Genomic DNA, 55,105 nt, shown 5'->3' with positions numbered 1-55,105 from the left:
GGTGCAGCCGGCCACCGTCAGCATCAGCAGAACCGCCCATCCCCGAAGTGCCAGAACGCGTCCCATCGGCTCCTCCTTCTCTTTCGAAAAGGATAGGCCGAACCGGGGAGGGCGGCTCAAGCGGGGCGGAGGCCTGCCCCGATTAGGTCACCGGGTGTGACGATGTTTGGATATTCGTCATGGCCGGGCTTGACCCACTTCTGTCCGGTTTAAATTTCGGAGAGCCTTCGGGAGCCCTTGGTGTCGGCCGCGTCCAGGGTGATGTTGGCGGAAGCGGACAGATTACCCTCGCCCGCCTGCGGGAGAGGGAGGGACCCGTCGCGCCAGCGACGGGAGGGAGAGGGCGCGCGCCGTCAGGTGCGCTTCGCGACAGCGAAAACCTCTGCGTTTTCAGGTCTTGGGCGCGTGGACACGCGCCGCCCTNCCCACTTCTGTCCGGTTTAAATTTCGGAGAGCCTTCGGGAGCCCTTGGTGTCGGCCGCGTCCAGGGTGATGTTGGCGGAAGCGGACAGATTACCCTCGCCCGCCTGCGGGAGAGGGAGGGACCCGTCGCGCCAGCGACGGGAGGGAGAGGGCGCGCGCCGTCAGGTGCGCTTCGCGACAGCGAAAACCTCTGCGTTTTCAGGTCTTGGGCGCGTGGACACGCGCCGCCCTCACCCCGGCTCGCTGACGCTCGCCCCCCTCTCCCGCAGGCGGGCGAGGGGGCATGGGCCAGCCGAGAATTAAACCGGACAGAAGTGGGCTTGACCCGGCCATCCATGCTGCCGAAGGCGACGGCGCCGCCGTGGACCCTCGGGTCAAGCCCGAGGGTGACGAAAAACGCGAAGGACCCTATTCCGCGGCTTCGCCCTTGATGCGCTCGATCTGGGCGCCGCAGGCGGCCAGCTTCTCCTCGACCCGCTCGTAGCCGCGGTCCAGGTGGTAGACGCGGTTGACGATGGTCTCGCCCTCGGCGGCCAGGCCGGCCAGGATCAGCGAGGACGAGGCGCGCAGATCGGTGGCCATGACCGGCGCGCCCGACAGCTTCGGCACGCCGCGCACGATGGCCGAGGCGCCGTGGACGTTGACCTTGGCGCCCATGCGCATCAGCTCGGGCACGTGCATGTAGCGGTTCTCGAAGATGGTCTCGGTGATCATCGAGGCGCCCGACGCGGTGGCCATCAGCGCCATCAGCTGGGCCTGCATGTCGGTGGGGAAGCCGGGATAGGGCTCGGTCATGATGTCGGTGCCGACCAGCTCGGTGGAATCGGCCTTGACCCGCATGCCGCGCGGGGTGGCCTCGATGGCGACGCCGCACTCGGTCAGGGTCTTGATCACCGATTCCAACAAATCGACCCGCGCCCCCACCAGTTCCACATCGCCGCGGGTGATGGCGGCGGCGACGGCGTAGGTGCCGGTCTCGATGCGGTCGGACACCACCGAATATTCCGCCCCGTGCAGGGCGGCGACGCCCTGGACCCGCAGGGTGCCGGTGCCGACGCCCTCGATCCTGGCGCCCATGGCGATCAGGCACTGGGCGAGGTCGGCGACCTCGGGCTCACGTGCCGCGTTGGCGATGACGGTCTCGCCCTCGGCCAGGGTGGCGGCCATCAGGATGTTCTCGGTGCCGCCGACGGTGACCTGCGGGAAGATGATGTGGGCGCCCTTCAGCCGCCCCGTCACCTTGGCCGCGATGTAGCCCTCGGCCAGCTCGATCCTGGCCCCCATCTGCTCGAGGGCCTTGAGGTGCAGATCGACCGGGCGGGTGCCGATGGCGCAGCCGCCGGGCAGGCTGACCCGGGCCTCGCCGCAGCGGGCCAGCAGCGGCCCCAGCACCAGCACCGAGGCGCGCATCTTGCGCACCAGATCGTAGGGCGCGGTGGTGTTGACGATCTCGGCGGCGGTCAGCTCCAGCACCCGGCCGGTATGGCCGCCGTTGCGGGCATCGCCGTTCAGCGCCATGCCGACGCCGTGCTGGGCCAGCAGGTTGGCCATGGTGCTGATATCGACCAGGTGGGGCAGGTTCGACAGGGCCAGGGTGCCCTCGGTCAGCAGGCAGGCCGGCATCAGCGCCAGCGCCGCGTTCTTGGCGCCGCCGATGGGGATGATGCCCTTCAAGGGAGTGCCGCCGACGATGCGGATCCTGTCCATGCGTTCCTCGTCCTGACCTGTTCGGAATGGGGCGGCCGGCAGGAGACACCACCTTCGTGGCATTCCTCAGGCGGTACGCCATGATCGCGCGCGCCTGCCCCGGATGGCCGAAGCGTCCGTTTAGCGCGCCCGGGGGGCGGCGGTCAAGACGGGGGGACTAAAGTTTCGGCAGAGTGACGCCGCGCTGGCCCTGATACTTGCCGGAACGGTCGCCATACGAGGTCTCGCACGGCGAGTCGGCCTTCAGGAAAATGAACTGGCAGGCCCCCTCGTTGGCGTAGATGCGGGCCGGCAGCGGCGTGGTGTTGGAGAATTCCAGGGTGACGTGGCCCTCCCACTCGGGCTCGAGCGGGGTGACGTTGACGATGATGCCGCAGCGGGCATAGGTCGATTTGCCCAGGCAGATCACCAGGGTGTCGCGCGGGATGCGGAAATACTCCACCGTGCGGGCCAGGGCGAAGGAATTGGGCGGAATGACGCAGATTTCGGTCTCGCGGTCGACGAAGCTCTTGTCCGAGAACTGCTTGGGATCGACGATGGCCGAATCCACGTTGGTGAAGATCTTGAACTCGGGCGCCACCCGGGCGTCGTAGCCATAGGACGACAGCCCGTAGGAGATCACGCCCTCGCGCTGCAGCTTCTCGGTGAACGGCTCGATCATGCCGTGCTTGACGGCCATCTCGCGGATCCAGTGGTCGGGCATGACGGACATGACGGGCGCTCTCCCCAAAATCTGGCCCGTTGTAACGTCTGGCGGACAGGCGCGCAAGGCCACGGGCGCGTGTTCGGGCTCCTCGGCGCGGGCGCGGGCCTGGGCCTTGCGCCGGGCCAGATTGGCCCGCAGCGCCTCGGCCTGGCGCCGGGCCTTGTCGTCCGCCTCGGCGCGACCCTTGGCGGAGAGCGCCGGTCGGTCGGCATGATCGTTCATGACCGCCATTTTCCCCGCGCCGGGCGGCGCCGACAAGAGCCTTGACGAAGCGAAAACCCCCGTGGCATAAAGCGCCCTCTTCGACGCCAGGGCCACCCCCGGCGACCGGAACGCTGCCGTAGCTCAGTCGGTAGAGCATACCCTTGGTAAGGGTAAGGTCGATGGTTCGATTCCATTCGGCAGCACCATTTTTCTCCTGAAATATCAGGACGTTGCAGAGGCCCGCCCCCAAGGCGGGCCTTTCCGTTTCGTGCCGGATATCGTGCCGGTTCCCTCACATGAAGTTTCTGAAGTCGTAGACGGAATCGACGATGGTTGGATTGGCGATCTGAAGAGTATCGTCGATCTGATCCGGACAGGCATTGCGGATATCAGCAAGTCGAAATCCGAGAAAGAAAGGGAGGACGGGGTTCTCGACCTCCTCAGGGTTTATTTCGTGCTGAAAGACTGTGTTGATGAGGGGGCGACCCTGATCGAAGAGGCCGGTGAGGACCCGATTGGCAGGATCAGGCAAATGGATGAGTGGATGGCGGCATCTACGCTGGATCGCTGGGATGCCATTTCGGGCAGGCAGATTCAGCGACTCAAACTCCTGCAGGGCGCCATTTTGGGGCGGCACCATATAGCCGTTATCAACCCCGGAGTTTAGGAAAAAATCGTTGAGGTAATAGCCTCGAAGATGAAGCGTCCCGCAGTTTCCTTCCGGTGCGGCGCGCGTTCCGCTTTGGAGCGCTTTGATGCTTTTTTCGACATCGAACACCGGTGTGGGAGCCGAGGGCTCGGTTGCCGCCTTCGGCATCGGCGCCCCCGGGGCTGCCGAAGGGGGCCTTGGGGGCCTGGGACAGACGCTCGGCGTCGGTGGGGGCGCGGAAGCCCTCGCCCAAAGGCGCGACGCGGAAGGGCAGGGTCTCGCCGGTCAGCGTGGCCATCTCCTTCCGCAGGGTGGCGGCCTTGCCGGCATCGTGCTGATGGAAGCGCCCCAGCAGGTCGGCGACGTCGGCGCGCCCCTGGTCGCCGTAGGTGTCGATGGCGGTCTTCAGCATGCGGGCGGTCTGGCGCGGGTCGCTGTCGCGCGGCAGCTGCGCCGCCCAGGACTCGTGGGCCCGGGCGCCCTCGGCCGAGATGGTGTGGCCGGGGAAGGGATCGGGGGCGGGGGCCGACGGCCGGGCCGGGCTCTCGCCGCCGCCCAGCAGCCCGCCGGGCAGCGGCGTGGCGGACGGCTCGGGAGTTGGCGCGGGCTCGGGCGGAGGGGCGGGCATCGACGCTTCGTCTCGCCAATAAAGTTCTTTACGGACGGCCCCGGCGGGACTACCAAGCCGGGATGACCGTCACCGTCCGTTTCGCTCCCAGCCCGACCGGCCTGCTGCATGTCGGCAACGCCCGCATCGCCTTGATCAACTGGCTGTTCGCCAAGGCGCATGGCGGCTATTTCCTGCTGCGCTACGACGACACCGACGCCGAGCGGTCGCGTCCCGAATACGCCGACGCCATCGTCGAGGATCTGCGCTGGCTGGGCACCCTGTGGGACAAGAAGGCGTTCCAGTCGCGCCGGCTCGACCATTACCGCGCCGCCGCCGAGACCTTGAAGGCGGCCGGGCGCCTTTATGCCTGCTACGAGACGCCCGAGGAGTTGGAGATCAAGCGCCGCCGCCAGCTCGCCACCGGGCGGTCGCCGGTCTACGACCGTGCCCACCTGCATCTGGCCCCGGGCGAGCGCCGCGCCTTCGAGGCCGAGGGGCGGGTGCCGCACTGGCGCTTCCGCCTCGACCACAAGCCGGCGAAGTGGGACGATGTGGTGCGCGGCGAGTCGCAGGTGGATTGCGCCTCGCTGTCCGACCCGGTGCTGATCCGCGCCGACGGGTCGTTCCTCTATACCCTGCCCTCGGTGGTGGACGATCTCGAGATGGGCGTCACCCACGTCATCCGCGGCGAGGACCACGTCACCAACACCGCGCCGCAGATGCAGCTGTTCCGCGCCCTGGGCGGCGAGCCGCCGTCCTTCGCCCATGTGCCGCTGATGACCGATCTGGCCGGGGCCGGCCTGTCCAAGCGCACCGGCGGCCTGTCCCTGCGCGAGCTGCGGGCCGACGGCTACGAGGCGCTGGCGCTGGCCTGCCTGCTGGCCAAGCTGGGCACCTCGGATGCCATCGAGGCGCGCACCTCCATGGACGCCCTGGTGGACGAGTTCGATATGGCCCGGTTCGGCCGCGCCACCCCGAAATTCGACCCGGCCGAGCTGGCCCACCTCAACGCCCGTCTGCTGCACGCCATGGGCTTCGACGAGATCAAGCCGCGCCTGGAGTCCATCGGCCTGCGCGAGGCCGGGCCGGAGTTCTGGGAGATGGTGCGGCCCAACCTCGCCACCCTGACCGAAGCCGGCTATTGGTGGCGGGTGGTGAACGCCACCATCGAACCGGTGCTGGAGGACGCCGACTTCCTCGCCGCCGCCGCCGCCCTGCTGCCGCCCGAGCCGTGGGACGCCGCCACCTGGGGCGCCTGGACCGCTGCGATCAAGGCCGCCACCGGCCGCAAGGGCCGCGACCTGTTCCACCCCCTGCGCCTGGCCCTGACGGGGCGCGGCAATGGACCCGAGCTGAAGAATTTGTTACCTCTGATCGGAATGAAAAAGACCGTTGGCCGCCTCGGTGGTGAAACGGTCTAGGGGAGGCGAATTGTGCCGCTGGTTCTCTACAACACGCTGACCCGCCGCAAGGAGGCGTTCGAGCCGATCGATCCTGCCCATGTGGGCATGTATGTCTGCGGCCCCACCGTCTACGACCGCGCCCATATCGGCAATGCGCGGCCGGTCATCGTGTTCGACGTGCTGTACCGCCTGCTGTCGCGGCTGTACCCGAAGGTGACCTACGTCCGCAACATCACCGACGTGGACGACAAGATCAACGCGCGGGCCAAGGAAACCGGCGAGCCCATCGCCGCCATCACCGCCCGCACCACCGCCATGTTCCACGACGACATCGCGGCGCTGAACGCCCTGCCGCCGACCATCGAGCCGCGCGCCACCGCCCATATCGCCCAGATGATCGTCATGATCGAGGCCCTGATCGCCAAGGGCCACGCCTATGTGGCCGAGGGCCACGTGATGTTCAGCGTGCCGTCCATGGCCGATTACGGGCAGCTGTCGCGCCGCTCCATGGACGAGATGATCGCCGGCGCCCGCGTCGAGGTCGCCCCCTACAAGAAGAACGCCGCCGATTTCGTGCTGTGGAAGCCCTCCACCGACGACCTGCCGGGCTGGGACTCGCCCTGGGGCCGCGGCCGGCCGGGCTGGCACATCGAGTGCTCGGCCATGTCGGGCCGGTACCTGGGCACCACCTTCGACATCCACGGCGGCGGCCAGGATCTGGTGTTCCCCCACCACGAGAACGAGATCGCCCAGTCGGTCTGCGCCAACGGCGCCCCCTTCGCCCGCACCTGGCTGCACAACGGCTACCTGATGGTCGAGGGCGAGAAGATGTCCAAGTCCCTGGGCAACTTCTTCACCGTGCGCGAGCTGCTGGATCAGGCGCCGGGCGAGGCCATCCGCCTGTGCATGCTCTCCACCCACTACCACCAGCCCTTCGACTGGACCGCCGAGGGGCTGAGGCAGGCCCGCGCCACCCTGGACCGCCTCTATACCGCCCTGCGCGGCGCCGCCGACATCGAGGCGGAGCCCGGCGCGGTGCCCACGCCCATGCTGGCGGCGGTCGAGGACGACCTCAACACTCCGCTCGCCATCGCCCATCTGCACGAGCTGGCGGGGGCGCTGAACAAGGCCGCCGACCCGGCCGCCAAGGCGACGGCCAAGGCGGCGCTGCTGGCCGCCGGCGATCTGCTGGGGGTGCTGCGGCAGGATCCCGAGGCGTGGTTCCGCTGGCAGCCGGCCGGCGGCCCGGTGCTGTCCGAGGACGAAATCGCGGCGCTGATCCAGGCCCGCGCCGACGCCCGCAAGACCCGCGATTTCGCCGCGGCCGACCGCATCCGCAAGGAGCTGGCCGACAAGGGCGTGGTGCTCGAGGACGGAGCCCAGGGCACCACCTGGAAACGGGCCTAGGCCGATGTTCGCCGCGCCCGCTTCCCCGCATTGGCAGGGCTGGCGCATCCTGGCGGTTCCGGCGGTGGCGCTGCTGATGGCGGCGCCGGCGCTGTGGAACGGCTATCCGCTGATCTATTTCGACAGCGAAGACTACGTGACCATCTCGTTCGCGTGGGAGCCCATCGTCTACCGCATCCTGACCTACGGCGCCTTCGTTTCGGTGGCCAAGCCGTTCGGCACCCTGTGGGCGGTGGTGGCGGCGCAGGCGCTGATCGTCGCCTGGGTCCTGCACGAGGCGGTATGGGCCTGGATCGCCCGCTACCGGCCGCAGGTCTATGTGGCGCTGGGCGCCATGCTGGCCGTGTTCACCGGCCTGCCCTGGGTGGTCAGCCAGGTGATGGCCGACGTCTTCGCCGGCGTGGCGATCTTAGGGATAGCCGTGCTGGCCTTCGGCGATTCCCTGCCGCGCTGGCGCCGGCTGGCCGTCCTGGTGCCGCTGACCGCCATCGCCATCTCGGTCCACATGTCCCACGTCGCCGTCGCCGCCGGGCTGATGCTGGTGCTGGGCGCCATCTGGCTGGCCACCCGGCTGTCGCTGCGCATGCCGCGCCCGCGCCTGGGGCTGGCGGCGCTGGCGGTGGCGCTGGGCACCCTGCTGGTGCCGAGTGTGCACTGGCTCGCCACCGGGCGGGCCTATTTCAGCGAATCGGGGCAGGTGCTGCAGCTGGCGCTGTTCGTCCAGGACGGGCTGGCCAAGAAGTACCTGGACGAAGTCTGCCCGCAGGGGGCGGCGTTCAAGATGTGCGAGCATAAGGACGAGCTGCCGTTCACCGCCGACGAGTTCCTGTGGGGCGAAAGTCCGTTCGACGAGCTGGGCGGCTGGAAGGCCATGCACGACGAGGCCTCGGCCATCGTCAGGGGGGCCATCGCCACCTTCCCCCTCGACGTCGCCGGGGCCATGCTCGACAACACCCTGGTGCAGCTGGAGCTGATCGCCTCGGGCGAGGATCTGGTGCCCATGACCTGGCACTTCGTCAAGACGCAGCTGAAATACTATCCCGACGACTTCCGCGCCTTCCGCTTCGCCCGGCAGCAGCGCCATCGCGGCATTTCGTTCGATGTCATCAACAGGGTGCAGGTGCCCGTCGCCCGCGCCGCCGAGATCGCCGCCCTGGGCCTGATCGTCTTCGCCTGGCGCCGGCGCGACCGCATTTCCGGCGGGCTGCTGGTGGCGGTGGTGATCGCCCTTCTCGGCAACGCCTTCGTCTGCGGCGCCCTGTCCAACCCTCACGACCGCTACCAGAGCCGGGTGGTGTGGCTGGCCCTGTTCGCCTCCACCGTCGCCGCCATCCGCCTCGATCAGCGCTTCACCCGGCGGCGGGGCGAGCTCATTTCGCCGGCAAGAGGCGGCTGAGCCGTTCCATCAGCGCGTCGGGCAGCGCCGCGCCCAGCCAGGACAGGAAGGCCATCGGCCAGGGATAGGCGATGCGGCCGCGATTGGCGGCCAGGCCGCGGGCCATGATGCCGGCGGCCCGGGGCGCGTCCATCAGGAACGGCATGCGGAAGCGGTTCGCCGCGGTCATGCGGGTGGTGACGAAGCCGGGGCAGATGACGCTGACCTTGATGCCCTGGGGCGCCAGCCAGCCGCGCAGGCCCTCGCCCCACACCTTCACCGCCGCCTTCGAGGCGCAATAGGCCGGCGCCCCGGGCATGCCGCGATAGCCGGCCAGCGAGGCCATGATGGCGATCTGCCCGGCACGGCGCGGCCGCATGCGGGCGACCGCCGGCAGCACCGTGTTGAACACGCCGTCGACGTTGACCGCGAAGATGGCCCGCGTCTGCTCGGCCCCTTCGCCGCCGCCGCTGGTGCCGGCCGAGATGCCGGCATTGGCGATGACCAGGTCGAGCGGCCGGAGGTCGTCGCACTCTTCCACCCAGGCTTCCATGGACCGGCGGTCGGCGACGTCCAGCACCCTGGGATGCACCTCGGCCCCCTTCGCCCGGCACGCCGCCGCCACGCCGTCGAGCCGGCCGGCATCCCGCCCCGACAGGAACAGCACCGCCCCGGGACGGGCGTATTCCAGCGCCAAGGCCTCACCCAGCCCGGACGAGGCGCCGGTGATGAGGACGGCGGCGGGACGTGGCGGGTCGGCAGGCGGCATGACGTGGGTCCCCCGGAGGGATATCGGACTGTGTTGAAATCCAGCAGACAGCGGGGCCGCGCTGGCCGTCAACGTCAAACTCTCGGAAGCCGTGGCGGAGCGGGTCCGCCGCATGGCGGGGTGCGGCCCAAATTAATTGTAGTATATTACAGTCGTATGTATCCCGGGCGGGGACGGTACGGTTAAACTTCTACGAAATCGAGTCAAACGCATATGAAAGACTCGCCTTCCGGGTGAATTGCGCGATATGGTAGTGGAACTGCGCATTCGCGTGCCGTGGGGGCCGCAGCAGCAATCTAGGGGAGAACGTATCATGGGAAACGTCAATTGGAACGACGGTCGTCTGGTCACCCTCAATCCGGGCGACAACGCCACCTGCAGCGGCGGCCTGAACTCCGGGCAGCTCTATGCCCTGTTCTTCTACAACTCGGCCAACAACGACGCCTCGACCACGGTTTCGGTGGTGTGGAGCAACTCCAATCCGCCGGTGACCCTGACCGTTCCCGGCACCACCGCGAACCAGGGCCTCGCCGCGCTGTGCTTCGTGTCGGGTGACGATACCAACACCGTCAGCGTCGCCGTGGGGACGGCCACCAGCGGCCAGATCCAGGCCTTCATCGGCAGCGTCAAGATGCCGACCAACACCAGCGGCATGAACAACACAGCCCTTCCCATCGACGGCAAGTACCACGATTTCGCGAAGTTCACCCGCTTCTACGCCGTGCCGGCCAGCCACTGGTACACCGGAACCCTGAACAGCAACATCAACCAGTTCATCTCGGTGCAGTTCAAGGAAACCTCGGCGGTGGTCAACATCCTGAACCAGCTGGTGGACCCGTCGAACGTCATCAAGTACGCCGGCAACTGCGACGCCCAGGTCAAGATCAACTCGGTCACCAACCAGACCTACAGCTGGAACTTCCAGGGCAACGGCAATCAGTGGGTGTGGATCAACGCCGACAGCTGCCAGAACACCCAGACCGCCAAGATCGCGCTTCAGTCCCTGTCCGGCGTCTACGCCGAATTCGTGGCCTGATCCTCGGTGCCCCGGGTCGGCGGGCATGTTCCGCTCGCCGGCCCGGGGCTATCCGAATCCGGCGCCACCGCGCCTATCCCATGCGCTCGGCCAGGAACCGGCTCATGGCCATTCCCATCAAGGTCATGGCGTAGACGACAGCCAGGGTGACCATGAACAGCTTGGCCAGCATTCTGAACGCGCCCGGTCCGGCATAGGCCTTGGCGCTGGCCCAGACGATGGGGAAGGAATAGATCAGGTAGACCAGGCCGGCGAGCAGCAGCAGCGGGCTGGAAAAGGCCTGGGCCGCGACCATGAAGGCGGCGTTCCCGGCCGCGCCGGTGACCCAGAAGGCAAACGGAAGAGAGAGGGTCCGTGCCGTGCCGTTGGCCATCGCGTTTCTCCTTCCGGCACTCACTCTTCCTCGGCCAGCAGCGCCTTCAGCGGACCCACCAGCGGCGGCAGGTCGCCGCGGGCGGCGTCGAGGATGATCTCGGGATCGACCGAGTGGTATTCGTGGACCAGGATGTTGCGCATGTCGGTGATGCGCGACCACGGGATCTCGGGATGGGCGTGGATGATGGCGTAGGGGATGCGCTTGGCCGCCTCGCCCAGGATCTCCAGGTTGCGCACCACCGCGTCCTGAGTGCGCGGATCGGCCAGGAACGCCTTGGCGTTCATGCCATCGACATAGCTGTCGATGCGCGCCAGCGCCTCCAGCATGTCCTCGACCCGCACCTTCCAATCTTTATGGGTCATTTCGCGCCCTCGCCGGGCGGGCGCGTCCGCGCCCTTGTGGGCGAAGCCCACCCTCGCAGGCTCGGGCCGCCATGAAGGGCGTCGTTTGCCCCTGCGGGGCGGCACGGCCGCCGCCGCAATGGCGGCAGGATGCCGGTCAAACCGGTGGTATTGACCGGCATCATGTCTCGCACGCCTCCTCGCCGAAGACGGGCAGGCATTCGGCCAGGATGCGGGCCTTCAGGCGCGGCTTGATGTTGCCGCGGGTGATCAGATCGACCGGGCGTCCCAGCAGGCCCTCCAGCGCGTGCTTCAACTCGACGTAGCGGAACAGGCCGCCGGGCTGGCCGGGATGGAAATCGACCAGCAGGTCGACGTCGGACATGGGCCGGGCCTGGTCGCGGCCGACGCTGCCGAACAGCGCCGCCGAGCGCACCCCGAAGCGGGAGAAGACGTCGGGATGGTCGCGCAGCCGCGCCACCACCTCGTCGCGGCTGGCCGGCGGGCGCTGGCGGGCGATGCGGCCGGCATAGCTTTTCACCGCCTCCACCTTGTCGGCGGGGACGCGGACGGTGACCTCGACCACGCTGGGGCGGCCCCGGGCGGGGTGGCGGCGTTCGCTCATGGTGATCAGGATAGCCCGGGCGGACGGCCCACGCTATAACCGTCGCCAACCATTGAAAGGGAGCGCGACAGCAGTGACCGTTGCCAGCATGACCGGCTATGCCCGCGCCCAGGGCGGCGATTCCCAGGTGTCCTGGGTGTGGGAGGCGAAAAGCGTCAACGGCCGCGGCCTGGAACTGCGCTGCCGCCTGCCCTCGGGCCACGATTCGCTGGAGCCGGCGGCGCGCGAGGCGGCGCAGAAGCGGCTGAAGCGCGGCAACATCCAGTTCTCCCTCAACGTCACCCGCGTCACCGAGGCGCCGGCGGTGCGCGTCAACGCCGATCTGCTGGGCCAGGTGATCCGCCTGATCGAGGACATGGGGCCGCGCCATCCGGTGATCGCCCAGGCGCGCTGGGACGGATTGCTGGCCATCCGGGGCGTGCTCGAGCCCATGGAGGCCGAGGAGACCGACGCCGAGGCGGTGCGCCAGGCCCGCGAGGGCGCCATGCGCGCCACCCTGGAGCAGGTCATCGAGTCCCTGGCCGCCATGCGGCTGTCGGAAGGGGCACGCATCGCGGCGGTGCTGCGGACCCAGCTGGACGAGGTCGCCGCCCTGGCCGCCCGCGCCGGCGCCTGCGCCGTGCTGCGCCCCGAGGCGGTGAAGGAGCGCCTGCGCGCCCAGGTCGCCGCGGTGCTGGAGGCCGCCCCCGCCTTGTCCGAGGAGCGGGTCGCCCAGGAAGTGGCGCTGATCGCCGTCAAGGCCGACGTGCGCGAGGAACTGGACCGCCTGGCCGCCCACGTCGCCGCCGCCCGCGAACTGCTCGAGGCCGGCGGCGCGGTGGGGCGCAAGCTCGACTTCCTGGCGCAGGAGTTCAACCGCGAGGCCAACACCCTGTGCTCCAAGTCGTCGGACGTGGACCTGACCCGCATCGGCCTCGACCTCAAGGCCGTCATCGACCAGTTCCGCGAGCAGGTCCAGAACATCGAATAGGGGGAATGAAATGACCGCGTCGCCGCCCGCAAACCTGCCCACCGTGCCGCGCCGCGGCGTCATGCTGGTGCTGTCCTCGCCCTCGGGCGCCGGCAAGAGCACCATCGCCAAGGCGCTGCTGGCCCGTGACCCCGACATCAGCATGTCGGTGTCGTGCACCACCCGGCCGCCACGCCCGGGCGAGGTCGACGGCAAGGACTATCATTTCATCGACGTCGAGCGCTTCCAGGCCATGGTCGCCGCCGGCGAGTTCCTGGAACACGCCCGCGTCTTCGACAATTTCTACGGCACCCCGCGCGGCGCGGTCGAGGCGGCGCTGGGCTCGGGCCGCGACGTGCTGTTCGACATCGACTGGCAGGGCACCCAGCAGCTGGGTCAGAACGCGCGGGCCGACCTGGTCACCGTGTTCATCCTGCCGCCCTCGCTGGCCGAGCTGGAGCGCCGCCTGCGCACCCGCGCCCAGGACACCGACGAGGTGGTGAAGAAGCGCATGGCCAAGGCCGGCGACGAGATGAGCCACTGGTTCGAATACGAGTACATCCTGCTCAACACCGAGGTGGACCGCTCCATCGCCCGCGTCCAGGCCATCCTGGATGCCGAGCGGCTGAAGCGCGACCGCCAGGTCGGCATGGCCGGCTTCGTCAACCACCTGCGCGGCCAATAAGGGATGGTGGAAGCGCCGGCCTCGATCCTGGTCTATGTCGGCCTCGACGCGGTCGGCGACGGGCTGATGAAGCTGCCGTTCGTGCGCGCGCTGCGGGCGGCCTTCCCCGCCGCCCGCATCACCTGGATGGCGGGCAAGGGCCACACCGTCTATGCCGGCGTGCTGGGCCCGGTGGTGGCCGGGCTGGTGGACGAGGTCATCGACGACGCTCATGTCGGCAGCCGTCTGCGCGAGCTGGTGGGGCGCCGGCCGCTGGACGGGCGCGCCTTCGACCTGGTCATCGACACCCAGCGGCGCCTGCTCACCACCCTGATCCTGCGCCGCATCCGCCACCGCCGCTTCCTGTCGGCGGCGGCCGGGTTCCGGTTGTCCGACCTGCGCCCCGCCGCCGGCCGGGTGCGCCCGCCCGCCATGGTCGGGCAGTTGCTGGCGCTGGCCGAACTGGCGGCCGGCGGTGCGGTCACCGCCGCCGCGGCGCTGCCGCGCGACGCGGCCGCCGAGGCGCTGGCCGACGGTCTGCTGCCGCCCGGCCCGACCTATGTCGGCTTCGCCCCCGGTGCCGGCGGGCGCCACAAATGCTGGCCGCTGGAACGCTATCTGGAGCTGGCGGCGGCCGAGGCCGGGCAGGGGCGGGTGCCGGTGTTCTTCCTCGGACCGGCCGAGGCCGACTGGGCGCCGGCGGTGCGCCGCGCCGTTCCCCATGCGGTGCTGCCGCTGCAGGGCGGGCATGCGGCGACGCCCATGCTGACCATCGCCCTGGCCCGGCGGCTGGCGCTGGCGGTGGCCAACGATTCCGGCGCCGGCCACATGCTGGCGGCGGCCGACATTCCCCTGGTCTCGCTGTTCGGCCCGACCCCGCCCGAGAAGTTCGCCCCCGCCGCCCGGCGGCTTGCGGTGATCCGCGCCCAGGCCTGGGGCGGCGAGGCCATGGAGCTGATCCCGGTGGACGCGGTGGCGGCGGCCATGGCCGGGTTCCAGGCCGAGCACGCCCCGGTCCCGGCTTTGCTTTGACCGTGCCCGGACGTCGGTAGTACCATTGATCCTCCGTTTGCGCCCGATCATCAGGGGATAGGGGTTTCATGGACATCAAGGACCACATTCGCGGCATCCCGGACTTTCCCAAGCCGGGGATCCTGTTCTACGACATCTCGACGCTGCTGGCCCATCCCGACGCCTGGCAGGTGGCCATGGGCCGGCTGGCCCGCGAAGTGCGCCGGTTCCAGCCCGACATTCTGGCCGGCATCGAGTCCCGCGGCTTCCTGGTGGCGGCGCCGCTGGCGCTCAAGCTGGGCTGCGGCTTCGTCATGCTGCGCAAGAAGGGCAAGCTGCCGGGCAAGACCATCAAGCACGAATACGCGCTGGAATACGGCACCGACACCATCGAGATCCAGGCCGACGCCATCGAGAAGGGGCAGCGGGTGGTGATCCTGGACGATCTGCTGGCCACCGGCGGCACCATGGCGGCGGGCATCAACCTGCTGCGCGGGGTCGGCGCCGAGGTCACCGGCGCGGCGGCGATGATCGAGCTGACCTTCCTGCCCGGCCGCCGGAAGCTGGAAGAGCTGAAGGTTCCGTTCACGTCCCTGGTCGCCTACGACGACTGACGGGCGGGCGCCCGGAGGAGGGGCGCTTCCGCATGGAACTGGCGTTGCAGGCAGCCTTGCTGGGTGCGGTGATGGGTTCGGCGCTGCTGGCCCTGTCCACTCTCTATGGCTGGAGCCTGCCCGGTGCCCCCTCCTCCTACGGCTGGTGGGCGGGGGCGTTCGTGCTCCAGGCCGTGGGCATGGCGGTGCTGCTGCTGCCCATGGCCGACCGCGCGCTGGTGGCCCACATATCCGATGGTCTGCACGGGCTCAGCGCCGGGTTCGGCCTGTGCGGCGCGCTGGCGCATGGCGGGCGACGGGTGCGGCCGGTGCTGATGGTTGCCGGACTGGCGATGGCGGCGGCCTGGCTGGGGGTGGCCGAACACCTGCGGGCCGGGCTGGGTCTGGCCGACATGCCGCTGTGCGGCATCGGCGGCGTGCCCTTGCTGCTCGCCGCCTGGTTCTTCCTGACCGGCGCCGCCGGGGCGTCGCGCTCCGACGCCAAGCGCATCGCCGCCACCACCTTCGCCGCGGCCGGCCTGCACCAGCTGGCGACGCCGTTGCTGCATGCCTCGGCGCTGTTGGCGACCTGGAGCTTCGTGCTGTCGCAGTTCCTGTCCATGGCGCTGGCGCTGGCGCTGCTGATGGTGGTGCTGCGCCGCCAGCAGGCCCGCGCCGACAGCGAGGGCCAACGCGCCGATCTGCTGCAGAGCCGCCTGATCGACGCCTTCTCCGGGGTCGAGGACGGCCTGGCGGTGTTCGACGCCGCCGATCGGCTGGTCACCTGCAACGACCGCTATCTCGACATGCTGGCCCCGGCCGCCGGCGCCATCAAGCCCGGCCGCAGCTTCGCCGACATCCTGGCCGCCGAGGCCGAACGCGGCGTGGTGGTGGGGGTGGCCGGCACCGAGCAACGTTGGGTGGCCGAGATGCTGGATTCCCAGGCCCGCGCCGAGGGCCGCGAGGTCGAGCTGTGGGACGGCCGCTGGGTGGCGATCAGCGTCTACCGCACCGCCGATGGCGGGCGGCTGCGAATCCTGCGGGACATCACCAACCGCAAGCACGCCGACATCGCGCTGCAGGAAAGCGTCAGCTGGCTGCGCGGCATCATGGATACCGTGGTCGACGGCATCGTCACCATCGACGAGACCGGGACCGTGCTGTCCTTCAACCGGGCGGCCGAGCGCATCTTCGGCTTCGCCTCGGAGGAGGTGGCGGGACGCAACGTCAGCATGCTGATGCCCGAGCCCTATCGCAGCGAGCATGATTCCTATCTGCGCCGCTATGTCGAGACGCGCGAGGCGCGGATCATCGATGTCGGCCGCCAGGTCAAGGGCGTGCGCAAGGATGGCGCCGTGTTCCCGCTGGAACTGGCGATCACCGAGATGCGCCAGGGCGACATGGTCACCTTCATCGGCCTGGTGCGCGACATCACCGACCGCAAGCGGGTCGAGGACGCCCTGGTCGAAAGCGAGCAGCGCTTCCGCGATCTGGCCGAATCCGCCTCCGACTGGTTCTGGGAGCTGGACGGGGAACTGTGCTTCACCTTCGTCTCGGGCCGTGTGCGCCAGGTGCTGGGAGTCGGCCCCAACCACTTCATCGGCCGCGCCTTCGCCGGCCTCGCCGATGTCGGCGCCGAGGCCGAGGACTGGGCGGCCCAGGTCAAGGCCATGCAGGCACGCCGTCCCTTCCGCGGCTTCGTGTTCCGCCAGGCGCTGCCCTCGGGGGCGGTCAAGTACATCGAGATGGCGGGCCGGCCGGCCTTCGATTCCGATGGGCGCTTCCGCGGCTATCGCGGCACCGCCACCGACATCACCCCGGTCAAGCGGCACGAGCAGGAGGTCGGCGCCCAGTCGGCATTGCGCCAGGCCATCATCGACAACATGGGCCAGGGTGTCGCGGTGTTCGACGGCTCCGAAATCCTGGTGGCGCTGAACCGCCAGGCGCGCGTGCTGCTGGATTTCGCCGACGGCGAGCTGGAGCAAGGGGTCGCGCGCCTCGAGGACATGCTGATGCACATGGCCAAGAACGGCGAATTCGGCCGCGGCGACGCCGCCCAGCAGGCCGGCCGCCGCCTGCGCCGCCTGCGCCGCCAGCCCAGCCAGACGTTCGAGCACCTGCGCCCCAGCGGCATCGCGCTGGAGGTGCGCTCCACCGCCATGCCCAAGGGCGGGCTGATCCTCACCTTCTCGGACATCACCGAGCGCAAGCGCAGCGAGGATGCCCTGCGCGAGGCCAAGGAGGCGGCGGAGCGCGGCAACCGAGCCAAAGCCACCTTCCTCGCCAACATCAGCCATGAGCTGCGCACACCGCTGAACGCCATCATCGGCTTCTCCGAACTGATGAAGCACGAGATCTACGGGCCGATGGAGCCGGTCGCCTATGGCGGCTACGTCGACGACATCCACGAAAGCGGCATGCACCTGCTCGAGCTCATCAACGACATCCTGGACATGTCCAAGGCCGAGGCCGGCATGACCGAACTGGACGTGACCGAGGTGGAGGTCGGGCCGGTGCTCCAGGGGGCGGTACGCATGATGGCCCGGCGCGCCCAGTCCCACGGCATCCTCCTGTCGGCCATGGTCCCCCCCGATCTGCCCTTCCTGCGCGCCGACGAGCGGCGGCTGCGCCAGATCGTGCTCAACCTGGTGTCCAACGCGGTGAAGTTCACCGAGGAGGGCGGCAGCGTCACGGTTTCGGCCGCCGTCGGCGCCGACGGGCTGACCATCACCGTGGCCGACACCGGCATCGGCATGACCGAAGAAGAGATGAAGCGGGTGATGGAGCCGTTCGTCCAGGCCGACACCCGGCTGTCGCGCAAGTACGAGGGCACAGGGCTGGGCCTGCCCCTGACCAATGCCCTGGTTTCCGCCCATGGCGGTCGGCTCACCCTGCGGTCTTCGCCGGGGGCGGGGACCGTCGCCACCGTCGCCTTTCCGCCGGAGCGGGTGGTGCGCCATGGCGATACCGCCATGCTCGCCGCCCTCGACGGAGTCGGCGAAACCGGGTAAGGTGCGCGCCCGCGAGACCAGCGTTTCAGGACCGCCTCATGCTCCGCCCCATGCTCGTCGCCGCAATTCTCCTCGCCGCCGGACCCGTGCTGGCGCAGCAGCCCCCGGTCGATCTTCTGCCGGCGCGCCCGGCGGTTCCGCCGGTCGTCGCCGAACCGCTGCCGCCGCCGCCCGGGGCGCCCGTGGTGGAGGAGCCCGCTCCCACCTTCCAGCCGATCCGCCCGGCCGAACCGGAGCCGGCCCCTGTCCCTGTCCCTGTCCCGGTCCCGGTCCCGGCCGTCCCCCAGGTCCCGGCGCCGGCGCCTGAAGCCGCCGCGCCGCCGCCGGTCCCGGCCGCCGAAAATCCCGCCGAGGGCGGTTCCGCCGGCCTCGGGCCGTCGCTCGCCTCGGCCGCGCTGCTGGTGTTGGGCGCGTTGCTGGCCGGGCTGTTCGGCCTGGTCGGCGGCATCCTCGCCCGCCGTCACGATTTCGCCCGCCGCCGCCGCGCCGTCGCCGCCGCCCTGGCCACCGAGCTGGAGACCCGCCGGCTGGCCTTCGAGGCGGTGCCGCTGCCGCCCAATGTCGAGGCCGGGGTGTCGTTCGTCTCGTCGGTGGTGTCGCTGGCCGGCATCGATGCCGGCTTCCGCTCGGCCCAGGGTGAACTGTTCCTGCTGCCGGGCAAGCTTTCCGGCAACGTCTCGGTCCATTACGCCGCGGTGCAGCGGGTCGCCGACGTCATCAAGAGCCAGAGCTTCGCCGCCGGGCTGCGCATGCTGCAGGCCAACCGGCTGGGCGGCAATCCCTGCCCCGACGCCGGCACCATGCGCGACGCCCATGTGGAACTGGGCGCCGCCTTCCGCGGCATCGACAAGCTGATCGGCTCCCTGCGCAACCTGGCGTGATCCCGCCGAGCCTTCCTTGACCCCCTGCCTGTCAGGCGTATCCTGAAGGAAAGCCAGTCAGGGAGGACGTCATGGCAAAGGACAAGGGCAGGAACGGCAAGGCCCATCCCCTCGGGGTGCGTCCCGATTTCGTCTGGGGCGCCTCGACCTCGGCCTACCAGATCGAGGGCGCGGCGTTCGAGGACGGGCGCGGCCCCAGCATCTGGGACGTCCATTGCCGCACCCAGGGGCGCACCGCCAACGGCGATACCGGCGACGTCGCCTGCGACCATTATCACCGCTACAAGGAAGACGTGGCGCTGATGAAGACGCTGGGCGTTGGTGCCTACCGCTTCTCGGTGTCGTGGCCGCGCGTGCTGCCCAGGGGGCGCGGCGCCGTCAACGCCAAGGGCCTGGATTTCTACGACCGGCTGATCGACGAGGTGCTGGCCGCCGGCATCACCCCCTGGCTGTGCCTGTACCACTGGGACCTGCCGCAGCGCCTGCACGAGCTGGGCGGCTGGACCAACCGCGACGTGGCCGGCTGGTTCGCCGATTACACCACCCTGGTGGCGCGCCGCTTCGGCGATCGGGTCAAGCATTTCGCCACCTTCAACGAGCCCAACGTCTGCACCCTGTTCGGCTACGCCATGACCTGGTGCGCCCCGGCGGCCGAGGACCGCGCCGCCTATCTCAGGGCCTGCCACCACGTCAACCTGGCCCACGGCGCCGGGGTCGACGTGGTGCGCGACCTGGTGCCGGGCGCCTCCATCGGCTGCGTCTACAACCTGCAGCCGATCCATCCCGCCGACGAGTCCAGCGAAGCCGACCGGCAAGCGGCGGACCAGTTGGACGCCCACTGGAACCGGGTCTACGCCGACCCGCACATCCTCGGGCACTACCCGGCCAACGTGGTCAACGACTACGAGCCCCACGTGCAGGCCGGCGACATGGCGCGCATCTGCCGGCCCATGGACTGGGTCGGCATCAACCATTACGGCCCGATCTGGGCCAAGGCCGATGCGGACGCCCAGATGGGCTTCGGCTGGGCCGACGTGAAGGTGGCCGAGGCCCATCCCGAGATCGGCTGGGAAATCTTCCCCGAGGCCTTCACCGACCAGCTGATGGAGACCCATGCCCGCTACGGCATGCCCATCTACATCACCGAGAATGGCTGCGGCCGCGACGACGACAAGGAATTCGCCGACGACAAGGGCTATGTCGACGATTTCTACCGGGTCAGCTACCTCAAGCTCTACACCGCCGCCATGGCCGAGGCGATCCGCAAGGGCGCCGACGTGCGCGGCTATTTCATCTGGTCGCTGCTGGACAATTTCGAGTGGGGATCGGGCTACGGCAACCGCTTCGGCATCATCCGCGTCGACTTCCCCACCGGGCGGCGGTTTCCCAAGAAATCGTTCAAGTGGTACGCCGACACCATCAAGGGGAAGTAGAGCTAGCCCCTCCCCTTTCATGGGGAGGGGGGACGTTTGGCCGCGTCAGCGTTCCCGGAACGCCTCGTGGCGCAGTTTGACCACCGGCTTGATCAGGTATTCCATCACCGTGCGCTGGCCGGTGTGGATCTCGACGGTGGCCTGCATGCCGGCGGTGATGATGCGCTTCGAGTCCTCGTCGCCGAGATAGGCGCGGTCGGTCTGCACCACCACGCGGTAGAAGGGCTGCTCCTCGGCGCCGGTGGTGGTGTCGGGGGCGACCAGGATGACCTCGCCCTCCAGCCCGCCATAGGTGGTGTAGTCGTAGGCCGACAGCTTGACCATGGCCTTCTGCCCGACCTGGACGTAGCCGCGGTCCATGGGCGACAGCTTGGTGTCGATCTGCAGCCGCTCGTGCAGCGGCACGATTTCCATGATGGGATCGCCCGGGCGCACCACGCCGCCGATGGTGTTGGCGCGCAGGTTCTTGACGATGCCGTCGATGGGGCTGGTGATCAGGGTCCGGCGCTGCTGGTCCGAGGCCTGGGACAGCAGCTCGCGGGTGCGCGCGATGTTGAGTTCGGCCTCGGCCAGCTCGCCCTGGGCGCCGCGCACGAAGCGCGCCTGCTCTTCCTCGATGCGGCTTCTGGCCTCGGCCTGGGCCGCCTGGGCGCGCGGGATCGAGGCGCGCACCGAATCGAGCTGGCCGTCCAGTTCCTCGACCTGGCCCTGGAGCTGGACGTGATCCATCCTGGCGGTCAGGCCGGACTTCATCAACTCGCTGGACATGGCCAGGCGCTCGCGGGCCAGGCGCAGATTGTTGGCGACGGCGCGTTCGCGGGTCTGCAGCTCGGCCACCTCCAGCGCCTTCTGGCGGGCCTGGTCGTTCATCACCGCGATGGTCGCCTTCAGTGCCCCGCGCCGGCTCTGGAAATTGCGGCTCTCGGCGCTCACCAGGGTGGGCTGGCGCGCGGCCTCCTCCTTGGGGAAGGCCACCTCGGTGCCGGACACCTCGGCGATCAGGCGGGCGCGCTGCAGCATCAGGCCGTCGAGGCGGACCTGCAATTCGTCGCGGTTGACCGAGCTGGCCGACAGCTCGAGCTGCAGCAGCGGGTCGCCTTCCTTGACCACGGCGCCGTCGCTGGTGGTGATTTCGCGCACCACGCCGCCTTCCAGGTGCTGGATGACCTTGACCTTGCCTTCCGGCACCACCTCGCCTTCGGCGATGGCGACCTCGTCCAGGCGGGCGAAGAACGCCCAGGCGATGGACAGGGTGACGGCAACCATCACCGCCCGCCCGAGCGGCCGCCAGGTCGGCAGCGGATAGGACTGGCCCAGCGCCTGCAGGCGGTGCTGGGGGACGTCGGCAACCGGTTGCGGCGCCAGCGGGGCGAGGCCGGGCACCAGCCAGAACGTGAATTCCCGGACCCCCCGCCGCGCCAGAAGGGCGTAGAAGCGGACCCGCGCCATCGGCGACGAATCCTCGGGTGCGCCGATGTCCTGGGGTCCCAGCCAGCGCAACAGCAGGGCTGCCTTCGCCAATCCTCCGCGCAGCGCAGCGGAGCCCTTCGCCAACGCCCCGCGCAGCGCGGCGGAGCCCTTCGCCAACGCCCCGCGCAGCGCAGCGGAGCCCTTCGCCAACGCCCCGCGCAGCCGCTGGAGGACAAGGGCGGGCAGGGGCGGCGGCGGCACCGGCACCGGCACCTGCGGTTCGGGTCCGGGAGTCTCGGGAACCGGAGCATTCATCGCACCACCTCGCCCTGCAGCTGGTGGCGCGGCCCGGCGGCGGCGGCCGGGGACGCGGGGGGGGCGGCCGGATTCGGCACCGCCGCCGCCGGCGCCGGGCGGGGACCGAACAGGCGGGGCAGCACCTCGGCGGCGGGACCGGCGGCGGCCAGGTGGCCCTTGTCCAGCACCACCACGTCGCGGCAGGCCGGCAGCAGCACCGGCGAATGGGTCACCACCACCACCGTGCGGGTGGCCGCCAGCTGCGCCAGGGTGGCGCGCAGGTCCTCCTCGGCCTGGCGGTCGAGGCTGGCCGAGGGCTCGTCCAGCAGCAGCACCGGCGGGTCGCCGGCCAGGGCGCGGGCGATGGCGATGCGCTGGCGCTGGCCGGCCGACAACCGCGACCCGGCCTCGCCGATATTGGTGGCGTAGCCGTCGGGCATGTCGACGATGGCGTGATGCACGCCGGCCGCCTGGGCCGCCGCCAGCAGGACGTCGTCGTCGCAGCCCGGCGCCCCGTAGGCGATGTTGTCGCGCACGCTGGCATTGAACAGCAGCGTCTCCTGCGGCACGTAGCCGATCCAGGCGGCCAGCTCCTTGCGGGTGAACTGGGCGACGTCGGCCTCGTCCAGCAGCACCCGTCCCCGGGTCGGGGCGTAGAGGCCCATCAGCACCTTCAGCAGGGTGGTCTTGCCGCTGCCGTTGCGGCCCAGGATGGCGGTGATGCCGCCGGGGCGGATCTCCAGGCGGTCCAGCGCCAGGGTGGGGGCGGATTTCTCGTCATAGCCGAACACCACGTCCTCGACCAGCATCCGGCCGCTCGGCCGCGCCATGCGGATGACGCTTTCGCGCCGCTCCTCGGGCTCGGCGAAGACCTCGCCCAGGCGGTCCACCGCCTGGCGCAGGCCGCCGAAGGTGCGCCACGCCCCGACCAGCTGGTTGATCGGGCCGTACAGGCGCGACGACAGCATGTTGCAGGCGATCAGGGCGCCCATGCTGAGCTCGTGGTCGATGATGTAGACGGCGCCCACCGTGGTCAGCGCCGCGGTGGCGATCATGGTCAGCAGGTTGCCCAGGTTGACGTAGCCGTCTGACACCGCGCCGCGCTGGATGGAATGCTCGATGGCGCCGGCCTGGCGCTCCTCCCAGATCGGGCGGATGGCGCGGTCCAGCGCCACCGCCTTGACGGTGCCGCGGCCCGAGATGATCTCGGCCACCAGGGCGTCGCGCTGGGCGGTGACGTTCTTCTCCTTCTGGGCGGTGTCGGACAGCGCCGCGCCCGACCGCCACGCCAGGAAGACGAAGGCGACGAACATCAGGACGAAGACCAGGGCCAGCGGCCGGCCGATGATGAAGATGACGGCCAGGAAGATGAGCACGAAGGGCAGGTCGGCCAGCAGCACCGCCGAGGCCCCGGAGACGGTGTTGCGCACGGTATCGACGTCGCGGAACAGCTGCTGCCAGAACGAGGCCGGGCGCGCCTCCAGGGTGCGCAGCGGCAGGTGCATCAGCTTGTCGAACAGGCGGGTGCCGATCTCGACATCGATCCTCAGCGCCACCGTCTGCATCACCCGGCCGCGGGTCTGGCGCAGCACGAAGTCGAACAGCAGCACCAGGGCGACGCCGATGACGAAGCCCTTCAGGGTCTCCATGGCGGAATGGCCGATGACGCGGTCGTAGACCTGCATCACGAAGATCGGCACCGCCAGCGCCATCAGGTTGATGAACAGCGAGGTGGTCAGCATCTCGCGCGCCACCGGCCGCATCGGGGCGATCAGCGAGGTCAGCCAGGCGCGCTTGTCTTCGACGGCAGTCATGATTCGAACATTTGCCTTCACGGCGCAAGCCGACGCAAATGAAAAATGGCCCTCAGACTTGCTCCGGACTGGTCAGTCCAGGCATCGGGTGAATGCCCGAGGGCGCAGAAATTATCTTCATTCGCGTGACGAACCGCCGTTTTTTGCCTAATATCGTCACAGGGACGGAAGGCAAGTTGCCCGGTGCGACCTTGGGTCCGCTTCCGGCGCTCTGCCCCGCAGTGAAACGCAAACGCCAGCAGGAGAAGGCAATCATGTTCAGGCTATTCGCGGCCGTCGTTGCGACGGCGTTTGTGATTGCGGGGGCGCTCCCGGCGCTCGCCGGCGATCCGCCGGTTTCCATGCTGATCCAGGCCACCGGCACCATCGAGACCAGCAAGGACGGCGCCAAGTGGTCGCCGGTCACCCGCAACAAGTTCCTGTTCGCCGGCGACATGGTGCGCACCGGCGCCGACGGCGGCGGCAAGCTGGTCGACCAGGCCAGCAACATGTCGCAGACCATCGGCGCCAACGCCGAGGTCAAGGTCGAGGCGGCCGGCGCCAAGGCGGTCAAGGGCAGCCTGTCGGCGCCCGAGCCGGCCAGCGGCGACCTGGTGGCGGGCCTGGGCAACCGCTTCGCCGAGGCCCAGCGCTATACCACCGTGCGCCGCGCCGCCGGCAAGGCCACCACCGAGATCAAGCTGCGCGTGGTCTCCGACATCTCGCTGTCGCCGACCTATCCCGAGCTGATCTGGGAAGGCTACGGCAAGCAGTATTCCTACGTGCTCACCATCGACGGCAAGGACATGCCGGTGGCCGGCGCGGACGGCGACTTCATCCGCTTCAAGGTGCCGGAGCTGTCGGCGGGCAAGCACAGCTTCTCCGTCGCCGTGATGGAAGGCGGCACCAAGGTGGGCCAGGCCGACAAGGAAGGCACCATCGTGTGGCTGTCGGCGGCCGAGGACAAGGCGGTGGCCGACGAGCTGGCCAAGGTCCGGGCGGCGGTCGGCAACGACGACTTCACCATCGCCAGCTTCCTGGACTCCAAGGGCTTCACCGTGGCGGCCATGGATCTGTACCGGAAGTATTTCGATGCCAACAAGACCGACAACGAGATGCGGCCGCTGCTGATCAAGGCCTACAACGACCTCAAGCTCAAGGATCTGCGCCAGAAGGAAGCGCAGCTCTACAACGAGCAGCTGCAGGCCAATTGAGGATGTGACCATGCGCCCCGTCGATCGGTCGACGGGGCGCTTTTTTCAGATTCATCGCGGATTTGCGGGCGCGTGCGTTCGGATCGCACGACCCGTCGTTCCCGCGGAGGCGGGAACCCAGGAGTCACGGACGTGCCGGCGGTGCACCCCCTGGGTTCCCGCCTTCGCGGGGACGACGTCCACTTTGGGCGATACTCCCCCCGCTAATCCACGATGAACGTTTTTTTACGGGGGGTGGGAATGGGTGGTTTGTCGAAGCGCTACGACGTGATGCTGGCCGTCGTCATGTTCCTGCTCGCCATTCCGGCCCAGCACCTCGAGTGGTTCGCGCTGCTCGAGGACCAGACGCTGTCGTTCCGCCATCAGCTGCGCCTGGCCTACGGCGATCCCAAGGACCTGGCGTTCTCGAGCAACGACATCGTCCTGGTCAACACCGACGAGGCGTTCTTCCGCGCCTACAAGAGCTTCCCGTTCCGCCGCACCGACATCGGCGCCATCGTGCGCAACGTCCATGCGCTGGGCGCCAAAGTGGTGGCGGTCGACATTCTCATGGACTTCCCCAGTTCCTACGGCGAGGACCCCAAGCTGGCCCAGGACCTGAAGGGGGCCGGCAATACCCTGCTGGTGGCCCAGGCCCAGTTCGACCACGGCCGCTTCGTCAAGGTCAACCGGCCGACCGAGGAACTGCACGCCGCCTCGCGCAGCGCCTACACGAACATCAGCTCCAACAGCGCGCTGCTGACCATGCTGTCGCGCCTCAGGGTCTATCCCGAGATCGCCCGGGAACAGGACGGCTGGCCGTTCGCGGTGCAGGCGGCGGCCATGTATCTGGGGGTCGAGCCCGAGCTGGACGGCACCGTGCTGAAGCTGGGCGACATCTCGGTGCCGCTGGACCACGCCCACCGGCTCTACATCGACTATCCGCCGCTGCCCACCGGCAGCCGCTTCCTCAGCCAGACCGCCGGCATCAGCGCGCTGGACTTCCTCGACATCGAGGGAATGGACGAGAACGAGCGCGAAGAGCTGTCCTACTGGGTGCGCGACAAGATCGTCATCATCGGCGACACCTCCGAGGTCTCGCACGACTGGTTCGACACCCCCGTCGGCATGGTCTACGGGGTCGAGATCATCGCCGATTCCATCCACAGCCTGCTCAAGGGCGGGCCGCTGAAGCCGCCGCCGCCGCCGGTGCAGGCGGCGGTGATCGTCGGCGTCATGCTGCTGATGCTGGCCGTCGCCTTCCTGAGCAGCCCGCTGCTGCGCGCCCTGGCGGCCCTGGCGGTGCTGCTGGGCTACACCGCCATCGCCAGCGCCGCCTACGTCAAGGCCGGCGCGGTGCTGCCCCTGTCCTACGTGCTGCTGGCGGCGTTCCTCAGCTACCTGCTGGTGGAGTACCGCGCCTACATGATCGAGCGCGACCAGAAGCAGCAGATCGCCAAGACCTTCGGCCAGTACATCCCCACCGAGCTGGTGGAAGAGATGAACAAGACCGGCCAGCAGGTCTCGGTGGGCGGCGAAAGCCGCGAGATGACCGTGCTGTTCTCGGACGTGCGCGGCTTCACCACCATCTCGGAAGGTCTGAACCCGCAGGAACTGACCACCCTGATGAACGCCTTCCTCAGCCCGATGACCCACATCATCCACGACTATCGCGGCACCATCGACAAGTACATGGGCGACGCCATCATGGCCTTCTGGGGCGCCCCGCTGAAGGACGAGGACCATGCCCGCCACGCCGTCCAGGCGGCGCTGCGGATGAATGTGGGCATGGCCGAGCTGAGCGAGAGCTTCGTCGCCCGGGGCTGGAAGCCCCTCAAGATCGGCATCGGCCTCAATACCGGCGTGATGAACGTCGGCAACATGGGATCGGACTTCCGCCTTGCCTATACCGTGCTGGGCGACGCCGTGAACCTGGGCTCGCGCATCGAAAGCCTGACCAAGCAGTACGGCGTCAGCGTCATGATCAGCGAGTACACCAAGGCCAAGCTGCCCGACCTGATCGCCCGCGAAATGGACCGGGTGCGCGTGAAGGGCAAGGACCAGCCGGTGCAGATCCTCGAGCCGGTCGGTTTCGAGGGCGAGGTGGATGCCGACACCATCCGCCGCATCGAACGTCACCACGAGGCGCTGGTGCTCTATGCCCAGCAGAAGTGGGACGAGGCCCGCGCCATCCTTCTGGCGCTGCAGGCCGAGGAGCCGGACCGCAAGATCTACGCCGTCTACCTCGACCGCATCGCCCACTTCATCGAGGAGCCGCCGGGCGCGGATTGGGACGGCGTCTATACCCACAAGGAAAAGTAGGTCAGGAGAGCAAAGGCATGGCCGCACGTCGCGCTTCCACCATCCTGGCCTGCGCCACCGCGTTGTGCCTGACCCTGGCCGCCCTTCCCGGTTCGGCTCCGGCCCAGCAGGCGGCCGCGCCCGATGCCTTCCCGGCCTGGGTGGCCGAGCGCCAGGCCAAGGCCTCGGCCATCCCGCAGGGGCGCGAATCGGCGGTGGCGATCTGGAACCGCATGCGCCAGGGCGCCATGACCGCCGCCAATTCCGGCAATCTGGAGCGCGCTTTGCAGGTGGGGGCGCAGGCGCTTTCCGTCGCCAGCGACAATTTCGGCGCCGAGCACATCGCCGCCATCATCAGCGCCAGCGAGTTGGGCCAGATCCAGGCCGCCGCCGGCCGGCTGGAGGACGCTGCCGCCTCTTATCGCACGGCGATCGCCGCCGCCGACAAGGCGCTGGGGGCGGGGCACCCCGAGACCCTGAAGCTGCGCGAGCTGATGGCGGCGCTGGAGACCGCCCAGGCGCGCTATCCCCAGGCCGCTTCCATCCATGCCGAGATGGCCAAGGCCGCCGGCCAGGCGCTGGGCGCCGAGCACGACCTCACCCTGTCGGCCCTGCAGGCGCAGGGACGCGACCTGCAGAACGCCGCCCGCCACGCCGACGCCGACAAGGTGCTGGCCCCGGTCTGCGACGCCCGCGCCAAGGCGCTGGGCGCCACTCACCCCAAGACCGGCGCCTGCTTCGGCCAGCGCGCCGACCTCGCCCGCCAGACCGGCGAGATCGACAAGGCCGCCGAGCTGATCGCCAAGGCCATGGCGGCCAAGAGCGCCCCCAACGACCCGGCCAGCTTCGAGACCCGCTCCATCGCAGCCATGATCGCCTTCAAGCAGGGCAAGCTGGACCAGGCGCAGGGCCTGTTCGAGGCCCTGATCAAGGATGCCGAGGCGGCCGGCGACGGGGCCACCGCCACCAATGCCAAGGGCGATCTGGTCGATGTGATCGACGAGCGCGGCGATTACGCCCGCGCCGAGGCCCTGGCCGCCGAGGTGGTGGCCGCGCGCACCAAGACCCTGGGCGACGCCCATCCCAACACGGTGGCGGCGCTGTCCTCGCTGGGATCGGTGTACCGCAAGCAGGGCCGCCTGGCCGAGGCCGAGGCGACCTTCCGCACCGCCTACGAGCGGGCCGAGAAGGTTCTCGGCGCCGACCATCTCACCACCATCATCATGGCCAACAACCTGGGCGAGATCCTGGAGAAGCAGGGCCTGTTCGACCAGGCCGAGCCGTTCCTGCGCAGCGCCCTGGACGGCAGCCGCCGGGTGCTGGGCGAGACTCATCCCTCGACCCTGATCGGCCTTAACAACCTGGGCCTGCTGAACGAGAGCCAGGGCAATTTCGACAAGGCCGAGGCCAATTACAAAAGCGCCATCGCCGCCAATACCAAGCGGCTGGGGGCGAGCCATCCCGACACCATCGCCTTCGTCAACAACCTGGCCTACCTCCACCTGCTGAAGGAGGAGTTCGACAAGGCCGAGCCGCTGTTCCGCCAGGTCGTCGCCGCCTGGACCAAGTCCTACGGCGCCCGCCACCAGAACACCCTGAAGGCGCGCAACTCGCTGGCCCGCACGCTGCATCGGCTGGGCAAGGCCGGCGCGGCCGAGCCCATGTTCAAGGACGTGCTGAAGGCGCGCACCGAGGTGCTGGGGCCGAAGCACCTGGACGTCATGCGCACCCGCATCGATTTCGGCAACATGCTGCGCGACGCCAAGCGGCTGGACGAGGCCGAGGCCATGCTGGCGGCCGCCCGCGCCCAGGGCGAGGAAGTGCTGGGCGCGCTGCACCCCTATACCTTCGAGGCGCTGAACGGCCTGGCCGCGGTGAAGGAGCAGAAGGGCGACCTCAAGGGCGGCTTCGACGTCCGCGCCACCACCTTCGCCCGGCGCACCGACTTCCTCAACCGCATGCTCTACGTCACCGGCGACGACGCCCGCGAGGGCTATGTCCGGCTGCACCAGCCCGAGCTGGCCGCCTATATGGACCTGGCCACCCGCATGGACACCGAGACCGCCGGCCGCGCCCTGCTCGAGGTCAGCCTCAACCGCAAGGGCATCCTGTTCAAGGTCGCCTCGGAGTTGCAGCAGATCAACCGGCTGAACCGCAACCCCGAACTGGAGAAGCTGGGCGCCGAGCTGACCGAGACCCGCAAGAAGCTGGCGGCGCTCACCCTGTCCGGCCCCACCGAGGAGACCCGGGACAGCCATGCCGACGTGCTGGCCGGGCTCGAGGCGCGCATCAGCCGGCTGCAGGGCGATTTGGGCCGCGCCAGCGTGCGCTTCCAGAAGACGGTGGAACGTATCAGCCTGGACGAGCTGGTGACGGCGCTGCCCGAGGGCGGCGTGCTCATCGACTTCCTCGCCTTCTCGGTGCAGGGCAAGCCGCGCCTGGTCGCCGCCACCCTGCGCAAGGACGGCGGCAAGCCGGTGTTCGGCCTGGTCGAGTACAAGGACCCGGCCGCCATCGACGCCGCCATCCAGAAATACCGCACCGACATCCAGGACGAGGAAATCGACCTCGACGACATGCTGGAGACCGGGCAGAAGACCCATCAGCTGATCTGGGCGCCGCTGGATGCCGCCGTCGGCAGGGCTGCGACCGTCTATCTGGTACCCGACGGGATGCTCAACATCCTGCCCTTCACCGCCCTGGTCGAGGAGGACGGCAAGTATCTGATCGAACGCCTCGACCTGCACATCTACACCTCGTCGCGCAACCTGCTGCCCAGCAAGCTGCCGCCGGCCAAGGGCGGCTACATGATCAATGCCGGCCCCGACTACAATTCCGACGCGGTGGCCGGCAAGGACACGCTGGAAAAGGCGCGCTCGCGCGGCAGCTCCACGGCCAACGGCCTGCGCGGCATGTCCTCGGGCATGCGCGGCCTCAAGTTCGATCCACTGCCGGGCGCCGAGAAGGAAGGCCAGCTGATCGTCCAGAAGGTCAGCACGGTGGGCAAGCCCAATTCCATCTACAGCAAGCTGGACGCCCAGGAGCGGGTCCTGCGCGAGCTGTCGCAGCCGCCGGAATTCCTGCACATCGCCACCCACGGCTTCTTCCTCAAGCCCGACGACACGCTGCGCAAGCGCCTGCTCAAGCTGCAGCGCGGCGGCGACATCCAGCTGCCGCCACCGGGCGACAACCCGCTGCTGCGGGCCGGCCTGGCCTTCGCCGGCATCAACGCCAACGCCCAGCTGCTGGGCGAGATCGACACCGACAATGACGGCGTGCTGACGGCGCTGGAGGTGCTGGGGCTGGATCTCACCGGCACCCGGCTGGCCATCCTCTCGGCCTGCGAAACCGGCCTGGGCGAGATCCACGAGGGCGAAGGCGTCTACGGCCTGCGCCGCGCCTTCCAGGAGGCGGGCGCCGGTTCGGTGGTGTCGTCGCTGTGGGAAGTCAGCGACGCCGGCACCCAGACCCTGATGAACTCCCTCTACGGCCGCCTGCTGGCCGGCAAGTCGCCGCACCAGGCGCTGCGCGAGGCGCAACTGGAAATGCTGCGTATCGGCCAGTGGAGTTCGCCCTACATCTGGTCGGCGTTCTTCATGGTGGACGGGTGATGGCGCTCCCGGTGATCGGTTGCGATCACCGGGGCCCGGTGTAAGGATCAGGCGCCCCGGATTACCGGTACCAAGTGTTGGGCTGCTGCTGCGACGAATCCTGGAGCAGCCGTCCGACCCTGTCGTGCATGGGTTCCGGCGCCCCGGTGGGGACCACCGGTTCGGCGGCGAGGGGGGGAACGGAAAGGGATTGCGGCGCGTCGGAAACGGGTCCGCCCGCCGGCGGCAGGCGATCGACGTTGTCCACTTCCAGGCGGCCCATGGCGAACAGCAGCTCGTAGGAGTGCTGGATCACCTCGTAATAGGCGCGGGCGTACTTGACCCGGGCGTCGTTGATCTTGGTCTCGTCGTCGAGCACGTCCTGGGCGGTGGCCTTGCCGGCCTCGCGCCGCTTCTTCTGGCCTTCCCACAGCTCCTCGGCCAGGTTGGCCTCCTGCTCGGTCAGCGCCATCTTCTTGCGCGCGGTCTCCAGCTGGTGCCAGTAGATCTTGGCCGATTCGGTCAGCTTGCGGCTGGCATGGAAGCGGTCGTCCATGGCGGCGGCGTGGTCGTAGGAGGCCGCCGCCACCGCGGCATTGGTGCTGAAGCCGGAAAACAGCTCCCAGGTGGCGGTCAGCAGCAGCGACCAGTCGCGGCGCACGCCGATGGTGGCGTTCTTGTCGTTCTCGTAATTGGCCTTGCCGATCAGATCGAGGGCCGGATAGTAGCCGGCCTCGGCGGCGTTGCGCAGTTCGGCGTTCTTGTCGATCTTCTTGCTGACCTGCTCCAGCTGCGGGTTCTCGGCCTGGGCGGTGCGGATCACCTCTTCCATCTCGGGCGGGATCAGGTCGGCGGGCACCGGCGGGTCGCTCATGCGGGCAAGGTCGGGGGCGTGGCCGAAGACCTGGCTGTACTTGGCCACCGCGGTCAGGAAGTCGCCTTCGGTGCTGATGCGGTCGGTCATCACCCGCTGCAGCCGCTGCTTGGCGGCCAGCACGTCGTTGGCCATGCCGGCACCCTTCTGGACCCGCTCGTCCTCCAGGTTCAGCTGCTCCAGCACCTTGCGCTCGCTGTCGCGAAACAGCTGGATCAGGCGGTTCTGGCGCAGCACATCGACATAGGCCAGCACCCCTTCCAGGATCACCGACTGGCGGGTCAGGCGCAGATCGGCGGCGGCCATGTCGCGCCCGTACTTGGCGGCCTCGACCCCGGAATCGGTGGCGAAGCCGTCGAAGATCTTCTGGGTGATGGTGAGCCCCGAGGTCTCGCGCCCCTTATAGTAGCGGTGGCCTTCGGTCTGGCGGCGGGTCGGGCTGTCGACGTATTCCGGGCCGGAATCGCCGGTGACCGTCACCGACGGATAATAGCCGGAGCGGGCGACGCCGATGCCTTCGACCGCCGAGCCCACGGATTTCTGCTTGGACAGGATCTGCGGGTGGGTCTGGATCAGGTCGCGCAGAACCTCGGTCACCGCCTGAGCCGAAGCGGCCGCCGGCAGGCCACAGCCGAGCGCGATCACCGCCGTCGCTAAAGCAAAGACCGAACGTCTGTTCCGCACCATTCCCCCTCGGCAACCCACCCGGGACATTCGGGCTACCACCAGTGGCGCCTCTTATACACCTGAATTCAGCGACTTGACCAGTGGGGAACGCGCGTGCAGGGGTGGGGCGCCGCCGCTCTGTATGCAATCTGTTGGAGGAGAAAGGCGCGGTTATCGGAACCGTGATAGAGCGTGGCGCAAAACTGCTACTCAAGAGAGCATGGCTGTGTTACGTATAAGCCATGATGGTATGCAACGTATCAACGAACATTCATACCCGCCGGGCTCGGCGCAAGCTGGTCGCCGACAAGCCGACCCTGGCCGAGCTGTGCTGGCTGCAGATGGCGGCCGAGATCGTGGCGGGCGAACTGCCGGCGGGCCTGCGCCTCGACGAGATCGACCAGGCGGAACGCCTGGGCGTGTCGCGTACCCCGGTGCGCGAGGCGCTGCGCCTGCTGACCGCCACCGGCCTGGTGTCGCATGCCAATTTCTGCGGCGCGGTGGTGATCGACGAGGCCGCCCGCCACCTGTTCGACGCCCTGGCCCGGACGGAGGCCCTGTGCGCCCATCTGGCGGCCGAGCGCATGGATGCGGCGGCGCGCGCCGCCCTGCGCCTGCTGGCCGACCGCTCGGGTCCGTGGCTCGACGCGGTTCATGCCGGCTGCGGCAACCCGGTCCTGGCGGGCACCGCGCGGACCCTGTGGCGTCCCGTCCAGGTGGCGGCGGAGCGGGCCGGCCGGCCGCCCGATCGCGATCGCCGGGGGCGGGACATGGCGCGCGCCGTGGCCGCCGCCGACATTGCCCTGGCCGAGCGGCGCGCCGACGCCTGGGCCGCCGGCTGGGCCGCGGAGGTGCCGCCGGCGCCCTGGCTGATGGTCAGGCCGAAGCCATAGCCACCAGCTGGTGGCCGCCCTCCCACATCATGGACAGCGCCACGTACAGGATGATGGCCAGGCCGCCATAGGCGATCCAGCGGTAGCGATTGAGAAGTCCGGCGACGAAATTGGCGGCCAGGCCCATCAGCGCCACCGACAGCGCCAGGCCGATGACCATCACCAGCTCGTGCTCGCGCGAGGCGCCGGCCACCGCCAGCACGTTGTCGAGCGACATCGAGACGTCGGCGATCACGATGTTCCACACCGCCTGGCGGAAGGTGGTGCGGCCGGTTCCGGCCATGGCCGCTTCTTCCTCGTCGCTGCCGCCGCCGTGGTGCAGCTCGCGCCACAGCTTCCACGACACCCACAGCAGCAGCAGGCCGCCGGCGAAGACCAGCCCGACGATCTGCAGCAGTTGGATGGTGAAGGCGGCGAAGACGATGCGCATGACCGCCGCCACGACGATGCCGACGAAGATGGCGCGCTTGCGCAGATCGGGGCTCAGCCCCGCCGCCGCCATGCCGACGACGATGGCGTTGTCGCCGGCCAGCGCCACGTCGATGGCGATCACCTGGAACAGGGCCGACAGGGCCTCGATGTTGAGAAGCTCATCCATGCCGAAGGCGTAGTGCTTTGGTTCAGGCAGGTCAAGCGAAGAGAACGGCGCAGATCGCCACCGCCGCCGCCAGCCCGGCGGCATCGGCCAGCAGCCCGGCGGCCAAAGCGTGGCGGAAACGGCGGATGCCGACCGCGCCGAAATAGACCGCCAGCACGTAGAAGGTGGTCTCGCTCGAGCCGTAGAGGGTCCCCAGCAGGATGCCGGTGGCCGAATCGGGGCCGATTGCCGGGTCCTTCATGTAGGCGGCGAGCAGCCCGAACGAGCCCGATCCCGACAGCGAGCGCATGGCCGCCAGGGTCAGCGCCTCGGCCGGCACCCCCAGCGGGGCCAGCAGCCGGGCCAGCGGCTCCACCGCCATCGCCATGGCGCCCGAGGCGCGCAGCATGCCCACCGCCACCAGGATCGCCACCAGATAGGGGATGATGCGCACGGCGATGGCGAAGCCCTCGGCGGCGCCTTCGACGAAGGCCTCGTAGACCCGCACCTTGCGCGCCACGCCGTAGCCGAGCAGACCCACCGCCAGCGCCGGCACGATCCAGGGACCCAGCGTGCGGCCCCAGACGATGGTGACCGGAACCAGCGCCAGCACCGCCAGCAGGGCGGCCAGGCCGACCCAGCCGGGATAGGGCGCCGGTCCCGCGCATGACGGTTCCGCCGGTGGGGGGCGCGGATCGGCGCGGCCCTGCAGCAGGCGGGCGGCGGCGATGGCCACCACGGTCGAGGCCAGGGTGGCGATCAGGGTGGGCGCCACCACCGCCGCCGGGTCGGCGGAACCGGCCGAGGCCCGGAGCGCGATGACGCTGGTCGGCAGCAGGGTCACCGATGCGGTGTTGATGGCCAGGAACAGCACCTGGGCGTTGGTGGCGGTGCCGGGGCGGGGATTGAGGGTTTCCAGCTGTTCCATGGCGCGGATGCCGAACGGCGTCGCCGCGTTGCCCAGGCCCAGCATGTTGGCGGCGATGTTCAGGGACATCGCCCCCAGCGCCGGATGACCGGCCGGCACCTCGGGGAACAGGCGGGTGAGCGCCGGGGCCAGCAGCCGGGCGATGGCGCTGAGCAGCCCGCCGGCCTCGGCCACCTTCATCAGGCCGAGGAACAGCGCCATCACCCCGACCAGGCCGAGGGCCAGCGGCACCGCCCCCTCGGCCGCCTTCAGGGTGGCGTCGGACAAAGCCGCCATGGCCCCGGCCGCGCCGCTCCATTCCGCGGCGGCGGCGGTGGCGAAGGCGCTGAGGACCAGAAGGAAGAAGACCAGGTTCACGCGCCCCACCCTAGCAGAACCCCCGCCCCTGCGCACCCTTGCCGCGGCGGCGGGGCGGCGCTAAGGTCGCTGCCGCAGCGATACCGGGAAGGGCGCCATGGCGGTGAAGCGGGTGGTGATGGCTTTGGTCCTGGCCGCATGGGCCGGAACGTCGATGGCGATTGCCGTGGGCGCGGCGGCGGCGGCCGACGACGTCCCGGCCCGCCTCGACGCGGCCAAGGCGGCGTGGGCCAGGGGCGACCTGCCCAGGACCGCGCGCGAGCTGGACGCCGTGCTGACCCAGGTGCACGAGCGGCTGGGGCGCGCCTTCGCCGAGACCATGCCGCCGCCGCCGCCGGGTTGGACCGCCGAGAAGCCCGAGGTCCAGGGCCTCGGCCAGGTCGGCGGCGGGCTGTCGGTGTCGCGCGCCTATACGCACAACGAATCCACCCTCAACGCCTCGCTGATCCTCGACAGCCCCGCCGTCGAGGCGGCGGCGGCGCTGCTGGCCAATCCGGCCGCCACCGCGGCGCAGCCCAACGTCAAGCGGGTCAAGGTGGGCGCCGACGAGGCGCTGATGCGCTACGACCCGATCACCCGGTCGGGCGAGATCACCCTGGTGCTGGGCACCCGCGTCCTGCTCGAGATCGAGGGCGACGGCCTGTCCGCTGCCGACGTCCTGGTGGAAGGCGCCAAGGGCTGGAACACCGCCCGCATCCGTTCCCTGGCCGGGCCATGATCCCGGCCGACCTGGTCGGTTCGGTCGCGGCGACGCTGACCACCCTGGCCTTCGTGCCGCAGGTGGCGAAGACCCTGAAGACCCGCAGCACCCGCGACATCTCCACCGCCATGTGGTCGCTGTTCTCGGCCGGCGTGGCGCTGTGGCTGGTCTACGGGCTCATCCTGGGGGCGTGGCCGATCATCATCGCCAATATCCTGACGCTGGCCATGTCGCTGACCGTGCTGGCCATCAAGCTCGCCAACCGCGGACGGGAATAGCCCGCCGTCAATCCACCACGTTGGCGGGGTCGGGGTCGTCGGCCCAGTCGTGGTCCGGCGGCGGCGTCGCCTCCAGCCACTGTTCCAGGGTGCGGACGTGCTCGGCTTCCTCGTCGGCGAAGTCGCGGGCGAGGTCGCGGATTTCGGGCTGCGGCGCGTGGGTGGCGGCGCGGTTGTAGAATTCCCAGCCGCGGCGTTCGTTGGCCAGCGCGTATTGCAGGGCGTGGCGGGGCGTCATGCGGTAATGGGCGTCGGCGCTGTCGCCGACCTCGGGCGGCTCCGCCGTCTCCCATTTGAATTCCCATGATTTCAGGCGCGGCAGCGGGCCGTGGGCGCTGGCGCGGGCGGTGACCTCGGCGGCGTGCATGGCCGAGAATTCGGACATGCGGCGGAACAGGACCGCCACCTCGGGGTTGTTGTGGACCTCCATGACGTCGGCCAGTTCGCGGTAGCGTTCGCCGGCCTCGGTCTCGAGGGCGACGGCGTGGGCGAGGAAGCTCGCCAGGGTGCTGTACATGGGCGCCTCCGTCCTGGACACTCGCGATGATGCCTTGCCCGGCCATGCGTGCGAAGGGGATTTTCGTCGCCGGTCCATCCGTGCGAAACTGTACCAGACCCCGTATCGCGGAGGAGCCATGGAACACCTGGACCTGTTCCAGCGTCTCGGGCTGGCCCTCGCCATCGGCCTGCTGATGGGCGTCGAGCGCGGCTGGGACAAGCGCGAGGCGCCCGAGGGGCGCCGCGCCGCCGGCATCCGCACCTTCGCCCTGATCGGCCTGCTGGGCGGCATCGCCGGCTCGTTCGCGGCGCAGTCCGGGCCGCTGCCGCTGGCCGCCGGCTTCGTCGCCATGGGGGCGCTGGTGGTCGCCACCTATCTGGTCCGCTCGCGCCCCGATCCCGGCATCGGCTTCACCACCGAGGTGGCCGAGCTGACCGCCTTCGCGCTGGGTGCCCTGGCCGCCATGGGCGAGGGCACGGCCGCCGCCGCCGGCGGCGTGGTCGCCACCGCGCTGCTGGGGTCCAAGGACGTGCTGCACGCCTGGCTGCAGCGCCTGGAACGGCTCGAGCTGCGGGCCGCCATCAAGCTGCTGCTGATCTCGGTGGTGCTGCTGCCGGTGCTGCCCGACCAGGGCTACGGCCCCGACCAGGTGCTGAACCCCTACAAGCTGTGGCTGCTGGTGGTGATGGTGGCGGCCATCTCGTTCGTCGGCTATTTCGCCATCAAGATCGCCGGGCCGCGCATCGGCAGCCTGCTCACCGGCGTGTTCGGCGGTCTGGCCTCGTCCACCGCGCTGACCGTGTCCTTCGCCCGCATGGGCAAGCAGAGCCCCGGCATGCAGGCCCTGCTGGCGGCCGGCACGGTGCTGGCCAACACCACCATGTACGTGCGCCTGGGGGTGATCGTGCTGCTGCTGAATCAGCCGCTCGGGTACCGGGTGGCGCCCATCCTGGGGGCGATGGCGGCGGCCGGGCTGGTCGCCACCTGGCTGCTGTGGCGCAGCCGCGTCGACGAGGGGCGGCCGGCCGCCATGACCCTGTCCAATCCCTTCGAGCTGGGCATGGCGGTGAAGTTCGCCGCCCTGCTGGCGGTGGTGATGGTGGCCTCCAAGCTGGCCCAGGGCTGGATCGGCTCGACCGGCCTCTATTTGCTGGCGGGCGCGGCCGGGCTGGCCGACGTCGATGCCATCGCGCTGTCCATGAGCCAGATGGGCGGCAGGGGCACCGCCCTGGCGGTGGCCGCCACCGCGGTGACCATCGCCGCCTTCGTCAATACCGGGGTCAAGGCGGCGCTGGTGGGCGCCCTGTGCGGCGGGCTGATGGCTCTGCGGGTGTTGCTGGCCATGGCCGGGGTGATTTCCGCCGGGCTGCTGGCGTTGACCGCCAGCTGGCTGCTATAGAGAGGCCATGGACCCTTCCTCCTCTGCCTTCGAGGCTGCGGTGCTGGCTTATCGCCGCAGCCGCGATCCCCTGGCCGTCGTGTCGCTGTTCGCCGCCGAGCCGGTGGTGCCGGGGCGCTGGCGCGCCGAAACCGTGCTGACCCTGCCGGTGTTCCTGGCGCTGGTGATGGACGGCGCGCCGGCGGCGGCGGCGGCGCTGGTGGACGCGGTGCGCGGCGGCGACGCGGTCAAGGTCGAGGTGGCGGCGCAGGCCCTCAACTACAGCCACCACCCCCAGCGTCAGCGCCTGATGGAGCGCCTGGCCGGCGCGGCGGCGGCCGGCGGCATGGACAGGGACGGCGCCGACTTCGCCGCCTTCGCGCCGACCCATCCGGTCCATGTGGACATGCTGTGGATGGCGTTCCTCGCCACCGGCGACACCCGCTACGTGGAGCGCGTCGCCGGCCTGCTGGCGGGCTGGATGCCCGAGCCCGAACTGCAGGCGCTGCTGGCGGTGGCCGGGCGCGACGACAGCGTGCGCGAGAAGGCCATGGCCGGCGTGCTGGCCAATGCCGCCCTGGTCGGGCTGACCGTCAACGCCCGCGACATGGACGACGTGCGGAGTGCGCTGGAGGGCTTCGCCGCCCGGTCGGAAGGCCTGGCGGCGGCGCTGGCTTCCCGGGTGCTGGCGGGCATTACCCGAACGCCTTGAAGGCGATGATGGTGAAGGTGTCCTTGATGCCGGGCAGCTTCTGCAGCGTCTCGACCACGAACTGGCCGATGTCCTGGCCGGATTCCAGGAAGCACTTGATCATCAGGTCGTACTGGCCCGAGATGGAATGGACTTCCGAGACCTGCTCGATGTCCACCGCCTCGTCGGCGACCTGATAGGCCCGCCCCGGCTCGCATTTCACCATGACGAAGATGGTCTGCATGGGGGGCCTCCCTGGTGTGGTGGGTCTGAAATCCGCGGCATTATGCAAATTTCAGACACGCCACACAATTCAACACGGGACGGTCAGTCCTCGGTTTCGCCCTCTGCCTCGGCCTCGGCCTTGAGCTCGGCCTTGGTCCGCGGCTTGGGCAACGGCACCGCGCGGGCCATGAAGTCGGGCAGGAACTCGCCGAAGCCGATGGCGTCGTCGCGGTGGTTCATCTCGCCGATGCCGAATTCGTCGAAGCGGCGGCGGCGCTCGCGCCCACGGCCACCGCGCTCGTCACGGCCGCGTTCGGGCCGGGCTTCACGTTCGGGCCGGGCTTCACGCTCGGGCCGGGCTTCACGTTCGGGACGGGGGGCGCGCTCGGGACGGGCTTCACGCTCGGGCCGGGCTTCACGCTCGGGACGGGGGGCGCGCTCGGGACGGGCCTCACGCTCGGCGCGGGGTTCACGCTCGGGACGGGCCTCACGCTCGGCGCGGGGTTCACGCTCGGGACGAGGTTCGCGGGGAGCGCGTTCGGGCCGTTCGGAGCTGCCCTCGCGGCTGCGGGACCTGCCGCCGCTGCGCTCGCGGTCTTCGCCCTTGGCAGAGCGGCCGCCGCGGCCGCGCTTGCGGGAGTCGAGGTCGAGGGCCAGGGCGGGAACGCCCTCCACCTCGATGCGCGCGATCTCGCCGCCCAGGAGTTTTTCGATGGCGACCACGAAACGGCCGTCGTCGGGGGTGGCGATGGTGAAGGCGCGTCCGGTCTCGCCGGCCCGGCCGGTGCGGCCGATGCGGTGGACGTAATCCTCGGCGTGGATGGGGACGTCGAAGTTGAAGACGTGGCTGACCGCCTTGATGTCGATGCCGCGCGCCGCCACGTCCGAGCACACCAGCAGCCTGGCCTCGCCCGACTTGAACTTGCCCAGGGCTTCCTGGCGGGCCGGCTGGGCCATGTCGCCGTGCAGCTGGACGACGTCGAAATGGTGCTTCTTCAGCGAGCGGAACAGCACATCGACGTCGCGCTTGCGGTTGCAGAAGATGAAGGCGTTCTTCACCTCCTCGATGCGGATCAGATGGCGCAGGGTCTCGCGCTTGTCGATCTCCTCGACCACCGCCAGGTTCTGCTCGATGGTGGTGGCCGCCGAGGACGGCGCCGACGCCGTGATTTCCTTCGGGTTCATCAGGAACGCGTCGGCCAGGCGGCGGATTTCCGGCCCCAGGGTGGCCGAGAAGAACAGGGTCTGGCGGATCTTGGGCAGCAGCGAGACGATGCGTTCGACATCGGGGATGAAACCCATGTCGAGCATGCGGTCGGCTTCGTCGATCACCAGCACCTTGACGTCGGTGAGCAGGATGCGGCCGCGCTCGAACATGTCGAGCAGGCGCCCCGGTGTGGCGATCAGCACGTCGACGCCGCGGTCCAGAATGGCGACCTGGTCGCTCATGGACTCGCCGCCGATGATCAGCGCCTTGTTCAGCTTGTGGTTCTTGCCGTACTTGTCGAAGTTGTCGGCGACCTGGGCGGCAAGTTCGCGGGTGGGCGCCAGGATCAGAGAGCGCGGCATGCGCGCCTTGGCCCGGCCGGCGGCCAGGATCTCGATCATCGGCAGGGTGAAGCTGGCGGTCTTGCCGGTGCCGGTCTGGGCGCAGCCCAAGACGTCACGGCCCATCAGCACCACCGGGATGGCCTGGGCCTGGATCGGGGTGGGGGTGGTGTAGCCGGAAGCGGCGACGGCGGCGAGCAGTTCCTCGCTCAGGCCAAGATCGGCGAAGGAGGCGGTTGGGGTAGTTTCAGTCATGTGAGGCGGGATAATAGAAGCAAAAGCGCCGCTGTCAACGGCCCAGGACGCCCACCCTCTGCGGGGTTGGCTGGGTGTTGCCGGTAGGATACGCTTTTGCGGCTGGAAAGGGAGCCCGCCATGCTGATCGATGCCCGCCGTTCCGCTCTTCTGATCGTCGACGTCCAGGAGAACCTTGCCCCGGTGATGGCCGATGCGCGCGCCGTCTACAAGGGCTGCACCATCCTGCTCAAGGCCGCCGCCCGCCTGGGTTTGCCGGTCCTGGTCAGCGAGCAGTACCCCAAGGGGCTGGGGCGCACCATGGGCGAGCTGAGGGAGCACGTGCCCGACGGCGCGGTGGTCGAGAAGCTGCATTTCTCGTGCGCCGCCGAGCCCGCCCTGAAGGAGCGGGTGGACGGGCTGGGTCGCGACCATCTGGTGATCGCCGGCATCGAGGCCCATGTCTGCGTGCTGCAATCGGCCCTGGGATTCAAGGCCGCCGGCTACCAGGTGTTCGTGGTCGCCGATGCCTGCTCGTCGCGCGACAGCGCCAACCACCGCGCCGCCCTGGAGCGCATGGCGGCCAACGGCATCGAGGTGGTCACCGTCGAGATGGTGGCGTTCGAGTGGCTGCATCGCGCCGGCACGCCGGAGTTCAAGGACATCTCCAGGCTCATCAAGTAACGGAGGACGCCATGACCGCACTGGTCCTGCTGCCCGGCCTGCTCAACGACGAACGCCTGTGGGCGCACCAGCGCCACGCCTTGGCCGAGCAGGCCGAGGTGAGTGTGGCCGATCTGACCGCCGACGACACCATGGCCGGCCTGGCCGAGCGGGTTCTGGCGGCGGCCCCCGACCGCTTCGCCCTGGCCGGGCTGTCCATGGGCGGCTACGTGGCCATGGAGATCATGCGCCGGGCGCCCGAGCGGGTGGAGCGCCTGGCCCTGGTCAGCACCGCCGCCCGCCCCGACACCGCCGAGCAGACCGAGCGGCGCCGGGACGCCATCGCCAATGCCCGCGCCGGCGGTTTCGACAAGGTGCCGCCGGCGCTGCTGCCGATCATGGTCCATCCCGACCGCGCGGCGCAGGAGCGGGTCGGCGGGCTGTTCGTCGATATGGCCCGCGCGGTCGGCCCCGAGGCCTTCATCCGCCAGCAGACCGCCATCATGCACCGCCCCGATTCGCGCCCCGGCCTGCCGCGCATCTCGTGTCCGACAGTGGTGGTGGTCGGCCGCGACGACACCCTGACCCCGCCCGACCGCGCCGAGGAGATGGCGGCGCTGATCCCCGGCGCCAGGCTGGTGCGGATCGGCCAGTGCGGCCACCTGTCGGCCATCGAACAGCCGCAGGCGGTCAGCGCGGTTCTCAGCTACTGGCTGCAAGGTTAGACCCGCGTTGATGTTCGGTTAACGGACACGCCGGTATAGTCGGGAGTCGGGGTTAGGGAGAAGACCCATGGGCTCTCGCGGGCCGAAACTGCTGCGCCGGACCACCAATCACGTGTTGGATGCCTTCAAGGCCGCCATCGGTCTGGCGCGCCAGGGCGATCCCCTGCCGGTGCCGGCTCTCACCGAGATCATCGCCGGGCTGGAGAACTCGCCGCAATTCGACGAGTTCTACCGCCGCGCCTACGACGAGCTGGTCGAGATCATCGAGAACGAGAAGCTGGAGAGCAAGCGCACCAACGCCTTCGGCCGGCTGATCGTGCACCAGATCAAGCCGCTGCTGATCGACGGCACCCTGGATCGCGCCATCCTGCCCAACATCTTCTCGTTCCTGCACCTGGTGCTCGGCGACGAGGCCGAGATCTACGGCGAGCGCTGCGTCGAGCTGGCGACCGCCACCAAGGCCGAGCTGGACGACGACTTCACCTGGGAAGCGTTCTATCGCGACGAGCAGGCCAAGCTGATCCTGTGGCACACCCTGGTGCGCATCGCCGAATCGTTCAAGCGCTGGGATCTGCGCAAGGACTGGTTCATCAAGCTGATGCAGTACACGCCGACCACCGTCAGCCTGGGCCAGAGCAGCTTCGTGGTGCGCGAGGTCGATCGCAGCGAGGAACCCAGGGTGTTCGGCAACCGCGAATTCTGCGCCTTCTTCCACGCCATGTTCCACGGCCTGACCGAACTCGCGCCGGCCGACGACGCCCTGTTCCGCAAGGAATTCGGCACCGATCCCCACCACCACATCGGCCAGTTCCTGGTCCACCTGGCGACCTGCCAGGTGTAGGCAGTGCGCATCCCCGGGCCGGGCGGCCCGGGGATGGCGAGGCGGGCTACATCATGCCCAGTACCGTGGGCAGCCAGATGGACAAGGGCGGCCAGTAGGTGACCAGCAGCAGGAAGCCCAGCATGGTCATCAGCCAGGGCAGCACCGCCACGGTCAGTTCGCTGATGCCCATCTTGGTGATGCCGGAGGCGACATAGAGGTTGAGGCCCACCGGCGGGTGGCACATGCCGACCTCCATGTTGACCACGATCAGGATGCCGAAATGGACCGGGTCGATGCCCAGCTTCATGGCCACCGGGAACAGGATGGGGGCCATGATCAGCACGATCGAGCTGGGCTCCATGAAGTTGCCGGCGGCCAGCAGCAGCACGTTGACCACCAGCAGGAAGGCGATGATTCCCAGCTCCTTGGCGACGATCCAGTCGGCGATGGCATGGGGGATGTTCTCGTTGGCCAGCACGAACGAGAACAGCACCGCGTTGGTGATGATGTAGAGCAGCATCGCCGACATGCTGGCCGAGGACAGCAGGATCTTGGGCACGCCCCGCAAGGGCATGTCCTTGTAGACGAACACGGCGATGATGAAGGCGTAGACCGCGCTCATGGCGGCGGCTTCGGTCGGGGTGAAGATGCCCGAATAGATGCCGCCGATGACGATGATGATCAGCGCCAGGCCCCAGATCGCCTCGCGCAGGGTCTTGAGGCGATGGCCCCAGGTCGCCCGCTCAAGCCGCGGATAGTTGTTCTTGCGGGCGATCCACCAGGTGGTGACGCCGAGCAAGGTGGCCAGCATCAGGCCGGGGATGACGCCGGCCATGAACAGGGCGCCGACCGAGGTGTTGGTGGCGACCGCGTACATCACCATCACCAGCGACGGCGGGATCAGGATGCCGAGCGCGCCCGAGGTGGTGATGACGCCGGCGCCGAACTTGCGCGGGAAACCCTGCTTGACCATGGCCGGCAGGATGATCGAGCCGATGGCCACCACGGTGGCCGGCGACGAGCCCGACACGGCGGCGAACAGGGCGCAGGCGATGACGCCGGCCAGGCCCAGTCCGCCGTGCCAGTGGCCGACCATGGCGGTGGCGAAGTTGATCATGCGCCGGGCGACGCCGCCATGGGTCAGGAAGTTGCCGGCCAGGATGAAGAACGGGATCGCCATGATCTCGAACTTCTCGATGCCGGTGAACAGCTTCAGCGCCACCGATTCGATGGGCACCTCGGTCATGGTGAACAGGAAGGTGAGCACCGTCAGGCCGAGCGAGATGGAGATCGGCATGCCGGTGAGCATCAGGGCCAGCAGCAGCCCGAAGATGATGGCTGCGTTCATCGGCGGTCCTCCTCGGCCTTGGCGGAGGCGTCGCCGCCCTCCCAATCGTCCGGGGTGACCGGGACGGAACTGTTGGTGCCGTGGCCGTCCAGGGACGGGTCGCCGCTCTCGCCGCGATGGTGGGCGAGGTCCTTGGGGTGCAGCCCGTCGTCCATCTCGTACCAGTTGATGTCCTGGGCGGCCCGCTGCGGATCGGTCTCGTCCTCCTCCAGACCCTCGACATGGCCGTGGTCGTGGTGCGGCAGCTCGCCGGTCTTCATGAAGCTCAGGCACACCTGCAGAAAGCGGAAGCACATCAGCGCCGAGCCCAGCGGGATGGCCGAATAGACGATCCAGGTGGGGGCTTCCAGGTCCGGCGTGGTGGGGCCCTCGTACAGCTCCTCGCCGGCGATCCCCAGCGCGTTGAAGATGCTGTAATGGGCGCCGTTCTCCCACACGAAGTGACCGCCCATGAGGGCGACGGTGCCGGTGAACAGCGCGCCGGACAGCAGTCCGAAGACGATGAACCTGCCCCGCATGCGGTCCTCGAGGCGGTTGATCACCACATCGACGCCCACATGGATGCCGGTGCGCACGCCGTAGGCGGCGCCGAACTTGGCCATCCACACGAACATGATGATGCACAGCTCCTGCGCCCACGAGAAGTCCATGTGGTGGACGTAATCGTAGAGGAACGGCACGCCGGCGGCGTAGCGTTGCATGACGGCGACGAAGATGATGGTCGTCGCCGCGGCCATGAGGAAGGCGATCAACGCTTCCTCGAGGTGGTCGAGGGCTTTCAGCATGGGTGCTCCGGGGGCGGATAAAGCTGGGGCGCCCCGCGGGGCGCCCCCATGGTCAGGTCAGGCGATCAGTTCTTGAAGCCCAGCTTGGCGGCTTCCTTGTAGACCGCCTCGATGGTCTCCTTGCCGACGCGGCCTTCCATCTCCTTGTGGACCGGCAGCAGGGCCTTGCGCCAGGCCAGCACCTCGGCGTCGCTGGGGGCGTAGAAGTCGGTCTTGCCCGAGGCCTTCATGGCCGCCAGGGAATCGTCGTTCTCGGTCTGCGCGATGGCGTTGGCGAAACGGGTCGACTCGTTCATGGCGCCTTCCAGCACGGCGCGGATGTCGGCGGGCAGGCCGTCCCAGAACTTCTTGTTCACGATGACCGCATAGCCGAGATAGCCGTGGTTGGTCAGGGTGGCGTGCTTCTGCACCTCATGCATCTTCTGGGTGAACATGTTGCTGGGCGGATTCTCGGTGCCATCGACGACGCCGGTCTGCAGCGCCTGGTAGACCTCGGAGAACGCCATCGACTGCGGCAGCGCGCCCAGCGCCCGCATCTGGGCGTCCAGCACCTTGGACGACTGGATGCGCAGCTTGAGGCCCTTCAGGTCCTCCGGCGCCTTGATCGGCTTGTTGGCGCTCAGGATCTTGAAGCCGTTGTCCCAATAGGCGAGGCCGCGGATGCCCTTCTTCTCCAGCTTCTTCAGCAGGTCCTGGCCCACGGGGCCCTCGGTGACGGAGCGCAGCACGTCCTTGGACGGGAAGATGTAGGGCAGGTCGAAGACCTCGAATTCCTTGACGCCCAGCGGACCGAACTTGGCCAGCGACGGGGCCAGCATCTGCACCGCGCCGAGCTGCAGCGCCTCCATCTCCTCCTTGTCCTTGTAGAGCTGGGAGTTGGGGTAGACCTCGACCTTGACCTTCCCGCCGGTGCGCTCCTCGGCCAGCTTCTTGAACATCTCGGCGGCCTTGCCCTTGGGCGTGTTGGGGGCGACCACGTGGCTGAACTTGATGACGATGGGCTGGGCCTGCTGCGCCATGGCGCCGCCGGCGGCAAGGACACCGGCCACCAGGCAGCCGACGAAGGTGCGGAAATTCATGAGCGTTCTCCTCCCAGAAAGATACGCATGTTAAACGGCTTTCGATTGTTCGAAAGTTTCGCCCGGTCGGCTATTGTGGAAATCCGAACACCGGCCCTCGGGGACAAGATGCCATACGGCCAGCGCAGCCCGTCTACCTTGCAGGCCATGCCCGCCATTGCCATGGCCATGGTGGCGATGCTTCTGGTCGCCTTGCTGTGGATGCTGCACCGCAGCGAAGTGGAAGAGGAACGCTTCGCCCTCATCAAGGATATTCTTTGGGTCGAACAGAACATCCACTTCCATCTGGTTTCGGACGAAGAGAAATTGGCCCAGCTGGCGGCCGATCTCGAGCGCCGCGGCGCCGCCGGTCCGGTGCTCGAGGCCGAGGGCCGCGCCCTGCTCGCCAACAATCCTGAAATCCGCCGCGTCATCCTGCGCGACGCCGATGGCAATGGGGCCGAGTCGTTTCCGCCCGGCGAGGCCACCGGCGGCATCGGCGAGCAGGCGCCGTGGTGGCCGGCCTTCGCCATGGCCCGCTCGCTGGGGCGGGTGGCGTGGTCGGCGCCCTTCGCCGTGCCCGGCCTGGGGGTGGTGGTCGAGGCGCACCAGCCGGTCTACCGCGGCGGCCGCTTCGCCGGCATGGTGGTGGGGGTGTTCCCCCTGGACGGCATCCTCACCCACCTGGTGCCGTGGTGGGTGGCCGAGAAGTACAAGGTCGAGATCGTCGATGCCGACGGGGCGGCGCTGGCCGCCAAGACCCAGGTGGCGGTCGCCGAGCCGGGTCCCAGCCACCAGGTCCGGCTGGAGCCGCCGGGGCAGGGGGTGGCGGTGGTCGCCACCGTCTACCGCAGCGCCCCCAACCTGGCGCGCAACCTGCTTGCCGCCGCCATCCTGGCGCTGTCGCTGCTGGCGCTGTCCAGCCTGGGCATGGTGCGCCGCCAGGTCCGCCGCCGCCTGGCCGCCGAGCAGGACCTGCGCGCCGAGCACGCCTTCCGCAAGGCGATGGAGGATTCGCTTACCGTCGGCATGCGCGCCCGCGACCTGGACGGACGCATCACCTACGTCAACCCCGCCTTCTGCCGCATGGTCGGGTGGACCGAGGCCGAACTGGTGGGGACCGAGCCGCCCATGCCCTATTGGCTGCCCGAGGCCATGGACGCCACCATGGAGATGCACCGCCGGGTCATGGCCGGCGACGCCCCGCCGGACGGCTTCGAGATCCAGTTCCGGCGCCGCAGCGGCGAAGTCTTCTGGGCGCTGGTCTACGAGGCGCCGCTGATCGGCGCCGATGGCCGTCACACCGGCTGGATGGCGTCGGTGCTGGACGTCACCGAACGCAAGCGGGCCGAGGAGACCACCCGCCAGCAGCAGGAGCAGCTGCAGCGCACCGCGCGCCTGATCACCATGGGCGAGATGGCCTCGACCCTGGCGCACGAACTCAACCAGCCGCTGTCGGCCATCGCCAGCTACACCACCGGCTGCCTCAACCGGCTGGGGGCCGAGCGCTTCGATCCCGGCGAGCTGCGCGAGGCGCTGACCAAGCTGGGAGTGCAGGCCCAGCGGGCCGGCCAGATCATCCGCCGGGTCCACGACTTCGTGCGCAAGTCCGAGCCGAGGCTGCGGCCGTGCTCGCTCAACCGCGTGGTCGAGGACAGCGTCGGCTTCATCGAGATCGACGCGCGGCGCCGCGGCGTCGGGCTCGAGGTGGATCTGGCCCCGGGCGAGCCCGAGGTCGATGCCGATCCGATCCTGCTGGAGCAGGTCATGCTGAACCTGGCACGCAACGGCATCGAGGCCATGGGCGAGGGCCGCGACCATGCGCTCAGCATCCACGTCGCGGTGGAACCCGGCCAGGCGGTGATAAGCATCGCCGATCGCGGCCCGGGGGTGGCGCCCGAGGCCGCCGACAACCTTTTCCGGCCATTCTACACCACCAAGGAGGAGGGGATGGGCATGGGACTGAACATCTGCCGGTCCATTATCGAATTCCACCAGGGGCGCCTGTGGTTCGAGCCCCGGTTGGGCGGCGGCAGCGTGTTCCGCTTCTCGCTGCCGCTGAAGGTGGCGGCATGAGCGAAACCGTCTTCATCGTCGATGACGACGAGGCCATCCGCGACGCCCTGGCCTGGCTGTTCCGCTCGCGCGGGGTCGAGGCCCGCACCTTCGCCTCGGCCGAGGAGTTCCTGGCGGTCTGGCATCCCGACCTGCCCGGCTGCCTGCTGCTCGACATCCGCATGGGCGGAATGAGCGGGCTGGACCTGTTCGACCGCCTGCGCGAGGCGTCGTCGCACCTGCCGGTGATCTTCCTGACCGGCCACGGCGACGTGCCCATGGCGGTCTCGGCGCTGAAGAAGGGCGCCATGGATTTCGTCGAGAAGCCGTTCAACGACAACGATCTCGTCGATCGCGTCATCGAGGCCCTGGCCTGGGGCGCCCGCCGCCGCCAGCAGGAGGCCGGCAATGCCACCCTCGCCGCCCGCATCGCCGCGCTCACCGCCCGCGAGGCCCAGGTGATGGAGCGCATCCTGGCCGGGCGCATGAACAAGGTGATCGCCGACGATCTCGGCATCACCATGCGCACCGTCGAGGTCCACCGCGCCCATGTGTTCGAGAAGATGGGGGTGAAGACGGCGGTGGAACTGGCGCAACTGATGTCGGGCTACCGGACGGAAAGAGGTTGAAAAAGCGCCGCGCCGCCCGATCCTCTTTGGAAGAGGTGCGAGAACGGGCAAGGAGTTGACGATGAACGGGCTGCAGCGCCCCCTGTTGCCCCTGGCCGATGCGATGCGGGCCTTCGTGCGCCAGGAATCCGCCTCGGGCATCATCCTGATGGCGACCATGGTGCTGGCCCTGGCCGTCGCCAATTCCCCCGCCGCCGGCTGGTACGAGCGCGTGCTGGCGGCGCATGTGGCGGTGGGCGTCGGCACCTTCGCCATCGATCTGTCGGTCCTGCACTGGATCAACGACGGCCTGATGGCGGTGTTCTTCCTGCTGGTGGCGCTGGAGATCAAGCGCGAGATGCGGGGCGGCGAATTGTCGCGGCCGGCGCAGGTGCTGCTGCCGGCGACCGCCGCCGTGGGCGGCATGGCGGTCCCGGCATTGGTCTACCTGGCGGTCGTCGGCTTCGATCCGGCCCTGGCGCGGGGCTGGGCGATTCCCTCGGCCACCGACATCGCCTTTTCCCTGGGCGTGCTGGCCCTGCTGGGAACCAGGGTGCCGGCGGCGCTGAAGGTCTTCCTGGCCGCGCTGGCCATCATCGACGACCTCGGGGCCATCGTGGTCATCGCCCTGTTCTACGCCGGCGCGCCGTCCTGGCCGGCCCTGGGCGCCGCCGCCCTGCTGGCCGCCATCCTGCTCGGGCTGAACCGCATGGGGGTGAGGGCGCTGTGGCCCTACCTGACCATCGGGCTGGCGCTGTGGGTCTGCATGGAGCATTCCGGGGTGCACGCCACCATCGCCGGCGTCGTGCTCGGCCTGACCATCCCCGCCGATGGCGACCATTCGCCGCTGCAGCGCCTCGAGCACGCGCTGCTGCCGTGGGTGGCGTTCGGCATCATGCCGCTGTTCGCGCTGGCCAATGCCGGGCTGTCCTTCGCCGGGCTGGGGATGGGCCTGCTGGTCGATCCGGTCTTCCTCGGCATCGCCCTGGGGCTGTTCCTGGGCAAGCAGATCGGCGTCGCCGGCTTCGCCTGGGGAGCGATCCGGCTGGGGGTGGCCACGTTGCCCGACGGCGTGACCTGGCGCCATCTCTACGGCGTCGCGCTGCTGACCGGCATCGGCTTCACCATGAGCCTGTTCATCGGCAGCCTGGCCTTCCCCGAAGGCACGGCGGTGGCCGAGACCCGCGCCGGCGTCCTGGCCGGGTCGCTGGCGGCGGCATTGGCCGGCTTCGTGGTGCTGGCGAGGGCGCGCCGCCCCGGCTGAGCGACCCTTGCAAGCTCGCGCATTCGCGGTGCAATATCGGCCGTTCCTCATAAATGGTACGGCCCTGCCATGTCCTGTCACGCCATCATCACCCCGCCACCGGCCATACTGGTCAAGTCGGCAACCGTCGCCGAGGCGGTCGCGACCTTGGCCGCCCACGGCTTCGCCACCTTGCCGGTGGTCGATGCCAAGGGGCACTTCGCCGGTGTCTTCGGCCCGAAGGAGCTGATCGCGCTGATGCTGCCGCGGGCGGCCCGCCTGGGCGAGGATCTGGGCGACCTGGCCTTCGTCGGCGAAGGGCAGGCCGATCTCAGGACCCGCCTGGAGGCGCTGGGCAAGGAATTGGTCGGCAAGCATCTGGCGCCCCACCGCACCGTCCGCGGCGAGACCCCGCTGGTCGAGGCGCTGTTGCTGCTCTACCGCGGCGACGCCTTCCTGCCGGTGGTTGATGAATCCGGCAAGCTGGTGGGCGTGGTCACCGCCGGAAGCGCGCTGGCCCATGTCCGGGGGGCGGCGTGATGCACGGCGTCGCCTGGGTCCCCAACGTCGTCTTCGGCCTGAACGCCATGGCGGTCGCCACCTTCATCCTGGTGGCCACCTACGCCGTCATCATGAGCGAGAAGATCAACCGCGCCATCGTCGCCCTGTTGGGGGCCGGCGCCATGGTGCTGGTCGGCGTCCTCAACCAGGAAGCCGCCATCCGCGGCATCGACTTCAACACCATCGCCCTGCTGACCGGCATGATGATCATCGTCGCCATCACCCGGCGCTCCGGCGTGTTCCAGTACGTGGCGGTGTGGGCGGCCAAGAAGGTCAACGCCAGCCCGGCCGGCATCCTGTTCACCCTGCAGATGGTCACCGCGGTGTTCTCGGCGCTGCTCGACAACGTCACCACCGTGCTGCTGGTGGTCCCCGTCACCCTGGTCATCACCGAGGAACTCAAGATCAAGCCGTGGCCCTATCTGGTGGCGCTGATCTTCGCCTCCAACATCGGCGGCACCGCCACCCTGATCGGCGATCCGCCCAACATCCTGATCGGCTCGGCGACCGGGCTGACCTTCAATCAGTTCGTCTACAACCTGGCGCCGGTGGTGGTGGTGATCCTGCTGGTCACCGCCGGCCTGTTCCACCTGATGTGGGGGACCCGGCTGCATGCCAGCGCCGAGGCCCGCGCCCGGGTCATGGGGTTCTCCGAAGCCGAGGCCATCACCGATCACAAGTTGCTCAAGCAGGCCCTGTTCGTGCTTGCCCTGGTCATCGCCGGCTTCGTCTTCGCCCACCCGATCGGGCTCGAGCCGGGCACCATCGCCCTGTTCGGCGCGGCGCTGCTGATGCTGTTCTACAGCCTGGGCAAGAATGCCGAGGAGCAGTCGCACGAAGTCCACCACATCTTCGGCGAGGTCGAGTGGATCACCATCTTCTTCTTCATCGGCCTGTTCGTGGTGGTGCACGGCGTCGACGCCGCCGGCCTGCTGGGCCTGGCCGCCGATCTGCTGGTATCGGCCACCGGCGGCGACATGAAGGTGACCGCCATCGCCATCCTGTGGGTTTCGGCCATCCTGTCGGCGGTGGTCGACAACATTCCCTTCGTCGCCACCATGATCCCGCTGATCAAGTCCATGGCCCCGACCTTCGGCGGGCCGGAGAACATCGAGCCGCTGTGGTGGGCGTTGAGCATGGGCGCCTGTCTGGGCGGCAACGGCACCCTGGTGGGCGCCTCGGCCAACCTGACGGTGGCCGGCCTGGCCGAGCGCGCCGGCCATCCGGTGCGCTTCATTCCCTTCATGAAGGTGGCGTTCGGCCTGATGCTGCTGTCCATCGCCATCAGCAACATCTACCTGGTTGTCCGGTACCTGTAGCCGTCAAATAGAAACGCCGCCCTGATCGAGCGGCGTTTCCCCTGCGGGGGCTGGGGATGGGCGGGAAGGGCCCCCGGCAGATTGTGTGCGGACGATGGCGGGAAGTTCCCCTCTCAATTCGCAAAGACAATATAGCACTCTCAATTTCTTTTTCGTACAGGAAGATCACCCTGCGCGGTTTTATGCATATTTGCATAGACCATTTCGGATATTTGTGGGGCAATTGTATAAAATTTTATACGAACCCCGGGTATCGAGGATTGCCGCCCTCTTCGCGGTGCGGGAACGGCCCGGACTCCGGGGGGCGGCAGCCTGCGGGCGACCTCTGCGGAGGGTGCGACGCCCTGTGCGTAATAGGACGAAAGTCGCAGGTGCCCCGACCGGACTTGCGGCCACCGCTGAAATGGCTCCACCATGGGGCGCGCGGAGGAAGACGAGATGCGACGGCGTCGGACATTGGCGGTGGTGGCGGCAAGCCTGCTGGCGTGGGTGCTGGCGGCAACGTCCCTGGCGGCCACGGCGGCGGAGTTCGGCCGCGACCGCATCGAGATCGTCAGCCAAGCCGGCGCCCGCCACCCGTTCGAGGTCGAAGTCGCGGCGACTCCCGAACAGCTGGCGCAAGGGCTGATGTTCCGCGACCGCCTGCCCGCCGAGGGCGGCATGCTGTTCGATTTCGGCCGGGTCCAGCCGGTCGCCATGTGGATGAAGAACACCCTGATCCCGCTGGACATGCTGTTCATCGCCGCCGACGGCCGCGTCATCTTCATCGCCGAGCGCACGGTGCCGCACTCGCTGGCCGCCATCGGCCCCGGCGAGCCGGTGCGGGCGGTGCTGGAAATCAACGGCGGCACCGCCCACCGCCTCGGCCTGAGGCCGGGCGACCGGGTGCGCCACCGGCTGTTCGGCGGGTTTTAAAGCCCGTCGCCGCCGGCCACCTGCGGCAGGGTGTCCCAGGCCTCCCCGGCGGCAACCACGCACGAGGTGCCGTCGGGACGGGTCATCAGGATGGTCCAGGTGCCGCCGTCGGGGGCGGTCAGCAGCTCGACCACGGCGCCGTTGTTGGCCAGGCCGATGGCCTTGGGCGCTTCGGTGTACTCCCGCGACAGCGAGGCCAGCAGGACCTCGCGCGGGGCACAGATGGAGTCCGCCGCGACGATCGCGGTCGGAGCCAGGGCCAGGACGGCAATTCCGGTCGCGATCATGGGCGCTCTCCCGATGGGACGGTGCGGCCGGTCTGACATGGCGACGCCGGGCGTCGGCGGCCATGCGCGCACACGGCGAATGCCCCCGACATCGCCCAAGGCGTGGCGGCTCTGCTCGTTGTCGGTTGGCCCGCGATCTTGCATCGGGGCGCGAAACCCCTTAGCTTCCGCGCCACGGGGCGTAGCTCAGCCTGGTAGAGCGCCAGCTTTGGGAGCTGGATGCCGGAGGTTCGAATCCTCTCGCCCCGACCACCTGAACGCCTTGTTTCGCCCGCTTCCGGCAGGCGCCACGGCCGGGTCCCTGGCCAACATCCGGGATGTCCCCCCCCCCCCCTCGGGAATGGCGAGCGGCGTTAGCGAATCGCAAATTTGTCATTGACTGACGTTAGCATTTTGCTATCGTCGGGCCATGAAGGCGGTCGCTTACAGCAAGTCGGCCCTCAGGACCCTGCGGAGGCTGCCCGCCAACGAGGCCGCGCGCATCCGGGCCAAGGTCGAGCAGTACGCCGCCGACCCGGCCTCGCAGGCCAACAACGTGAAGAAGCTGCAGGGACGCGACGGCTACCGCCTGAGGGTGGGCGATTGGCGGGTGATCTTCGATGAGGACGGCAACGTTGTCGCCGTCCTTGAAATCGGCCCGCGCGGCGGCATTTACGATTGAGAGGACAGCATGGGCCAGCCTCAGATCATCAAGACCCAGGCCGGCGAGGAGTTGGCTGTCATCCCCCTGGACGAATACCAGCGGCTGGTCAGCGCGGCCGAGGATGCCGCCGATCTGCGCGCCTATGACGAGGCTCGGCGCCGCCTCGCGGCCGGCGAAGACGAGTTGGTGCCCGAGCCCTTCGCCACCCGCCTGATGACCGGAGAAAGCCCCGTCCGGGTGTGGCGCGAATTGCGCGGAATGACACCGCGCGACCTGGCGGATGCCGCCGGCATCTCCCCGGCCTTCCTGTCGCAGATCGAAGGTGGCCAGCGCGAGGGCAAGGTGGCGACCCTGAAGGCGCTCGCCGCCGCCTTGCGTGTCGGCCTGGATGACCTGGTCTAGTGTGGTGATTCTGAAATTCGCAGTCTTATGCGAATTTCAGAATCACCACACAATTCAACACTGTAGTGGCCGGCTTATCCCCGAAATTCGCTATACGAATTTCGGGGGCAGGACACTAGGGCAGGTTCGACCCTCGCCGCCGCGGCCCCCCTCCACCCTTGTCTTGCCCCGCCTTTACGGGTAAGTGTAGGTCCCGGTGTGGGGAGTTTCCAAGCAGCGAGGACGCCGCCGATGCAAGCGCGTATCTACCGCCCGGCCAAGACCGTCATGCAGTCGGGCCGGGGCAACGCCAAGGCCTGGGTGCTGGAATTCGAGCCGGCGGCGCCGAAGCGTGCCGATCCGCTGATGGGTTGGCTGGGCTCGGACGACACCACCCAGCAGGTCCGCCTGAAATTCGCCAGCCTGGAGGAGGCGGTGGCCTTCGCCCGGCGCAAGGGCCTGGACTTCCAGGTCGCCGACCCGGCCGCCAGGAAGCCGGCCCCGCCCAAGAACTACGCCGACAATTTCCGCTTCGACAAGCTGGAGTTCGGCCGCTTCTGAATCGCGCCGCGCCCTTAGCTCAGCTGGATAGAGCAGCCGCCTTCTAAGCGGCAGGTCGCAGGTTCGAGCCCTGCAGGGCGCGCCAATTAAATCAATGGGTTAGCGGCTGGCGGGCGAGACCAGAGGGGCAAAAATCTCCCAAACTTGCAAAAAACTTGCGACGCTAACCCCTTGAAAACCCCCAACTTGCGAAACTATGCGAGCGCCGGTTTGCAAGTTTTTTGCAAGTTTGCGGGCGTGGGTGGGGGCGGAAATGCCAAGGGCGGCGAGGGTGTCATACCCCGCCGCCCTTATTGTCGCCCACACGCGTAAGGTGTAGATCAGGACCCGCTCGGCGCGGGACCGGACCGCTGCATAAAACTCGGACGGCGGGGCGGGGCTTTTGCCGCCGCCGGGGCGGGCTTGGGCCTCAGGCGTGCTGGGGGCGCCTTGGGCTGCGCTGGCGGCGTTGGCGGCGCAGAAGGCACGGGGGGAGGAGCGGGCGGGGGCACGGGCACGGGCACCAGCGCCCGGAAAAACGCTATT

52 protein-coding genes and 3 tRNA genes (1 of these 55 cut by a window edge) are annotated in these 55,105 nt (G+C 69.0%); 35 read left to right on the top strand and 20 right to left on the bottom strand.

Features of this window, described 5'->3' with window-relative positions; translation table 11 throughout:
* The 3 genes from MTBUT4_RS19780 to dcd form a co-directional block, all read right to left on the bottom strand.
* On the bottom strand, positions 1-66 hold the beginning of the coding sequence (locus tag MTBUT4_RS19780; RefSeq protein ID WP_173978096.1) for a septal ring lytic transglycosylase RlpA family protein. The gene continues 489 nt to the left of window position 1, outside the view; 66 of the gene's 555 nt are visible here — the first part of the coding sequence; the start codon lies at positions 64-66; its stop codon lies beyond the left edge, outside the window.
* Positions 67-831: 765 nt separating this feature from the next.
* Complete coding sequence (gene murA / locus MTBUT4_RS02575; RefSeq protein WP_173978095.1) at positions 832-2,130, bottom strand: UDP-N-acetylglucosamine 1-carboxyvinyltransferase; 1,299 nt, start codon at positions 2,128-2,130, stop codon at positions 832-834.
* Positions 2,131-2,287: 157 nt separating this feature from the next.
* Positions 2,288-2,842, bottom strand: coding sequence for a dCTP deaminase (gene dcd / locus MTBUT4_RS02570; protein ID WP_173978133.1), 555 nt, complete (start codon positions 2,840-2,842; stop codon positions 2,288-2,290).
* A gap of 328 nt (positions 2,843-3,170) precedes the next feature.
* On the opposite strand from dcd, the gene MTBUT4_RS02565 reads away from it, so the two are divergent.
* Together MTBUT4_RS02565 and MTBUT4_RS02560 are read left to right on the top strand one after the other, a co-directional pair.
* A tRNA-Thr gene (locus tag MTBUT4_RS02565) sits at positions 3,171-3,246 on the top strand.
* 62 nt (positions 3,247-3,308) lie between these two features.
* The gene (locus MTBUT4_RS02560) at positions 3,309-3,707 is read left to right on the top strand and encodes a hypothetical protein (RefSeq protein ID WP_173978094.1); all 399 of its coding nucleotides are present in this window, start codon (positions 3,309-3,311) and stop codon (positions 3,705-3,707) included.
* On the opposite strand, the gene MTBUT4_RS02555 is transcribed toward MTBUT4_RS02560, so the two are convergent.
* A complete protein-coding gene (locus MTBUT4_RS02555) occupies positions 3,691-4,317 on the bottom strand; it encodes a hypothetical protein (protein ID WP_173978093.1) in 627 nt (208 codons plus the stop codon). The two genes, MTBUT4_RS02560 and MTBUT4_RS02555, sit on opposite strands and share 17 nt — an antisense overlap.
* 62 nt (positions 4,318-4,379) lie before the next feature.
* Between MTBUT4_RS02555 and gltX the strand changes: the two genes are divergently transcribed.
* The 3 genes from gltX to MTBUT4_RS02540 are packed head-to-tail and all read left to right on the top strand — an operon-like array spanning position 4,380 to position 8,505.
* Complete coding sequence (gltX, locus tag MTBUT4_RS02550; protein WP_173978092.1) at positions 4,380-5,720, top strand: glutamate--tRNA ligase; 1,341 nt, start codon at positions 4,380-4,382, stop codon at positions 5,718-5,720.
* A 12-nt stretch (positions 5,721-5,732) separates the two neighbouring features.
* Complete coding sequence (gene cysS / locus MTBUT4_RS02545; protein WP_173978091.1) at positions 5,733-7,109, top strand: cysteine--tRNA ligase; 1,377 nt, start codon at positions 5,733-5,735, stop codon at positions 7,107-7,109.
* A 4-nt stretch (positions 7,110-7,113) separates the two neighbouring features.
* Entirely contained in the window at positions 7,114-8,505 is a 1,392-nt protein-coding gene (locus tag MTBUT4_RS02540) for a hypothetical protein (protein WP_173978090.1), read from the top strand.
* Here the strand turns inward: MTBUT4_RS02540 and MTBUT4_RS02535 are convergent.
* Complete coding sequence (locus tag MTBUT4_RS02535; RefSeq protein ID WP_173978089.1) at positions 8,480-9,253, bottom strand: SDR family oxidoreductase; 774 nt, start codon at positions 9,251-9,253, stop codon at positions 8,480-8,482. The two genes, MTBUT4_RS02540 and MTBUT4_RS02535, sit on opposite strands and share 26 nt — an antisense overlap.
* Positions 9,254-9,566: 313 nt before the next feature.
* On the opposite strand from MTBUT4_RS02535, the gene MTBUT4_RS02530 reads away from it, so the two are divergent.
* On the top strand, positions 9,567-10,289 hold the full coding sequence (locus tag MTBUT4_RS02530; RefSeq protein WP_173978088.1) for a hypothetical protein: 723 nt from the start codon (positions 9,567-9,569) through the stop codon (positions 10,287-10,289).
* Between the two features lie 73 nt (positions 10,290-10,362).
* Here the strand turns inward: MTBUT4_RS02530 and MTBUT4_RS02525 are convergent, their stop codons facing one another.
* The 3 genes from MTBUT4_RS02525 to MTBUT4_RS02515 form a co-directional block, all read right to left on the bottom strand.
* Positions 10,363-10,662, bottom strand: a complete 300-nt coding sequence (locus MTBUT4_RS02525; RefSeq protein ID WP_173978087.1) for a hypothetical protein — start codon at positions 10,660-10,662, stop codon at positions 10,363-10,365.
* A gap of 20 nt (positions 10,663-10,682) precedes the next feature.
* Positions 10,683-11,027: a DUF86 domain-containing protein gene (locus MTBUT4_RS02520; protein ID WP_173978086.1), complete on the bottom strand. Its 345-nt coding sequence runs from the start codon at positions 11,025-11,027 to the stop codon at positions 10,683-10,685.
* Positions 11,028-11,187: 160 nt separating this feature from the next.
* Positions 11,188-11,631: a nucleotidyltransferase family protein gene (locus MTBUT4_RS02515; protein ID WP_173978085.1), complete on the bottom strand. Its 444-nt coding sequence runs from the start codon at positions 11,629-11,631 to the stop codon at positions 11,188-11,190.
* 73 nt (positions 11,632-11,704) lie between these two features.
* On the opposite strand from MTBUT4_RS02515, the gene MTBUT4_RS02510 reads away from it, so the two are divergent.
* The 7 genes from MTBUT4_RS02510 (at position 11,705) to MTBUT4_RS02480 (ending at position 20,173) form a co-directional block, all read left to right on the top strand.
* On the top strand, positions 11,705-12,601 hold the full coding sequence (locus MTBUT4_RS02510) for a YicC/YloC family endoribonuclease (RefSeq protein WP_254434703.1): 897 nt from the start codon (positions 11,705-11,707) through the stop codon (positions 12,599-12,601).
* Between the two features lie 10 nt (positions 12,602-12,611).
* The gene (gene gmk, locus MTBUT4_RS02505; protein ID WP_173978084.1) at positions 12,612-13,265 is read left to right on the top strand and encodes a guanylate kinase; all 654 of its coding nucleotides are present in this window, start codon (positions 12,612-12,614) and stop codon (positions 13,263-13,265) included.
* 3 nt (positions 13,266-13,268) lie between these two features.
* Positions 13,269-14,276: a glycosyltransferase family 9 protein gene (locus MTBUT4_RS02500; protein WP_173978083.1), complete on the top strand. Its 1,008-nt coding sequence runs from the start codon at positions 13,269-13,271 to the stop codon at positions 14,274-14,276.
* Positions 14,277-14,344: 68 nt separating this feature from the next.
* Positions 14,345-14,869: an adenine phosphoribosyltransferase gene (locus MTBUT4_RS02495; protein ID WP_173978082.1), complete on the top strand. Its 525-nt coding sequence runs from the start codon at positions 14,345-14,347 to the stop codon at positions 14,867-14,869.
* 32 nt (positions 14,870-14,901) lie between these two features.
* A complete protein-coding gene (locus MTBUT4_RS02490; RefSeq protein ID WP_173978081.1) occupies positions 14,902-17,859 on the top strand; it encodes a PAS-domain containing protein in 2,958 nt (985 codons plus the stop codon).
* Between the two features lie 38 nt (positions 17,860-17,897).
* Positions 17,898-18,740: a hypothetical protein gene (locus MTBUT4_RS02485; RefSeq protein WP_173978080.1), complete on the top strand. Its 843-nt coding sequence runs from the start codon at positions 17,898-17,900 to the stop codon at positions 18,738-18,740.
* Between the two features lie 71 nt (positions 18,741-18,811).
* On the top strand, positions 18,812-20,173 hold the full coding sequence (locus MTBUT4_RS02480) for a GH1 family beta-glucosidase (protein WP_173978079.1): 1,362 nt from the start codon (positions 18,812-18,814) through the stop codon (positions 20,171-20,173).
* A 45-nt stretch (positions 20,174-20,218) separates the two neighbouring features.
* Here MTBUT4_RS02480 and MTBUT4_RS02475 read toward each other — a convergent pair whose 3' ends face one another.
* Positions 20,219-21,898 (bottom strand): HlyD family type I secretion periplasmic adaptor subunit, encoded by a 1,680-nt coding sequence (locus MTBUT4_RS02475; protein WP_173978078.1) that lies wholly within the window; start codon positions 21,896-21,898, stop codon positions 20,219-20,221.
* Complete coding sequence (locus MTBUT4_RS02470) at positions 21,895-23,694, bottom strand: peptidase domain-containing ABC transporter (protein ID WP_173978077.1); 1,800 nt, start codon at positions 23,692-23,694, stop codon at positions 21,895-21,897. Before MTBUT4_RS02470 ends, MTBUT4_RS02475 begins: the two co-directional genes overlap by 4 nt.
* Before the next feature lie 254 nt (positions 23,695-23,948).
* Between MTBUT4_RS02470 and MTBUT4_RS02465 the strand changes: the two genes are divergently transcribed.
* The 3 genes from MTBUT4_RS02465 (at position 23,949) to MTBUT4_RS02455 (ending at position 30,778) form a co-directional block, all read left to right on the top strand.
* The gene (locus MTBUT4_RS02465) at positions 23,949-24,887 is read left to right on the top strand and encodes a hypothetical protein (protein ID WP_254434702.1); all 939 of its coding nucleotides are present in this window, start codon (positions 23,949-23,951) and stop codon (positions 24,885-24,887) included.
* Positions 24,888-25,127: 240 nt separating this feature from the next.
* Positions 25,128-27,188, top strand: a complete 2,061-nt coding sequence (locus MTBUT4_RS02460; RefSeq protein ID WP_173978076.1) for an adenylate/guanylate cyclase domain-containing protein — start codon at positions 25,128-25,130, stop codon at positions 27,186-27,188.
* Positions 27,189-27,205: 17 nt separating this feature from the next.
* Positions 27,206-30,778: a CHAT domain-containing protein gene (locus MTBUT4_RS02455; protein ID WP_173978075.1), complete on the top strand. Its 3,573-nt coding sequence runs from the start codon at positions 27,206-27,208 to the stop codon at positions 30,776-30,778.
* Positions 30,779-30,839: 61 nt separating this feature from the next.
* Here the strand turns inward: MTBUT4_RS02455 and MTBUT4_RS02450 are convergent, their stop codons facing one another.
* The gene (locus MTBUT4_RS02450) at positions 30,840-32,318 is read right to left on the bottom strand and encodes a TolC family protein (protein WP_173978074.1); all 1,479 of its coding nucleotides are present in this window, start codon (positions 32,316-32,318) and stop codon (positions 30,840-30,842) included.
* Between the two features lie 221 nt (positions 32,319-32,539).
* On the opposite strand from MTBUT4_RS02450, the gene MTBUT4_RS02445 reads away from it, so the two are divergent.
* Positions 32,540-33,190, top strand: coding sequence for a GntR family transcriptional regulator (locus MTBUT4_RS02445; RefSeq protein WP_173978073.1), 651 nt, complete (start codon positions 32,540-32,542; stop codon positions 33,188-33,190).
* Here MTBUT4_RS02445 and MTBUT4_RS02440 read toward each other — a convergent pair.
* Together MTBUT4_RS02440 and MTBUT4_RS02435 are read right to left on the bottom strand one after the other, a co-directional pair.
* Complete coding sequence (locus tag MTBUT4_RS02440) at positions 33,174-33,788, bottom strand: TerC family protein (RefSeq protein WP_173978072.1); 615 nt, start codon at positions 33,786-33,788, stop codon at positions 33,174-33,176. The genes MTBUT4_RS02445 and MTBUT4_RS02440 overlap by 17 nt on opposite strands.
* A 31-nt stretch (positions 33,789-33,819) precedes the next feature.
* Positions 33,820-35,052, bottom strand: a complete 1,233-nt coding sequence (locus tag MTBUT4_RS02435; RefSeq protein WP_173978071.1) for a nucleoside recognition domain-containing protein — start codon at positions 35,050-35,052, stop codon at positions 33,820-33,822.
* Positions 35,053-35,149: 97 nt separating this feature from the next.
* Between MTBUT4_RS02435 and MTBUT4_RS02430 the strand changes: the two genes are divergently transcribed.
* Positions 35,150-35,770, top strand: coding sequence for a hypothetical protein (locus tag MTBUT4_RS02430; protein ID WP_254434701.1), 621 nt, complete (start codon positions 35,150-35,152; stop codon positions 35,768-35,770).
* Complete coding sequence (locus MTBUT4_RS02425; RefSeq protein WP_173978070.1) at positions 35,767-36,030, top strand: SemiSWEET transporter; 264 nt, start codon at positions 35,767-35,769, stop codon at positions 36,028-36,030. Before MTBUT4_RS02430 ends, MTBUT4_RS02425 begins: the two co-directional genes overlap by 4 nt.
* Before the next feature lie 7 nt (positions 36,031-36,037).
* Here the strand turns inward: MTBUT4_RS02425 and MTBUT4_RS02420 are convergent, their stop codons facing one another.
* On the bottom strand, positions 36,038-36,547 hold the full coding sequence (locus tag MTBUT4_RS02420; RefSeq protein WP_173978069.1) for a ferritin family protein: 510 nt from the start codon (positions 36,545-36,547) through the stop codon (positions 36,038-36,040).
* 118 nt (positions 36,548-36,665) lie between these two features.
* Here MTBUT4_RS02420 and MTBUT4_RS02415 point away from each other — a divergent pair, with 118 nt between their 5' ends.
* Together MTBUT4_RS02415 and MTBUT4_RS02410 are read left to right on the top strand one after the other, a co-directional pair.
* The gene (locus tag MTBUT4_RS02415; RefSeq protein WP_173978068.1) at positions 36,666-37,928 is read left to right on the top strand and encodes an MgtC/SapB family protein; all 1,263 of its coding nucleotides are present in this window, start codon (positions 36,666-36,668) and stop codon (positions 37,926-37,928) included.
* Between the two features lie 7 nt (positions 37,929-37,935).
* The gene (locus tag MTBUT4_RS02410; protein WP_173978067.1) at positions 37,936-38,619 is read left to right on the top strand and encodes a hypothetical protein; all 684 of its coding nucleotides are present in this window, start codon (positions 37,936-37,938) and stop codon (positions 38,617-38,619) included.
* On the opposite strand, the gene MTBUT4_RS02405 is transcribed toward MTBUT4_RS02410, so the two are convergent.
* Positions 38,603-38,842, bottom strand: coding sequence for an Lrp/AsnC ligand binding domain-containing protein (locus MTBUT4_RS02405; protein ID WP_173978066.1), 240 nt, complete (start codon positions 38,840-38,842; stop codon positions 38,603-38,605). The two genes, MTBUT4_RS02410 and MTBUT4_RS02405, sit on opposite strands and share 17 nt — an antisense overlap.
* A gap of 83 nt (positions 38,843-38,925) precedes the next feature.
* Positions 38,926-40,626: a DEAD/DEAH box helicase gene (locus MTBUT4_RS02400; RefSeq protein ID WP_173978065.1), complete on the bottom strand. Its 1,701-nt coding sequence runs from the start codon at positions 40,624-40,626 to the stop codon at positions 38,926-38,928.
* Positions 40,627-40,746: 120 nt separating this feature from the next.
* On the opposite strand from MTBUT4_RS02400, the gene MTBUT4_RS02395 reads away from it, so the two are divergent.
* From MTBUT4_RS02395 to MTBUT4_RS02385, 3 genes are all read left to right on the top strand, one after another.
* Positions 40,747-41,289 carry a hydrolase gene (locus tag MTBUT4_RS02395; protein ID WP_173978064.1) on the top strand — a complete coding sequence of 181 codons (543 nt, stop codon included), beginning with the start codon at positions 40,747-40,749 and terminating at the stop codon, positions 41,287-41,289.
* An 11-nt stretch (positions 41,290-41,300) separates the two neighbouring features.
* Positions 41,301-41,993 (top strand): alpha/beta fold hydrolase, encoded by a 693-nt coding sequence (locus MTBUT4_RS02390; protein ID WP_173978063.1) that lies wholly within the window; start codon positions 41,301-41,303, stop codon positions 41,991-41,993.
* A gap of 67 nt (positions 41,994-42,060) precedes the next feature.
* Positions 42,061-42,834 carry a hypothetical protein gene (locus tag MTBUT4_RS02385; protein ID WP_173978062.1) on the top strand — a complete coding sequence of 258 codons (774 nt, stop codon included), beginning with the start codon at positions 42,061-42,063 and terminating at the stop codon, positions 42,832-42,834.
* 46 nt (positions 42,835-42,880) lie between these two features.
* Here MTBUT4_RS02385 and MTBUT4_RS02380 read toward each other — a convergent pair whose 3' ends face one another.
* The 3 genes from MTBUT4_RS02380 to MTBUT4_RS02370 form a co-directional block, all read right to left on the bottom strand.
* On the bottom strand, positions 42,881-44,164 hold the full coding sequence (locus MTBUT4_RS02380) for a TRAP transporter large permease (RefSeq protein WP_173978061.1): 1,284 nt from the start codon (positions 44,162-44,164) through the stop codon (positions 42,881-42,883).
* Positions 44,161-44,949, bottom strand: a complete 789-nt coding sequence (locus MTBUT4_RS02375; RefSeq protein WP_173978060.1) for a TRAP transporter small permease — start codon at positions 44,947-44,949, stop codon at positions 44,161-44,163. Before MTBUT4_RS02375 ends, MTBUT4_RS02380 begins: the two co-directional genes overlap by 4 nt.
* Before the next feature lie 65 nt (positions 44,950-45,014).
* Positions 45,015-46,028 (bottom strand): TRAP transporter substrate-binding protein, encoded by a 1,014-nt coding sequence (locus MTBUT4_RS02370; RefSeq protein WP_173978059.1) that lies wholly within the window; start codon positions 46,026-46,028, stop codon positions 45,015-45,017.
* A gap of 147 nt (positions 46,029-46,175) precedes the next feature.
* On the opposite strand from MTBUT4_RS02370, the gene MTBUT4_RS19775 reads away from it, so the two are divergent.
* The 6 genes from MTBUT4_RS19775 (at position 46,176) to MTBUT4_RS02340 (ending at position 52,708) form a co-directional block, all read left to right on the top strand.
* The gene (locus tag MTBUT4_RS19775; protein ID WP_305792097.1) at positions 46,176-48,083 is read left to right on the top strand and encodes a PAS domain S-box protein; all 1,908 of its coding nucleotides are present in this window, start codon (positions 46,176-46,178) and stop codon (positions 48,081-48,083) included.
* Complete coding sequence (locus MTBUT4_RS02360; RefSeq protein WP_173978057.1) at positions 48,080-48,691, top strand: response regulator transcription factor; 612 nt, start codon at positions 48,080-48,082, stop codon at positions 48,689-48,691. Before MTBUT4_RS19775 ends, MTBUT4_RS02360 begins: the two co-directional genes overlap by 4 nt.
* An 85-nt stretch (positions 48,692-48,776) precedes the next feature.
* A complete protein-coding gene (gene nhaA / locus MTBUT4_RS02355) occupies positions 48,777-49,934 on the top strand; it encodes a Na+/H+ antiporter NhaA (protein ID WP_173978129.1) in 1,158 nt (385 codons plus the stop codon).
* Between the two features lie 69 nt (positions 49,935-50,003).
* Positions 50,004-50,453, top strand: a complete 450-nt coding sequence (locus MTBUT4_RS02350) for an HPP family protein (protein ID WP_173978056.1) — start codon at positions 50,004-50,006, stop codon at positions 50,451-50,453.
* Positions 50,453-51,793, top strand: coding sequence for an SLC13 family permease (locus MTBUT4_RS02345; RefSeq protein ID WP_173978128.1), 1,341 nt, complete (start codon positions 50,453-50,455; stop codon positions 51,791-51,793). The genes MTBUT4_RS02350 and MTBUT4_RS02345 overlap by 1 nt, the downstream gene beginning before the upstream one ends.
* A 438-nt stretch (positions 51,794-52,231) precedes the next feature.
* A complete protein-coding gene (locus MTBUT4_RS02340; RefSeq protein WP_173978055.1) occupies positions 52,232-52,708 on the top strand; it encodes a DUF192 domain-containing protein in 477 nt (158 codons plus the stop codon).
* On the opposite strand, the gene MTBUT4_RS02335 is transcribed toward MTBUT4_RS02340, so the two are convergent.
* The gene (locus tag MTBUT4_RS02335) at positions 52,705-52,995 is read right to left on the bottom strand and encodes a hypothetical protein (RefSeq protein ID WP_173978054.1); all 291 of its coding nucleotides are present in this window, start codon (positions 52,993-52,995) and stop codon (positions 52,705-52,707) included. The two genes, MTBUT4_RS02340 and MTBUT4_RS02335, sit on opposite strands and share 4 nt — an antisense overlap.
* A gap of 175 nt (positions 52,996-53,170) precedes the next feature.
* Here MTBUT4_RS02335 and MTBUT4_RS02330 point away from each other — a divergent pair.
* The 5 genes from MTBUT4_RS02330 to MTBUT4_RS02310 all read left to right on the top strand — a co-directional run bounded on the left by MTBUT4_RS02330 (position 53,171) and on the right by MTBUT4_RS02310 (position 54,665).
* Positions 53,171-53,247, top strand: a tRNA-Pro gene (locus MTBUT4_RS02330).
* Between the two features lie 157 nt (positions 53,248-53,404).
* Positions 53,405-53,656 (top strand): type II toxin-antitoxin system RelE/ParE family toxin, encoded by a 252-nt coding sequence (locus tag MTBUT4_RS02325; protein ID WP_173978053.1) that lies wholly within the window; start codon positions 53,405-53,407, stop codon positions 53,654-53,656.
* A 9-nt stretch (positions 53,657-53,665) separates the two neighbouring features.
* Positions 53,666-54,040 carry a helix-turn-helix domain-containing protein gene (locus MTBUT4_RS02320; RefSeq protein ID WP_173978052.1) on the top strand — a complete coding sequence of 125 codons (375 nt, stop codon included), beginning with the start codon at positions 53,666-53,668 and terminating at the stop codon, positions 54,038-54,040.
* A 231-nt stretch (positions 54,041-54,271) separates the two neighbouring features.
* On the top strand, positions 54,272-54,580 hold the full coding sequence (locus tag MTBUT4_RS02315) for an ETC complex I subunit (RefSeq protein WP_173978051.1): 309 nt from the start codon (positions 54,272-54,274) through the stop codon (positions 54,578-54,580).
* Positions 54,581-54,588: 8 nt separating this feature from the next.
* Positions 54,589-54,665: transfer RNA gene (locus MTBUT4_RS02310), tRNA-Arg, on the top strand.
* Positions 54,666-55,105: the final 440 nt, after the last annotated feature.

Origin of the sequence: Magnetospirillum sp. UT-4, assembly GCF_902729435.1 — a bacterium.
Taxonomy (GTDB): Bacteria; Pseudomonadota; Alphaproteobacteria; order Rhodospirillales; family Magnetospirillaceae; genus Magnetospirillum.
The sequence above is the reverse complement of the archived record's forward strand: the minus strand, read 5'-3'. Positions and strand labels throughout refer to the sequence as shown.

Bases quoted from the DNA above. Each gene is read 5' to 3' on its own strand.
- MTBUT4_RS02455 (WP_173978075.1), top strand. From the start codon at position 27,206: ATGGCCGCACGTCGCGCTTCCACCATCCTGGCCTGCGCCACCGCGTTG.
- MTBUT4_RS02525 (WP_173978087.1), bottom strand. From the start codon at position 10,662: ATGGCCAACGGCACGGCACGGACCCTCTCTCTTCCGTTTGCCTTCTGG.
- MTBUT4_RS02515 (WP_173978085.1), bottom strand. From the start codon at position 11,631: ATGAGCGAACGCCGCCACCCCGCCCGGGGCCGCCCCAGCGTGGTCGAG.
- MTBUT4_RS02360 (WP_173978057.1), top strand. From the start codon at position 48,080: ATGAGCGAAACCGTCTTCATCGTCGATGACGACGAGGCCATCCGCGAC.
- gltX (WP_173978092.1), top strand. From the start codon at position 4,380: ATGACCGTCACCGTCCGTTTCGCTCCCAGCCCGACCGGCCTGCTGCAT.
- MTBUT4_RS02445 (WP_173978073.1), top strand. From the start codon at position 32,540: ATGATGGTATGCAACGTATCAACGAACATTCATACCCGCCGGGCTCGG.
- MTBUT4_RS02475 (WP_173978078.1), bottom strand. From the start codon at position 21,898: ATGAATGCTCCGGTTCCCGAGACTCCCGGACCCGAACCGCAGGTGCCG.
- gmk (WP_173978084.1), top strand. From the start codon at position 12,612: ATGACCGCGTCGCCGCCCGCAAACCTGCCCACCGTGCCGCGCCGCGGC.
- MTBUT4_RS02485 (WP_173978080.1), top strand. From the start codon at position 17,898: ATGCTCCGCCCCATGCTCGTCGCCGCAATTCTCCTCGCCGCCGGACCC.
- MTBUT4_RS02500 (WP_173978083.1), top strand. From the start codon at position 13,269: ATGGTGGAAGCGCCGGCCTCGATCCTGGTCTATGTCGGCCTCGACGCG.
- MTBUT4_RS02425 (WP_173978070.1), top strand. From the start codon at position 35,767: ATGATCCCGGCCGACCTGGTCGGTTCGGTCGCGGCGACGCTGACCACC.
- MTBUT4_RS02415 (WP_173978068.1), top strand. From the start codon at position 36,666: ATGGAACACCTGGACCTGTTCCAGCGTCTCGGGCTGGCCCTCGCCATC.
- MTBUT4_RS02480 (WP_173978079.1), top strand. From the start codon at position 18,812: ATGGCAAAGGACAAGGGCAGGAACGGCAAGGCCCATCCCCTCGGGGTG.
- MTBUT4_RS02420 (WP_173978069.1), bottom strand. From the start codon at position 36,547: ATGTACAGCACCCTGGCGAGCTTCCTCGCCCACGCCGTCGCCCTCGAG.
- MTBUT4_RS02460 (WP_173978076.1), top strand. From the start codon at position 25,128: ATGGGTGGTTTGTCGAAGCGCTACGACGTGATGCTGGCCGTCGTCATG.
- MTBUT4_RS02540 (WP_173978090.1), top strand. From the start codon at position 7,114: ATGTTCGCCGCGCCCGCTTCCCCGCATTGGCAGGGCTGGCGCATCCTG.
- MTBUT4_RS02315 (WP_173978051.1), top strand. From the start codon at position 54,272: ATGCAAGCGCGTATCTACCGCCCGGCCAAGACCGTCATGCAGTCGGGC.
- MTBUT4_RS02490 (WP_173978081.1), top strand. From the start codon at position 14,902: ATGGAACTGGCGTTGCAGGCAGCCTTGCTGGGTGCGGTGATGGGTTCG.
- murA (WP_173978095.1), bottom strand. From the start codon at position 2,130: ATGGACAGGATCCGCATCGTCGGCGGCACTCCCTTGAAGGGCATCATC.
- MTBUT4_RS02405 (WP_173978066.1), bottom strand. From the start codon at position 38,842: ATGCAGACCATCTTCGTCATGGTGAAATGCGAGCCGGGGCGGGCCTAT.
- MTBUT4_RS02390 (WP_173978063.1), top strand. From the start codon at position 41,301: ATGACCGCACTGGTCCTGCTGCCCGGCCTGCTCAACGACGAACGCCTG.
- MTBUT4_RS02370 (WP_173978059.1), bottom strand. From the start codon at position 46,028: ATGAATTTCCGCACCTTCGTCGGCTGCCTGGTGGCCGGTGTCCTTGCC.
- MTBUT4_RS02325 (WP_173978053.1), top strand. From the start codon at position 53,405: ATGAAGGCGGTCGCTTACAGCAAGTCGGCCCTCAGGACCCTGCGGAGG.
- MTBUT4_RS02340 (WP_173978055.1), top strand. From the start codon at position 52,232: ATGCGACGGCGTCGGACATTGGCGGTGGTGGCGGCAAGCCTGCTGGCG.
- MTBUT4_RS02470 (WP_173978077.1), bottom strand. From the start codon at position 23,694: ATGACTGCCGTCGAAGACAAGCGCGCCTGGCTGACCTCGCTGATCGCC.
- MTBUT4_RS02350 (WP_173978056.1), top strand. From the start codon at position 50,004: ATGTCCTGTCACGCCATCATCACCCCGCCACCGGCCATACTGGTCAAG.
- MTBUT4_RS02440 (WP_173978072.1), bottom strand. From the start codon at position 33,788: ATGGATGAGCTTCTCAACATCGAGGCCCTGTCGGCCCTGTTCCAGGTG.
- MTBUT4_RS19775 (WP_305792097.1), top strand. From the start codon at position 46,176: ATGCCCGCCATTGCCATGGCCATGGTGGCGATGCTTCTGGTCGCCTTG.
- MTBUT4_RS02465 (WP_254434702.1), top strand. From the start codon at position 23,949: ATGTTCAGGCTATTCGCGGCCGTCGTTGCGACGGCGTTTGTGATTGCG.
- MTBUT4_RS02375 (WP_173978060.1), bottom strand. From the start codon at position 44,949: ATGCTGAAAGCCCTCGACCACCTCGAGGAAGCGTTGATCGCCTTCCTC.
- MTBUT4_RS02495 (WP_173978082.1), top strand. From the start codon at position 14,345: ATGGACATCAAGGACCACATTCGCGGCATCCCGGACTTTCCCAAGCCG.
- MTBUT4_RS02410 (WP_173978067.1), top strand. From the start codon at position 37,936: ATGGACCCTTCCTCCTCTGCCTTCGAGGCTGCGGTGCTGGCTTATCGC.
- MTBUT4_RS02555 (WP_173978093.1), bottom strand. From the start codon at position 4,317: ATGCCCGCCCCTCCGCCCGAGCCCGCGCCAACTCCCGAGCCGTCCGCC.
- MTBUT4_RS02520 (WP_173978086.1), bottom strand. From the start codon at position 11,027: ATGACCCATAAAGATTGGAAGGTGCGGGTCGAGGACATGCTGGAGGCG.
- MTBUT4_RS02400 (WP_173978065.1), bottom strand. From the start codon at position 40,626: ATGACTGAAACTACCCCAACCGCCTCCTTCGCCGATCTTGGCCTGAGC.
- MTBUT4_RS02450 (WP_173978074.1), bottom strand. From the start codon at position 32,318: ATGGTGCGGAACAGACGTTCGGTCTTTGCTTTAGCGACGGCGGTGATC.
- MTBUT4_RS02385 (WP_173978062.1), top strand. From the start codon at position 42,061: ATGGGCTCTCGCGGGCCGAAACTGCTGCGCCGGACCACCAATCACGTG.
- MTBUT4_RS02335 (WP_173978054.1), bottom strand. From the start codon at position 52,995: ATGATCGCGACCGGAATTGCCGTCCTGGCCCTGGCTCCGACCGCGATC.
- MTBUT4_RS02320 (WP_173978052.1), top strand. From the start codon at position 53,666: ATGGGCCAGCCTCAGATCATCAAGACCCAGGCCGGCGAGGAGTTGGCT.
- MTBUT4_RS02395 (WP_173978064.1), top strand. From the start codon at position 40,747: ATGCTGATCGATGCCCGCCGTTCCGCTCTTCTGATCGTCGACGTCCAG.
- MTBUT4_RS02530 (WP_173978088.1), top strand. From the start codon at position 9,567: ATGGGAAACGTCAATTGGAACGACGGTCGTCTGGTCACCCTCAATCCG.
- MTBUT4_RS02380 (WP_173978061.1), bottom strand. From the start codon at position 44,164: ATGAACGCAGCCATCATCTTCGGGCTGCTGCTGGCCCTGATGCTCACC.
- MTBUT4_RS02345 (WP_173978128.1), top strand. From the start codon at position 50,453: ATGCACGGCGTCGCCTGGGTCCCCAACGTCGTCTTCGGCCTGAACGCC.
- dcd (WP_173978133.1), bottom strand. From the start codon at position 2,842: ATGTCCGTCATGCCCGACCACTGGATCCGCGAGATGGCCGTCAAGCAC.
- MTBUT4_RS02430 (WP_254434701.1), top strand. From the start codon at position 35,150: ATGGCGGTGAAGCGGGTGGTGATGGCTTTGGTCCTGGCCGCATGGGCC.
- MTBUT4_RS02535 (WP_173978089.1), bottom strand. From the start codon at position 9,253: ATGCCGCCTGCCGACCCGCCACGTCCCGCCGCCGTCCTCATCACCGGC.